This is a genomic window from Lactonifactor longoviformis DSM 17459, from assembly GCF_900129135.1.
Taxonomy (GTDB): Bacteria; Bacillota; Clostridia; order Lachnospirales; family Lachnospiraceae; genus Lactonifactor; species Lactonifactor longoviformis.
Genome location: NZ_FQVI01000025.1, coordinates 1 through 57,671 on the forward strand (window position 1 = coordinate 1; position 57,671 = coordinate 57,671).

Below are 57,671 nucleotides of genomic sequence, written 5' to 3' on the forward strand. Positions count from 1 at the left end.
TTTGCCATGCTCTCATTGATAAGTCCTGCAGAGGCCATCCTTCTCTCAAAGCTGTCACCGGTTCTTCTTGCTTCCTGTTTAGCTTCCTCTGCCTCCTGCACAGGCTGCACGTCTTCGCTCTGATCCTCCGCTTCCGATTCCTCTCCGGCAGGGTCCGCCTGCGGCTCCTGCGGGTCAGTCTCCTCAGGCACTTCCTCCGGCAGGGGAGTGTCCTCCAGCATCTGTGCACTGGCAGCATTCTCTCCCATTACCACAAAGGCGTCCAGGCTCACATAGCTTCCCGAAGAGGCAGGATTTTTATCTCCTGTGTGCTCAACCGTAATCGTGTGTTCACTTACATCCTCCCAGGTCTGCTCATAGAGCACCTCGTATACCTGAGTTCCTGTGGCTGCGTCTGCATCGTACAGATCGATTTCCTCAGGAGTGCCCTCATCTACAGTAATTCTTACAATTCCCTGGTTATTTTCCTTTGCACCAACCCAGCGCACTCCGCTGCCGGTAAAGGTGAATGCCACTTTCGCGTTATTTTTAGCCAGATAGGTTACGGATTTGCCATAGGCATTTGCCGTCCAGCTCTTGTCCTGATCGGTAAAATAATCGGTACCTTTTTCTCCCGTAAACTGGAAGTCCGGAGAGTCCGCTATAATGTCATAGAAGGTAAAGCTTCCCACTTCCAAAACATTACTCTTAACCGGATCTTTCGCCGTCTCCCCGCGCATGAGAGTTGCGGTGCAATATACTTTATTGCCGTCCAGTCCGGAGACATCAAGAGTCTCGCCTGTTTCCCCCTCGATGGCCTGGGCTTTTGAGTCCGGGTCTCCTGCTGCAATGCGGTACCACTGAAGCCCTACCGATGTACTTTCATCTGCATTGCGGACATCATAAGTAACTTTAAGCTGAGCATCTCCATCCTCAGAAATTGTTACGTTAGACAGGGATGAGACTGTCTCTGTGGAATAGTTAGCTCCATTCGTCAGGCGGACAGTTGCTGTTCCCTTCGTCCCCTTTGCCAGTTTGCCTGCTATCCCTGTATAATTGCCCCATCCAAGGTTCGGATAGTACCACTGATTATTGATAATCAGCTGCGCTTTCTCCGTTGCCTGCGTGTCATCGCCGCTGAGAATTTCAAAAGCATCTACTACAATACAGTTAGCATTTCCCCCTGAAGTTTCAAGCTTGATAGTATGCTCTCCATTCTCGAGTCCGTCAACGCTGTATATTACACTCTGTTTCAGTTCATTTCCAAGATCGCTGTAAGTATCAATCTCTTCCATAAACTCTCCGTCAATATAAACTTTTACCTTACCTACATTTTTCTGTTTTGATCCTATATAACGTATTCCTGTTCCCTCAAAGGTTAACTCGCAGGAATCCCCCAGCTTTGTACTGAAAGTTTCTGTTCCCGCATAGTCAGCACTGGAGTCATAGGTTCCCCATCCGCCTGTGTACTTAATCCTGGCATCTCGGTCATCAATATATCCCAAGTCATAATTAATGCCAACCCTGGCCGCTACCTTTGCGTCCTGCGACTCTACACTGACTCTTGGAGAATCCTCCTGTGTCCCGTAATTTACATTATAGTACCAAACATTTTCACGCATCGTTTTAAAATCATTGGTTACCAGCCCGTTATTGGGATCCTCTGTGGCATAGACAAAGTAATTCTTCATATCGTCTTTCCATGGCCACTGAGGCAGTACCCCGTACTGATCCGGTGTCTCGTCTGCACCTTCCCTGATTTTCAGTGCGGTTCCCTCATTACGCCCGATATGGTCCTCCGGATACGCACTGTAAAGGCCGTCGCGCAGCCAGCTTACGCTTTCCATATCCTTAGGAATATCAAAGCTGATTCCAACTTCTCTCAGGCCTGTCTTAGTCTTAGGCTCTGTGGTCAATGTATAGTCCGTTGTAATGATCCCATTTCCGGATATCTTCATATCAAAGCGGACACCCTGTCCATTCTGATACGTTCCGTTTAAGGTGACAACCGCAAAATTATCCTGCAAGTCCACGGTAATCCCATTGGCTGCATCAGGTGTCCATTCGCCCAGGCTCATGCCTGTTACATGGAGGTAAGGACCGCCGGTAATCAGCGCGCCGTCTTTAAAGCTGCCGCTGGTGATGAGACCCGTCACTGTGCTGAATGCCACAGAGAACCCGTCTCCGCTTACGATAATCTCATTGGTATCTTCGTTTGATGAAATCAGCGGCGCCGTATCACTTGGAGGTGTAAAGTTATGCTGCACCTCGGCCAGCTCCACATTATACTCGTCGGCCATAAGTCCGTCAGGTGTATAGAATTTCAGATTGACATTCCGGGCATCTTTCGATACGCCTGGTATTGCCAGCACACCCTCGCTGTGGGGCTCAATGCTTTCCTCTATTTCTATAGAACTGACGGCCCCGCCGTCTGCGGAATATTCCAGCTTCAGCTCATTGAAATTCGTATGATCAAACCAGTTCTTTACCGGGATATTCATAGTATCCCCGGATACATAGCAATTGTCCTCGTCCACGCGTACCGGAGAGTAAGCCTTTTTGGTCAGATAAGCCTCTGGTTTTTCTCTCAGATAGGCATCTAATACACTTCCCCATTCTCCGTATCCCGCAGTCTGTCCGTCTGAGTGGGACTGCCACCGTTCGTTTGTCCCTTCCGGGATGTAGAAGACATCGTCAATGCCTCCCCACAAAGCACCGCCTAACGCGCCGTCTGAAGTAAAGATATTTTCCCAGCCCTTTTTAACGCTTTCGCCCCAGAAGTTGCGGACATTTACATCTCTCTGGAGTTCATCCAGATTATAGCACGGGATATGGGCGTATTCATCATGAAGCACCGGTTTATCACTTCTGCCCATTCCCCCGGTTACACTCGCATAGTGCGCACTGTAAATATCCACGAATCCTGCAGGTTCCCCAGTATCCGGAAAGCTAAAAATGGTAGGACGGGTTGTATCCACATCTTTAAGGTAGTCCCGTTCGTCCTGGAATGCATTTCCGCCGGACTGAGAAGCCACTTTGCTGTAGTTGGATTCATTTCCCAGAGACCAGATAAGAATAGAGGGCCTGTTCCGATCCCGTTCTATCATCTCTGTAAACTGAGGAAGAAAATCCTCATATTTACTGCTTACATCCGCCCAGGGGCCCTGGAAACAAACAGCAGTCTCCTGCTCTACGTAGATTCCCAGCTCATCACAGGCATCCAGCAGATCTTCGGACGCCGGATAATGGGAGGTACGGATATGATTGATATTGGCTTTCTTATAAGCTTCAATCTCCGCATAGCTCTGTTCTCTGGTCATGGAACGTCCCAAATCATAGGACACATCATGACGGCAGGTACCACGAAGCTTCACCTCTTTGCCGTTTACATATACCTTGTTTTTATCTGTTCCGTCTTTTCCGCTGTACTGAATCTCACGGAATCCTACTTTTTCTTCATTTACCTGTACTGTCTTTCCGTCCACAGTCAGTGTACTTCTGAGTGTATAGAGATTGGGATGCTCTGCATCCCACTGCTTCGGGGATTGTACCGGAAGCGTCAGTTTTTTGGCGCCCGAAAGTTCCGCTGACTCTGCAATAAGCTGCACTGCCTCGTCTCTCTTTGCCCGCATTGCATCATATGCCTCTTGGGAATACTGCCCAGGCTGCCCGTCTTCACCCTCATACAGATTGTCTGCATTTTCGTCCAGTAAAACAGTGGCCTCCTCAATGAGCTCCGGAAGATTCTTAAGCTCTGCGGCGTCTCTTGTGAATTCCATCTCACCCGAAGTCACTACCTCTTCTCCGTCCAAAAGCTCCACCTGAAGCTCAGCTTCCCCTGTTACCATTCCCACTTGGGCGGTTACTTCCAGGCTGGCGTCCGTAAAGGTCTCATCAAAATCGGTATTCACATGTGTCCTGGCTATGTAATCAAAAGGCATAGCCACCAGGCTCACATCCCGGTTAATGCCGCCCATATTGTGGTGGGCGTACTCTGTGGCGTTTGCCGGATTATTCACAGACTTTCCCTCGGGATTCCAGATTCCCGGTGTTGTGGAGTACAGTTCTGCAACCCCCACAGTCATGGTAACGGTCTCCCCGGGCGCTGCATATTCCGTGATATCACAGTCCCAAGTGGTAAATCCTCCCACATGAGTCTGCAGATATTTCCCATTTATCCACACACGGGCATTGCTGTATACACCGTCAAACCTTACAAGGACTCTGGTACCAGCAAAATCCTCCGGAACTGTAATTTCTCTTTGATAATAATACTCGTTGTTAGCCTGAATATCAAACCCCTGCATCAGAGGTTCTCCGGGAACCTTTATGCTCTGCCAGTCCCGTTCTGCCCAGGCGCTGAAGTCAAAGTCCTGATTCTCCTCTGTGGGGGCAGGAACACCTCCGGGATCGGTATAATCAGGTATGTCATAGAGATACTCCCAGGTTCCGTCACCGGTCGTCTCGTTCAGAGTGATTTCACTGTTTTCCACCCCGGAAAGAGCTTTTGCTGCTTTCGGAATCACCGGTGTCTCCCACACATCACTGCCAATCTTGACATCCTCCACCTGTGCCTTCGGCGCCTCCTCCGAGGGGGGCGTATTGTCTGCCAGGGCAGGCACGCTGCCCAGCTGCAGGGATATCACACCCGTCATCATAAGGCTCAACGTTCTTTTCCATTTTCCCATTACTGAAATTCCTCCTTCTTCTGAAACCTGCCAAAGGGAAGGCCTGAGCTTTAGCCCTCCCTTTGGGCGCAGTTCAATTACTTAGTTACAAAGAAGACTTAAGCGAATCTTACTAAGTATTCTACCTGTCTTCTCACGGGAAAGCTTCCGGAATTAGGAACAGGAGGCACTATTTTGTACAATATTCGGAATTCATCTTATTACAATAAAAAATGGGAGCCTTATACGCTTAATCCTCAGAATTCCCGTATAAGACTCCGTTACTGTTATTGTACAAAAAAAATTTCTAGTTCCGAATACTTCACATCACATAATCCCGTGCCTGTCAAAGGATTCCCTGGCACCCATGCCGCCCCGGATGGCCTCTGCCACCATTTTTTCACCTGTGGCCTTCTCCCAGGCACGTGTAATTGCCTCCCTCTCGATCTCCTTTGGAATTACCAGAACTCCGTCTAAATCCCCAAAAATGATATCTCCGGGATAGATTCTTACTCCTTCGATTTCAATCGGCACTCTGTAATCAATCACCTTACCCCTCGGCCCCTGATCCTGTGCATACCGCCCATAGGAAAAACAGGGAAATCCCAATTCCAGGATCCCTTTAGTATCCCTGTGAAACCCATTAGCTACCGCTCCTGCCGCTCCCAGGATCTGCATCCTGGTACACATCAGTTCTCCTACCAGTGCATACGAAGGAGAGGAACCGGCACAGATATAGACTTCATCCTTTTTCAGATCATCCAAAGCTTCCAGCATCAGCCCAAAGGGTTTTTTCATAATCGGATTCTGCCCCTCAGACAGCTCTTCAAATGCATCTGCCTCCAGCACTGTCATGGCCCTTCCTGCCAGAACCATGTCCATATCCAGCGGCTGCAGGCGGGAGGGGAGAAACTGGTGGAAATAGTGCATCTTGTCCAAAATATCTCCCAGCACTGCAGAGTACAGCTCTTTTCTCATCAATTCAAATAACTCACTGTCATTGTTCCATGTAATCATTTGCCTCTCCTTTTCATTCAGCTACGGCCCCCTCGGCCGCAGATTTGCTTATCCTTCTGTATGTATTCAGATAACCGTCAGCCAGCTTCTTTTCTGCAGGCTTCCAGTTCTTTCTGCGCTTTTTTAGCTCCTCCTGCGAAACCTTCAGTTCAAGTCTGCGTCCCGGCACATCGATCCGGATCTCATCCCCGTCTTCCACTAACCCGATCGTCCCCCCCTCATATGCTTCCGGGGATATATGTCCTACAAAGCATCCTCTGTTAGAACCGGAAAACCTTCCGTCAGTTACTATGGCGCAGGAGGAAGCAAGTCCCATTCCCTCCAGACACTTCATGGGACGGTACATCTCAGGCATCCCGGGGCCCCCTTTAGGTCCCTCATATCTCAGAACAATAATTGTCCCGGGTGAAACTTCACCCTTTAGGATTGCCCTGCAGGCCTCCGGTTCACTTTGATAGACTTTTGCGGTACCTGCCATGCGCATCAATTCACAGGGAATTGCCGCCGGTTTTACCACTCCCCCCAGGGGGGCCAGATTTCCGGTCAGAACCGCAACACCGCCGTCCCGGTGAAACGGCTCTTCTCTGGTCTTTATCACTTCTCTTCGTCCGGTATAGGAAGCTCTCTCCAAATTGCTGCTCAAGGGTTCCCCGGTCACTGTCATGCATCTGCAGTGCAGCATAGGTTCCAGCTCCTTCATCACCGCCTGCACTCCCCCTGCCTCATAAAAATCAACCATATCATAGGGAGAAGCCGGATATACAGACGCTACCTGAGGCACCTTTCTGCTGAAAACGTCAAACCGTTCAAGGGAAAGAGCGCCCAGCCCAGCCTCCTTATGAATGGCCTGAAGGTGCATGATTGCATTTGTGGACCCCCCCATAGCCATCAAAAGAACAATAGCATTCTCTATAGACTCTCTGGTAATAATGGTGCGGGAAGTAATTCCCCTTTTTACCAGTCCCATAACCGCAGTTCCGGTCTCATAGGCAATCTGCAGGCGTTTTGCGTAGACGGCCGGTATCACAGCACTTCCGGGAAGACTCATCCCCATAGCCTCCGCCATACACCCCATTGTATTTGCAGTTCCCAGCATTGCGCAGGAACCTGCACAGGGTTCGGCCAGATTTTCGATGTCGGAGAACTCCTCTTCCGTTATTTCTCCCCGCTGCTTCCATCCCACAGCCTCCGTGACAATATTACCGTCATAATGTTTCCCTTTATAACAGGCCGGCATCATAGGGCCGCTGTTGCAGAATACCGCGGGCAGATCCAGTCTGGCTGCAGCCATCAAAAGCCCGGGCACAATTTTGTCGCAGGATCCGAGCAGTACCAGGCCGTCAAACCTGTGGGCTCTCACCATACATTCCACAGAGGCAGTGATTAAATCCCGCGAAGGAAGGATGTAGCGCATTCCCTCATGTCCTTCTGCAATGCCGTCGCAGGGTGCGATTGTCCCGAACGTCATGGCAGTCCCCCCTGCGGCTTCAATCCCTTTTTCCGCCTGCCGGCAGAGCTCATTGATATTGTAATGTCCCGGAGTCGCATTGGTGTACGTATTTACAATACCAATCAGAGGCTTTGAGAGGGCTTCATCCGTAAAACCCATGGACTTGTACAAAGCCCTTTTCAGAGCACCCGCGTCCCCCTGAAGCAAATGGTTATAATATGTTTTTTCCATATTTAGTCCTCCACAAAGTCATTGGCAGCCACCACCGGAAGAGTAGCTCCCCCGTCTATAACAAGAGTGGTGCCCGTAATGTACGCCGCATCCTCCGAAGCCAGATATACCACCCCTTTTGCTATTTCTGTTGTTGTGGCAAAACGGTGCAAAGGCAGTTTATCCGCCGCCTTTCTCCGCTTATCATCAGGCGCCCAGCCCACATCTGTATATCCGGGGGCCACCGCCGCCATGCGGATTCCATAGAAAGAAAGCTCCATCGCCGCATTTCTGGTGAATTTTGAGACCGCCGCCTTAGTGGACGCGTAGATCGTAGCATTGGGCCAGCATCCCTCTACCTGGTTAGAGGAGATATTAATAATAACCCCCTTTACCTTGTGGGCAATCATATTCCTGGCTGCAATCTGGCTGCTGAAAAACACTCCCTTCCAGTCAGTAGCTGTCATATGGTCAAACATTTCCTCTGTAGCGTCCAGAAAAGCAACCTCACTGCTGATCCCGGCATTATTGACCAAAACATCAATGACAGGAAATACAGAAAACACCTTTTCATACATAGACTTTATATCTTCCATTCTGGACAGATCTGCGTATACCGGAAAAGCTTCCACCCCCATAGCTTCCGCTTCCCGGCAGAGACGCATTGCTGCAGCCTCGTCACTTCTGTAGTTTACTGCAATGTTATATCCCGCTTCCGCCAGGCAGTATGCCGTCTGGCGTCCGATTCCCTTCGCTGCCCCTGTGATAAGGGCTGTTTTTCTTCTTTTACTTTCCATATCTTTCTGCTTTCTCTCCTCTTACCTGTAATTTACAACGGTACACCTCACCTCCGCTGCCGGTTTCATCCCTGGCAGTGGTAATATAAAGCATATCCATATTCTTCCCTCCAAACGTACAGCAGCTCACATTCCGGTCAGGAACTTCCAGTTCCCTGAGAATGCTGCCCGTCCCGGCATCGCAGCAGACTACCCGTCCGCCGCCCCACATAGCAATCCACAGTTTTCCCTCTGCATCCATACACATACCGTCCGGTACGCCCTGAACCCCTCCCAGATCCACTGCTGTGCCCGTCCTTTCCAGAACAAACTCTTCTTTTACCGCATAGGCATCCACCCTTCTGGTTGGGGTATCTATATGGTAGAATGTCTTATAATCTTTTTTCCAGCACAGGCCGTTGGGAATGGTATAGCCCGGATATCGGCTTCTTATAAAACCGTTCTCTATACAATAAAGGCTGCCCTTCCCCCGGGCGTGCTCTCCCTGGGAAATCTCCATACTGCCCACCCACAGCCTCCCCCTTGCGTCACATTTTCCGTCATTGTACCGGAGTCCCCATTCCAGACCGCTGTCAGCAATCTTCACCGCTGTTTTCTGTCTGAAGTTTACCCGGTACAATCCGTCAGGCAGCGCTGCCGCCAGAGTACCTGAAGGTTCCAAAACAACACATCCTATGTAATCATGCATTTCCATCATAAGAAGCGTCTCCGTGTCAGGAGCATATTGATACAGTTTTCGGAATTCAATATCTATAAAATATAAAACCTGTAATATTTCGTCCCAGACACAGCCTTCCAGCAGCATTCCCTGCAGATTCGTTATTTTTTCCATCTTTTGCACCATTTCTTTCTATACCTTCTTCCTCCATTATAGTGAGCCGCTGGCTTTATCTCTTCCAATATTCGGAATCAGAATTTATTTGTTTTGTCTGATTCGGAAATATCATAAGAAAGATTACGCGAAAGCGCAAACTGCCGCCCGCCGGATGTTTATCCCATCCGGCGGGCGGCAGCCCTATATTTTATGCAATTATTTAATTCGGTATCTTACGATCAGTGAATCCAGCATCTTCATAAACCGTTCATGGCCTTCCTCCGCCATCCCCGGCTGTCTGTAGACGTCTTTGTATTCCATCAATACCCCATGGAACAGGCAGCACTCCAAATCGCTCAGAAGCATGGCATCGTCAAAGGTAAAGTATCCGGTGGAAGCTGCTCTCCGAAGCATAATCCGGTTTCTGCCCTGCAGGTCATCATTAAAGAATACGCTTGCAGAAAGGCCGTCGGAATGAATCCATTCGTCCGGAAACAACTGGTAGTATTCGAATATAGTGTCTCCAAGGTTTTCTTTGTATTTGCCCCAGAAGAGGGTCTCAAAAACATGAATATTCTGAAATGCATATTTAGAAAAAGACTCCCACATCAGTACTCCCATGTCCAGGGCGTTCATATTGGAGTTAAATATCTTCTGCAGGTCTACCATATAGTCCTCCAGGAACTTTATGGAGGCAAACAGCAGCAGATGATCCAGGTCATTAAAGTGCCGGTAAATCACTGTACTGGTACAGTTAGCTTTAGAAGCAATGGTGCGTATCTTAGTATCCTCGGGCCCTACATCCTTCAGAATCTCGTATGTTTTTTGTATCAGTTCTTTCTTTTTGTTCTCTGCCATAGCGGCTCTCCCTAAACTTACTTAGAATATTATGACAACTGCGCCCCAGGCGGGCGCAGTCATCACCAAGCTATCTAATTTTATACCAAAAAATTAATAAAAGCAAGTTCTTTCAGGGAATGTTCCTACTCTCTATAAACTGCGTATATTTTAGAGTGCCTCGATATATTTTCTGAGATCTGCGTCAACATCAGCCGGTAACGTAGGCTCGCCGTAATCTGCAACAATCTGTTTCCACTTCGCATTGGCAACCTTTTCAATCGGCGTGCAGCCCTCTCTGTGCCACTGGTCATAAGTCTGGCGGTTGCTGAGTCTCGGTCTGTAGAACTCATCTCTGAAGTTATCCAGCGTATGATCGTGGGTGAGGAAGATGCCTCTTGGGCCTACCTCTTCAATAACGTCGTAAGCAAGAGTTTCTTCATTAACAGTAACACCCTGGTTAATTCTTCTGAGATAGCCAATGATCTCGTCATCAATGATGAGTTTTTCAAAGGAGGTGGTACTGTAGGTATCAATGATTCCGGCTGCATGGAGGATAAAGTTTCCGCCTGCCATCTGTGCCATCATTAAGGTTATGGCTGACTCGTAGGCCGCCTGAGAATCCATCATCTTAGAATCAGAAAGCGCACCGCTGATACGGCATGGAATCTGATAATATTTGCACAGCTGTCCGTTAACCAGAGATACGACTGCATCCTCCGGTGAACCGATAGCCAGAGAACCTGTGGACATATCTGCATTTGAACCTGATGCAGAATAAACAATCGGTGTTCCCGGATTTACGCACTGAGCCAAAACAATACCGGCCAGAACTTCTGCATTCTGCAGGGATACCAGGCCTGCCAGAGTAGCCGGTGTCGTCATTCCCGCCATAGACAGGGAGTTAACAAGCTGCGGCTGTCCTGCTTCCGCATAGGCAATGATAGCGCCTGCCATATTGTTGTCATAGCTCAGAGGTGTCAGCGTACAGGGGATGGACGCCATAACCGGTTTGTCCTTAATTGCATCCATGCCGCCGAACAGCATAGAGGCCATCTCAATACACTGTTTTGACTTCTCATATCCATATACACTGCCCATCAGCGGTTTATCGCTGTATTTTAAGGTATTGTACACCATCACCTGCGCACGGATCTTTACGTCAATATCATTGGGCTCACAGGAGATATGGCTCTGAATATCAATATTATCCAGTTTATCACAGATTTTTACTATGTTGATAAAATCATCCAGAGTACCGCTGCGGCGTCCCCTGTCCATATCCATAACAAACGGTGAGCCGTATGGTCCCACATACGCGGTCTTTTCACATGTGATTTCAACATTCTTTTTAGGGTTTCTTGCATACATTGTAAATGAAGAAGGTACGTTCTTCAGCTCTCTCTCCACCATCTCTCTGGGGAAACGAATCAGATCGCCGTCAACCTTCGCTCCTGCTTTTTTCAGAATCTCTTTTGCAGGTTCATAGGTGAAAATAATACCTACATTTTCCATTATTCTGAGAGAGTTCTCATGAATCTGTTCGATTTCATTCTGTGTTAATAATTGATATCTCTGCATTTACAAATACCTCCGTTTTCATTAAATAGGGGATTCCATTTGCTTGATTCCAAATCCTGCCATGATGCAATGCCGGCTCTTTTATCCGGTTTTCCTTAACCACCTCCACACACGATACAGGTCCTCGGTGTGCCCCCCTGCCGCATGCACCGGTACCCCCTATATCACTATGCGTAAAACAACATTTACATACCATTTGATAACAACATCATATCCCATTACGTTATCATTGTCAACATATTTTTACTGATATATTTGTTGTTTTTTATGAATTGTATGTTTAATTAAACCACTTCCATCTATTTATTGGGGATTTTATTTCATATGTTCATTGACACAGCACCCCATTTATGTTACCATTTTGTTATCATGATAACTATATAACCATGTTACACCACCCACAGCCTGAGTTCTGCTAACGCATTCTGCCTTTAACACAATCAGACTGCCGGGAGCAAAGCCGTTATCATTTGCGCATCGAACTATTAAGAAAGAATGGAGGGATACAAAGACAGCCAAAAACCTCGGAACCTATAGTGCAAGGTATGTTTGTACCGTCAACCTGGCGGTGGAATGGAGACAATTTTATGAAGAAAATGGGTTTTAAAAAATTAATGATTTTTATTATTTTAAGTGCCACTGTTGCCCTCGCCTACCAGATTCCATATCTCCGGTACACATTTTACGATCAGATGACTGCAGCGCTGCATCTGAACGATACACAGATGGGACTGATGGCAACGGCAGTATCCCTCACCAGTACCCTCTGTTATCCCATCGGGGGGATATTTGCAGAAAAGTTTTCCTGCCGGAACCTGATTATAATTTCATTGGCAGGGCTGGCTGCCTGTACCGTTGTATACTCTATGACAACGAACTTCGTACTTTTGATGATCGTTCATATTCTGTTCGGCTTCTTCGGGATTGCCACTTTGTGGTCTGCCTACCTGGCTGGTATCCGCTCTCTCGGGGATGAAGAAAACCAAAGTACTATCTTCGGCAGCAGCGAAGCAACCCGGGGTATTCTTCAGGCAATCTGCGGCTTTATCTTCCTGGGAATTATGGGAGCCGCCGCCTCTGTCGCCACTGGTTTCCGCTTTATCCTCTTAGCAGGAACTGTTATCTGTGTAATATTTCTGGTTCTGGCATTTGTCTTTCTGCCGAAAGGCAATCTGAACGGCGAGGAAGAAACCCAGGACAGCGGAAAATCTTATTCTATGCTGGACGCCCTCAAGTGTAAGGGTGTATGGATCACCATCGGCCTGGTTGCCTGCGCATATATTTCCTGGACACTGGGCAACGGCTATCTGACCACCTATACCGTGCGGGTACTCGGCGTTTCAGAGTCAACAGCCTCTACCCTCGGCATTGTCAGAAGTTATATTATTGTATTTCTGGCAGGATTTATCGGCGGCTGGCTGCTGGATAAATTTACTTACAAAGGAAAGGGATTCTTCGTCTTATTTACAGCAGTCATTGCGGCTACAGCGGCAATGATACTCACCAACAAGGTGGTGCCGGTGTGTATTGCCATTACGCTTATTCTTGCTTTTATCGCTAACATTATGAAGTCCACCTACTGGAGCACAATGGGGCAGGCAGGGATTCCCATTAAGATGACAGCAGTTGCCACAGGAGTTGTCTCCTTCATTGCCTTTATTCCCGATTTTGTTATTCCTCCCATCGCCGGAGCATGGCTGGACGAAGCAACCAAAGCAGGGAATGTGGAAGCAGGTTTTAATAAAATTTTTATTCTTCTCTTCGCTTTCTCAGCAGCCGGTCTGATCGTGTCAGTTATCTTAACCAGACAGACAAAATCACTGAAAAAGCAGGCATAAGATTCCGCCAAGTATACTGCTCTGTAAGCAGCAAAAGGTGCAGGACTGACCTACGGGTTATGTCTGCACCTTTTTTCATTGGATCTCTGCCAATCTGCCCTGCACTTTTGTTAATAACTTTATTGCATTTTTATTTCTTTTACCCGCAAAAAAGCGGGTTATTATGACAAAATATTTCTAATTTTTTATATGTTTTTGTTTTTCTGTTTCATTACTCTAACGTTTCTCGCAAGCATCTTGACAATCAAATCATTTCGTACGATTATAATGCCAACATATGGAAAAGCGCTTTTTTAAATATTACATTTACAAGTGAGGACACCATAATGAAGGAGAAAAAAGAACGGCTGCGGGAAAGGGAACAAGAGAAACGAAGGGCGGAACGGGAAGATCAGGTAAAACGCCAGAAGCTATATGTGCTGGCTGGCATATTGCTGATACTCAGTATATCTGCCGGGGCATTCCTGATAAAGGGCTGCGGGGACAGACAGACAAAAAGTCCCGGACAAGCCGCACAGCAGGTGTCATCCCAGAGCAATTCCCCTGATGAGACGCTGACGCTTCTGGCGGCAGGCGATAATTTATTCCACGGGCCCTTAATCGAAACAGGAAAACAGAAATCCGGCGCCTGGAATTATGACAGCATTTATGCCAACGTAAAAGACAAAATTCAGGCCGCAGATCTGGCCGTTGTCAACCAGGAAACTGTTTTTGTAAAAGACCGGTCGGAATTATCGGGGTATCCGCTTTTCGGAACCCCCACGGAGGTGGGCGACGCCCTGGTCAATGCGGGATTCGATGTCATCCAGCAGGCCAGCAACCATACCTATGACAAAAAAGAGCAGGGCGTTTTGGATACGCTGGATTTCTGGAGGGATGAGCACCCTGATATTACTGTTCTGGGAATCCACGGCAGCAAAAAGGAACAGGAAGCGATTGCTGTGGTAGAGAAAAAAGGAATTAAAATAGCCATGCTCAACTATACATACGGAGTAAACGATAATAACCTCCCCCATTCCAAATCTTATCTTATTGATATCTGGGATGAATCGAGAGTAGAGAAGGATATTAAGCAGGCAGAGAAGGCCGCCGATATTACGATCTGCTTTCTCCATGCAGGGGAAGAATACTCGAAAAAGCCCACAAAGGATATGGAGAAAAAAGTAGATTTTCTTCTGCGGCACGGGGTTGACATCACCATCGGCGCCCATCCCCATGTACTGCAGGGGTATGAAATGAAAAAGGACAGGGAGGGCCATCAGATGCTTGTCTATTACTCCCTGGGAAACTTTGTATCCACCCAGCAGCGGCCGGAGGCACTCCTTGGGGGACTTGCCGAAATCACCCTGGTAAAATCCGCTGAAGACGGGAGTGTCAGCATCCGGGATGATTACGGACTCACCCCTATCGTTATGCAGTATGATGACGATCCCAGCGCACGGGCTGTCTATCTGCTGGAGGACTATACCGAGGAAATGGCACAAAAGCATCGGATACACGTCTATTCCAATGAGGAATTCACTTTGAAGCGGCTGCAGGAAATGGCCGGGGCGATTACCGGTGATGTTTATTCCTGAGCACACAAAAATGCACAGGCCGCCGGCCTTAGGCCGGTCTCCTGTGCACCCTACATCATTCCCGCCAGTACAACACTGGCAATAATCCCTGCCACAGTAGCCATCAATGCTCCTGTGAGCGTGTATCTCGTTTTCTTTACCTTTGCAGTCATAAAGTAAACGGACATGGTATAGAAAATCGTCTCTGTACAGCTCATCATAATTGATGCAATCAAACCTATCTTTGAGTCGGTTCCAAATTCCTTAAACACATCAAGCACCAACCCCGTTGCCGCGCTGGAAGAGAACATACGCACAATCGCAAGAGGCACAAGCTGAGACGGGAAACCTATATATCTGGTCCACTGCCCTATGAGATCTCCCAGGAGATCCAGGAAGCCTGACGCCCTGAGGATCCCCACACCTACCATAAGGCCCACCAATGTAGGCAGAATCTGAACCACTGTCTTAAGACCGTCCTTTGCCCCTGTGACAAAATCCTCGTAGACATTCTTTTTCATGAGAATGCCGTAGCCCACAATATAAAAGATTACCAGCGGAATAATCAGGTCTGAGATATAGAGTAAAATCTTCAATATAAACCCTCTGTACTGTCTTGTCTATTTATTTTACTCCGCCGCTCTCAAAAAAAGAACACCTTTTACGCTGCACTCCCATTCCCGTTGTTCCGCTTAGGGCTGCCTGCCTTGCATGCATGCTCAAATTCTTTTAGTTTCTGCCTGGCTTCCGGGCTCAGATTTCTGGGCACCTGAATCTGTATTGTCACATACTGATCCCCGCGCACATGTGGATTTTTCACAGAGACAACCCCCTTTCCCCGGAGACGGATCTTCGTCCCGGACTGCACGCCCTCGCGAATTTTGCACACCACATTTCCGTCAATGGTAGGAACAGTAGCCTCCCCGCCGAACACTGCGGTGGTAAAAGGAATCTCTGCAGTGGTATAGATATCCATGCCTTCCCGCCGGAATCCCGGCTTTTCACCCACATGCACCTTTAAAAGCAGATCCCCCGGTTCCCCGCCCCCAAGCCCGGAAAGTCCCTTGCCCCGGAGCCGGATGCTTTTGCCATCCTCTATCCCTGCAGGAATATGAACCTGGAGCGACTGCGCTTTGCCCCCTGGTGTCTCCGGATTCTGAAGAGTGATGATCTTATCGCACCCAAAGGCCCCTTCCTCAAATGAGACCGATAGCTCCGCGTGAAGATCCGCTCCCTTTGACTGAAAGCCCTCCCGGGAAAATCCGCTGTATCTTTTTCCATCTCTTCCGCCGAACACATCTCCAAAAATGTCCCCGAAAATATCACCCATATCGCCGCCCTCAAAGTGAAATTCCCGGTAGGTGCCGTCAGGGCTGCTGTATGCATTCCCATATCCGCCGGTATCTCCCGGTGTTCCCTCCAGACCGGCATGGCCGAACTTATCATAGAGCTTCTTTTTTTCCGGATCGCTCAAAACCGTGTAGGCCTCAGTGGCTTCCTTAAACCGTTCTTCTGCCGCTTTATTTCCCGTGTTTGTATCCGGATGATACGTTTTTGCAAGTTTGCGGTATGCTTTTTTAATCGCCTGTTCATCGGCATCTCTGCCAATTCCTAAAACTTCGTAATAATCCCGTTTTCTTTCCATTACTGCCACCTCCCTGCTGTGCAGTCAAAAATATTCCCCGGGAAGATTCCCGGGGAAACACAATATATTCTTATATGAAATACCCGGTATCCTCATAAGCTGCTGTTCTTATTCAATACCTGATCGCCGAATATAACACTATATTACAGTGATCATCTGCGACATTTGGCTTTTGTTATATCTGTAATATAACAGCTATATTTCCTTTTGTCAAGGGAATAGGCGAAAAATAATTAATCTTATTCTATCTTCCCCATCCCCTCCACAATCTCACGTGTTTTCCAGGTTTTCAGAATTCCCAGGGAAAGCAGCATGCTTATCAGAAGGGCAATCAGAGATACCAGGAAAAATGCCGGGTAGTTATACCGAAAGGGATGACCGAAGGCACGCATATCGGAAATTTTGTAGAGGTACCTCAATGCCGGATGTGAGATAAGAAAAGCCGCAGCTATGGACACCGCGCACAGCATCGTATTTTCAAACACCATCATCCGCTTTGTCATGGCCACGCTCATTCCAATTGCCCGGAGCATACATACTTCTCTGGTCCTTGTCTGCATACGGTACCTCAGGTTGTTTATCATATTGATCATCACTAAAATAAAAGCAATGACGGATATGCCATAGACATAAACCATCTGTTTCTGATAGAAGGCTTCATTCTGGCGGATTTCCGACAGTAAGCTTCGGGCAGACACATTATCATTTTGACTGCTTATCTTTATCAGCCGCCTCTCCAGCTCCATCTGCCTGGACAGGGACATTTGGTTCCCGCTGTCCGCATACATGCACTGAATTTTGCTGTCAGGGGCAATCTTTTGGATCTGCTCGCCGCTGGTGATCAGCAGGGGGTAGACAGTCCGGTTACAGTCATACATATACGCAAAGGATACTATGGCTGCAACCTTATATGTTTTATAAACATATTCCGCACGGGTATCTGTCAGATCGTCATACTCCAGAGTGCCCGTATCCAGATCCTTCCGGTATTTAATCTGTATCTCATCCCCCACACGGTATTCCATCAGGGGCGTGCCTTCTTTGTAGAAGCCAGGATTTTTATTCTCCTTCGTGTCATCCGTCCGGAGCACAGAGAGAATCACCTCATCCTCCCCTATTTTCTCCGGGTCAAAATCCCCGGAAATCACATGGCTTTTCAATGCCGTCAGTGCCTCTTTGTTATATCCGTACAGGATAGATTTGTACACCTGATTTCTCCCGTCATATCCCGCGTCCCCGTATCCGTAGGTGTCCCTCAGCCTCTTGTTGTGTTCCTCATAATAGCTGTCATTTCTTTTTCTGCCATCCTCATCCACAACACGCACCGGGATGCCGGATGCTGTCTTCACTGCTGTAATCTCCGGGATCTGTTCTATCTCCTTGGCACTTTCTCTGGATATCCCCTCCCGGTGGCTGCCGAAGGCCTGCATGGTCACGGCATACTGTCCGTTTAAATACCACATTTCCTCTGTATCTCTGCGGTATGTCTCCAGCGTCTGTGCCCGGTACGCAAGGCCTGCAAACAAGGTCACACCCAGGCAGACCGTCAGAACTACAAAGGCGCTGGTCTTCCTGTCCCTGAAAATATACTTGCATGCCATCTGAAAAAGGGTGCCTGTCTTACTGCCGGACTTCCCTAAGGCAAAAACACTTCCGCTTTTCTTTTCCTCCCTGCAGGAACGCCCCCCGGATATGGTTTCTGTCACAGACGCCAGCGCAATCTTTCTCCCAGTCATCCATCCCACCGTTCCGATTAAAAGGGCAGTTACGGCCACACAGATGAGGATCAGCCACACAGGTATCACCGGAGCAAAACCTACCTTTTCATTAAATAAATAGATTTCCATATCCCGATCCCCGGAGATTGCACTGATAAAGATCGACACCAGCAGTCCCGCTCCGATGCCTGCCGGTGCCCCTGCACAGTAGATCAGAAGGAGTTCGGATAAAATCATTCTCTGGAGCTGTCTTCGTTTCATGCCCACAGCTCTTAAAATGCCGTACTGTTTTTCCCTTGTGATAGATGCAATCCGGTAAACCCCATAGAATACCACCATACAGATCACCAGAATTACACTGATCACCTTTACATCTGTCCGGTATAACTCCCGGAAATCCTCTCTTGCAGGACAGGTACGGATCTGCCCGCTTTGTATGCCCAGCTCCTTGCACAGCTCCTTGGTTCTGGAGTTATAATTTACCCCCTCCCGAAACTGCAGATACACAAGATAAGGGTCTTCCGTATGCTTATCCAGAGGCGTATACAGCTGGAGCACTCCATATTTTTTATTTGCCGGCATATCGGACAAGATGCCAACCAGCGTAACTTTCCTCTCCTCCCCCGTTTCCGGGTCTGTGATGGCAAAGCTCTGGTTGACCGATGGTTCTATGCCCAGATTCAAAAGGGCCCATTTCTCTGCGGCTACTTCTCCTTCCTGTGCGGGCAGTCTGCCCTCTATGGTCTTTGCCATCATGGTAATCAGCGCGTCATCCCCTTTGACGAGAAACATAGTCTGATGGTTGCGCTGAAATGTATAGCGGCCGCCTTGCTCCACTGCCAGCCTCTGAATACTCCTGTCCTCCTTCAGCTGCTTCACTTGCTGTTCTGACAGATCTTCTATATAACAGTCTGAGGGGGTAAACTGCGCCTTTGCCTGTATGTTAGCAATTCTGTGATTGGTATGGAGCAAAACCAGCATGGCAGTCAGGAGTGTAAAGGTCAGGGCAAAACTTAGAAAGATAGCAAGGGTGTTCTTCTTATAGCTTTTAATAAATTGCAGGTGCAGTCTGCTGTCTGTTTCTCTGTCTTTCATTCTTCCACCTGCCTTTTTACAAGCCTTCCGTCCTCTATCCGGAGAATCCGATCCGCAAGCTGTGCAATTTCCTCGTTGTGGGTAATCATCAGGATCGTCTGCCGGTACCTGGCACTTGAAATTTTAAGCAGTCCCAGCACATCCTGACTGGTTTTTGAATCCAGGTTTCCTGTAGGCTCGTCAGCCAGAACAATGGCCGGTTTGGCCGCCAGAGCCCTGGCAATGGCAACTCTCTGCTGCTGGCCCCCGGACAGCTGGCCGGGAATGCTCTTTTGCTTTTCCCGAAGCCCCAGAATCCCCGTGATCTCCAGGATATACTCCTCGTCCACCCTTTTTCCGTCCAGCTTCAGGGGTAATATAATATTTTCCCATACATTTAACATAGGGATCAGATTGTACTGCTGAAAAATAAAACCAATCTTCCTGCGCCGAAAGACGGTAAGCTCATCATCCGACAGTTCCTGAAGCTTTCTGCCGTCAACCGTTACTTCTCCCCCGGTAGGTATGTCCAGGCCTCCGACCATATTTAAAAAGGTAGATTTTCCGCTCCCTGAGGATCCTACGATTGCGGCAAATTCTCCTTTTTCTATGGTGAGATCAATGCCGTCCAGGGCGCGAACCTGAGTCTCCCCTTTTCCATATACTTTTGTCAGTCCTTTTACTTCCAATATGTTCATGTTTTGGTACACCTCCGCAAAAGAAAATAGTCTGTATCTTATATACAGACTATACCATGTCAATATCTCAAACCTGTTTCCGGAATGTCTCACTTCTGAGATATTTCTTCTGTCAGCAGGAAAAGAGAGAATACACTTCCCCTGCCCTCCCTGGAGGCAAGTTTTATATATCCATTTTGAGCTTTCATCACTTCTCTGGCAAGGTACAGCCCAATCCCCAGTCCGGGTTCTCCGCTCACTCCGGGGGATCGGTAAAATCTGGAGAAAACGCTGGCCTGTTCCTCCTCCGGGATCCCAATCCCCTGATCTGCCACACGGATACATACAAAAAAGGAATAAGCCTCTGCAGAGACAACAATCTCACCTCCGCAGGGCGTGTACTTAATGGCATTGTCAACCACATTTGCCGCCGCCTCTATGGTCCACTTTAAGTCGAACACAGCGGTTTCCTCTGTGGGTTCCACGGTCAGCCGGACCCCCTTCTGCTCCGCCTTCGGCATAAACTGCTGCTGTAAGGCCCTTAATACAGGCTGAAGCTTTTGTTTTTCCATATTTACTTTTATAATCCCCGTCTCCAGGCGGGACAGCTTTACCAGGGATCCCACCAGGAATTCCAGTGTTTTGGCCTGCTCCCGGATCGCCGCTGTCCAGCCCGCCGCCTCCGGGCTTCCGTCTGATTCCTGCAGCACCAGCCATTCTTCCAGCAATTGTGAATACAGCACTATATTTGAGATGGGAGTTACCGATTGATGGGAGATATCGGATATCTGCAGCTGTATCTGCTCTTTCTCCCTGGAAAGCTTCTGGTATGCCATCTCATTGTCACAGAGGTACCGCCACATGGTGTTTTCTATAGCCGATACACCGGTCTCATCCAAATGCTCATCCTGGAATCTGCCGTCTATGGCGTCATCCAGCATCTGCTGTATCCGGCGGATGATTCTTTTCTCCCGTGCCCGAAAGAATATCACAACCCCAATACAGGCGCCAAGCAGAACGACTGCCACACTTGCAGATACAAGTATCAGTACCTCTGACTTCATCTATGCTCCCCCTGCTTTCTGTACTTATTGTTTCGCCCAGATATACCCTATGCCGTATACCGTTTTGATGCATTCCGGGGCGCTGGGGGAATCCCCCAGCTTATTCCGCAGGCGGTTGACCGCAACCGTAAGGGCATGTTCATCCACAAACTCGGTATCCCCCTGCCAGACAGTATCGATCAGCCGGCTTCGGCTCACACTTTTCCCTTTATGCTCCACCAGGCACCGGAGCAGACGCTGTTCTGTTTTGCTCAGGTCGATCCCGCGGCTTCCCTTCATAAATTCCATCTTCTCAAAGTCAAAGCAGTACTCCCCGCATTTGAATACAGCTCCCGTGCTTTTTCCCTCCCGCAGCTGTACTCCCACCCGGGCACGAAGGACCATGAGGCTGAAGGGTTTTGTGATGTAATCGTTTGCCCCGGATTCCAGCCCCGTCACAATATCCATTTCCATATTATTTGCAGTTAGCAATATAATAGGCGTCCTGTCAGAACGGCGGATCTCCTCCATAAAATCAATCCCGCTGCCGTCCGGCAGATTCACATCCAGGAGGATCAAGTCGGGGCGCTGTTCTCTCCATCTCTCTCTTGCCTGCTGCAGGGTAAACGCCTGCACGCAGCAATATTCACTCCGCAGGGCAATACTTATCCCGTTATTAAGATTTTTATCATCTTCCACAATCAGAACCTGCTTCATATACTGTCCTTCACTCCTGTCACATGGCAATTGCTTTTTTGCCGCCCATGACTCTCATCATATACGTACCTAAGACTAACCATATCATAAAAAGGACCATTCTGCAAAACCATCCTTTTCCATTTATTCATCCTCTGCTGTTTTTTCATGAGCTATTCTGACTCTAATCAGCAGCAAGATGTAAAGGATACCTCTCTTCTGCCTCCAGGCAGTATACAGGATATGGAAGCTCCCCGCCCATCTTCCGGCAGCTCTCCACAGTACTTTTTATCCAGCCCTCCTCGTCTTCACCCGGAGAAGGAAAATGCACCAGAAATATATGCTCCGGCCGGTAATACTCCAGCAGGCACTTTCTCGCGCCGGGCAGCCCAAGGGCGGGAAATGGGGCAATCAGAACCCTCAGTTTCCCGCAGTACTCCCGCAAATGGCCGTACAGTCTGCGGTCGGGCTTCGCATCCCCCGAAACAAACAGCGCCTGCCCCTGATACTGAAGCAGTACGCTGTAATGGCGTACGTCCCGGTAGACGTTGCCCATATGTTCTGTGGACAGCAGATATAGAGTCAGTACACCGTATCTGCCCACAAAATCCCGGTCAGACAGTCTCTCCTTTTTCAGAAAGCGGGAGGCACTGACGCCGGCTTCTGCCAATATGGAAAGGATATCATCCCCCGCCAAAACCAGGGCAGAACTGTGGGTTTTCAGATAAGCAGAGACCTTTTGGGGATGGAAATGGTCTCTGTGGTTATGGGTGATGACAAGCAGTCCTATCTCAGGGCAGCCGGCATCGCAGAGAAGCTTTTGTTCCAGCGTCTCCGGCATAGGCTGATAGGGCTTAATCTCCCGTCCGGTAAATACATCAATTCCAACCCACTGTCCTTCAAGTTTTAATATGACTCCTGCATTTCCTACGTGAAAAAAATAATCCATGTTCGACCTCTCTTTTGCCTTCCCCATTCCCAGATTCCTGTTTACAGATCTGCAGATGAAAGCCATGACACTGCTTCCCTGACCCGTTCCCTCTGCTGCTCTGAACCGCCTGCGCGGAGGATATCTTCCTCCGTCACGTCACCCATATCAAGCCTTTTCCCTGTCACCAGACGCTCAAATGCCTGCGGGAGGCTTGCATCCAGGCAGTCTGAATACATTTTAATCTCCAGGATGCGCAGACCTGACCCCTTTATCCAAAGATCCGCCTCCCCCCACGAAAAACGTCTGGTGCATCTTATCTCACACTCCGGCGACTTTCCGTATCTCCATTCCCAGGAGGCATGCCATTCCTTTGTGCGATTGATTTCAGATAACGGAAATTCCTGATCCTTTAATTTTTGAACGCTCCCATATTCTTTACCGAAGCTTTCTATTAATGCGCCTTTCAGTCCCTCAACGGTAAGTTCCGGCAGGATATCCCTCAGGCTGCACACCCGGGAGCGCACAGACGAAACACCTTTTGCCCTGAGCTTATGAGAGGAAGGGGTCAGATAACGCTCCATGTTTTGCAAGTCCACATCCACCATTAAAGTACCGTGATGTACTCTGCAGCTTCCGGTATTGGAAAAAGCATTGCCAGAGAATTTGCATCCATTTTCCGCCAGCAAATCATTTCTCCCCGAAAATTCAGCGCGCAGGCCGTAGGTTTTTAGGGCGTCTGTCACTACTCTCATCTGCCGTTCCAAATCATAGACCCTTGGATCTGCCAAAAATGTAAAACACAGATTCCCAAGATCCTGGTATACGGCGCCCCCTCCTGTTGTTCTTCTGGCCAGGAACCCGCCTTCTTCCTCCAGCAGTTTTGCCCTGCACTCCAAAAGCGCATTCTGATTCCTGCCGATTACTACTGTTTTGTCATTCTGCCAAAGGTATAGGATCACATCATTTTTCTCTATTCTGGAACCCAGATACGTTTCTACTGCCAGATTGTGCCACGGATTACAAGATTCTGTCTGATAATAGTAATGCCCCACACGCTCACTCCCTTCTGCAGCCGGACGGTCTTTGAGAGCCGGATACCTTTAATAAACGGCATCCTGGAGTTGTCTCAGCTCATAGATGTAGGAGCTCTCATCCATAGCAAGCATGTCATAGGTGATCACCTCACCCTTCTTAATGTCTTTTTTTACCACTGTATTCTTGTTGATCAGTCCGATGGGTACTGCATTCATCTTTTTGGCTGTATCGTATGCTTCAATCATCCCATACACGGTGTATCCCCCGATGTAGTCCAGGGGCTCTCCGGCCCTGAGATCCCGTTTTGCCAGGGTGATGACCTCACATACCGGCTTTCCCAGGGGCGCAATGGTAGCCATCTTGTCGATAGACGCCATAGCCACAGAGAGCGGCGTCTCAAGACTGCATAGATGGAAGGGGCGGAACAATGTGTAATTGGGGCCGTCTCCCATTCTTAAATACCGCATTTCCCCATTTACCTCGCCGTTCTCGTGAGCTATAATGGCAAACACCCCGGGGGCAACTCCATTGACATATTCAACCACCCCGTAGCGGTCCAGGATCCCGCCCTCTTCCTTGGACAGAAAGGTACCGGCAAGGCCGTCTACATCTGTGGATGGACCATGGGCACCCCGGATATCGCAGGTCATGCCTGTCGAGTTCGCCATAGCAGTCATCTCCACCATTGTCTTTGTTCCGTCTTTAAAAGAGCAGAGCATCTTAGGCGCAAGCCCCAGGCTTTTTGCCTCCTCCGCGACGGTATCCGGAGTGGACTCCCTGTTTATCTTATGATTCTGTCCCTTTCCGATTACCCGCACCTGGAATCCCATTGCCTTTGCAAAATCATAATACTCTTTGACGGCACCAGGCTCGTCTCCCGCGGATCCAGTATACACGACACCCTTTTTGTCCGCAAGAGTTTTCAGGTAGGATCCAATAGTAACATCTGTCTCCACATTCAGCATTACGATATTTTTTCCGTTCTCGATAGCCTCCACGGCCAGACGCGCTCCCACCTCAGGGACGCCGGTGGCGTCTACTACCGTTGAAATCCCTTCCGCCTGTGCAACCAGTTTAAAGTCCTCCGTCACAACAAACTTACCGTTTTTTAATGCCTCGTTTGCTTCCTTCAGATCATTGGTGACAATAAACTGTTCTCTGGTTAATCCTGCATTTTCATAGGCTGATACGGCATTCTCTAACCGGATATCCGAAATAATCGCAGGCCTCATGCCAGGCATACCGGCCATCTGATTGATCATGCCCTTACCCTGGTTTCCGGCTCCTACCACGCCCGCATATACGGGTTCCCCCTCTTCCTCCAGCTTCAATAACTTGTAATTCAGTCCAAACATATTGCTTTTTCTCCTCTCTTTATCTGATTACCACCATTTAATCTGATCCGTTATGTGGGTACGCAGCTGAATAAATGCAGGATCCGTAAAATCCCGGGGTCTCGGAAGTTCCACTTCTATCTCCTCCTTAATCGTTGCCGGTTTATTAGTCAGGATCAGCACCTTTTCTGCCAGATACACAGCCTCTTCTATGTTGTGGGTAATAAATACAACTGTGCTTCCCGTTTCTTTCCAGAGACGTATCACCTCGTCTTCCAGATAATACCGAAGTTTTATATCCATCTGCCCGTAGGGCTCGTCCATAAGCAGCAAGTCGGGATTCATGACAAATGCCCGTCCTATGATAATGCGCTGCTCCGAACTCACCGACAGCTGGGAGGGGTATGCATTTCTGAATTTGGTCAGCCCAAGCAGCTCCAGCATATTGTCTACCCTCCGCTTGATTTCATCCGGAGGGAGCTTTTTTATTTTCAGGCCAAAGGCCAGATTCTCTTCCACTGTCAGCCACTGAAATGCCGACGGCTCCTGAAATACAAAGGCCAGATTATGTTTTTTCGGATCCGCCGGTTCCCCGTCTATCAGGAGTTCCCCTGAGGTGGGCTCTATCAGCTTTGTCAGCAGATTCAGAAATGTTGTTTTGCCGCACCCGGTCGGCCCTACGACACAGACAAATTCCCCTTTTCTAATGTTAAAAGAAATATCATTGAGCACCAGGAGATCATCAAATTTTTTCGTCAGGTTTTTTACTTCCACCTTAACTTCACGGTTATTGCCCATCATTAACACCTCTCGTCCTTCCATAATTAAAGAGCCAAATCCGTATTCGCCGCAATCACCTGCCTGATATGCAGAAAATTGGGGTCTACATTATTTCTGGGCCGGGGTAAGTCTATCTCATATATTTCTTTTACGCGGGCAGGACACTCGCTGAATAAGACGATGCGGTCTCCCAGATACGCTGCTTCCTCAATATTGTTTGTCACAAAGATAATGGTACGCTTTTCCTGTTCCCAGATTCTTATGAGTTCGTCCTCCATGGCATACCTGGTCTGGGCGTCCAAAGCCCCGAAAGGTTCGTCCATCAGCAAGATCTCCGGGTTATTGGTGTAGGCGCGGGCGATTCCCACCCGCTGCTTCATACCTCCGGAGAGCTGGCTGGGGTAAGAATTCTCGAATCCCGACAGGCCTACCAGATCAATATATTTCTTCGCCCGCTCCCGCCTGGTCTTTTTGTCCTCCCCGGCCATCTTAGGGCCCAGCTCCACATTCTGCATCACCGTCTTCCAGGGCATGAGTCCTGTTTTCTGAAATACCATCCCCACGGCGCCGTGGGAACCCCGAACTTCTTTTTCATCCAGATAAAAACTGCCCGACGAAGGAGCCTCCAGCCCCGCTATCATATTCAGCAGTACCGTTTTGCCGCAGTGGCCGGGCCCCAAAAGAACAAGGAATTCCCTATCCTGAACCTCCAGAGACACCTCATGTACCGCCTCGAATTCACCCTCCGGCGTATGGTATATCTTTGTCAGTTTGTCTAACCTTAACCTTATTTTTTTCTCAGCCATGGGCAAATCATCCTTTCCACAAATGATATAAATACTGCAAGCAGGGCGCCTACAATGCCGATGGCAATCATCGCCACAAGAACCAGCGCAGTATCACCGCTGTCCATCCCTCTGGTAATCAGAAAACCTACACCTGATTTTGCCCCCAGCATCTCCGCCGCCAGCACAACCATCCAACCGGTGCTGATAGAAGTCTTAATTCCCGCGAGAATGGTAGGCAGCGCTGAAGGTACAGCAATCTCAAACAAAAGCTGCCTGGAATTGGCATGGAATACCGTTCCCACATCCAGGTAAAGCTGTTCCACGCGCTCCATTCCTGACTGTGTGTTTACGATCACCGGAACTATGGAACCGATTACTACAATTAATATTTTTGGGGTCTCGCCAATCCCAAACCATATGGTAATAAGAGGGATCCACGCCAAAGGGGGAATGGGACGCAGCATATTAAATATGGATCCAAAAACTGACTTGCCGGTCCTGCTCCAACCGATTAGAATCCCGAATAAGATACCCGCAGACCAGGAAATTAATAAGGCTGTCATAACTCTGCGCAGGCTGGCCAGGATGTGTCCGAAAAAGCTGAGTCTCATAATAGGCTTGTCAAATGTATCCGCAAACCTGGACCAGGTCTCTGCCGGTGTGGGGATCAGATCCGGCCGATTCCCGGAAACTCCCATCCACAGGACCAGGAGGCATGCAATAGAGACAGCCGGCAGAACAGCATACAGAATTTCTAAAAACAGATTTCTTTGCTTCATCGTGTTCTACCTCCCCATTTCACAATTTTCTTCTCCGCGAATTCCAGCAGCGCTGTCATAATAGCCCCGATAACGCCGATCACCAGCATGCCCAGAACGATAATATCCGGTCTGGCAAAGGCGCGCCCCATAAGGATCATGTAGCCCAGTCCCGCACTGGAGGCAAGCATTTCGGCCGCCACCAGTGTAGACCATGAATTCCCCAGGGCTACCCGGATTCCGGCAAAGGTAATGGGAAGGGAGGAAGGAATTCCTACTTTTATAAAAATCGTAAAGTTGGTGGCGCCAAATGTTTTCGCCACATTGATGAGTACAGGGCTGGTCTGCTTGATTCCCGTATAAGAATTAATCACACAGGGAATAAACGCTGAGAAAAATATAATAAATGCCTGTGCCTTCAGTCCAATCCCCAGCCACAGGATCGTTAAGGGGATCCAGGAAATAGGGGGAATGGGGCGTATGATTTCAAACAGGGGGGTGACAAAGCGATCCACCCACCGGTACCACCCCATAAGCCAGCCCAGTGGAATTCCCAGAATTAATGCAGTGAAAAGCCCCAGCAGAGACACCCGTAAACTGGAAAACACATTGACCTGCAGCGTATTGCCGTCCGGCGCTGTCTCAGCAATTTTTACAAAAAACAGCTTTATAATGTCTGTAGGCGCCGCCAGATACTTGGAATTAATAATACCGCTTACTACCAGCAGCTGCCAGATGACAAAAAAACCGGCAATTCCCAACACTGACAGCAAAGCGTACTTTGTACTGCCGTCCGCGAATTTATTTTTCTTTGTTTTTTTATCCATTGTCATTTCCTCTATGATTATGAGTTAATAATTCCATCTTCCGGCCTCTGTCATTTCCTTGTGAACCTCTTGGGCAATGCTTGGATCAAACATGTTGTTGTCCAGCACGAATTCCCGATCTTTGTCTGTATACTTTCCGGTGTTAATAAAAAAGTCCAGGGTGACCAGCAGATCAGATTCGGCCTTGGTAACCGCCCGCTTTGTGTAAGGCTCATACTCTACGGTAGTATCCAGCTGTTCCATGACATCATCCAGCGTCGGGCTGTTTCTCCTTTCGCAGATATATTTTGCAGTTTCCTCGTCACAGGCAATCCCCTCAATCTCACAAGTTTCCAGATAGTATCCTTCTGCCTCTTCCATATTGTCCGCAATCCACTCGCTGGCTCTGTAATATACTTCATAAAACTTTTTAACAGCATCCCTTTTATTTTCCAGGGCGTCTGCCGTTGCGCAGATACCGCATTCAATTAAGTCACCTGTAATATCCAGACCGCTGACCTTTTTGTATCCTGCCTTCTCAGCTTCCAGAGCTACGGAAAGGGACAGACACACACCATCTCCCTCACCGGCTTTGAAGGCGGTGAATCCTGTGCTGTTATCCATATTGACCATTGTAATATCCTTATCTTCCAGTCCAAGGAGAGACAGGGTGGAATTCAGCACTATATTTGTGGTGGTGCCCACAGGGAGCAGCCATTCCGTTCCGGCCCATTCTTCTGCTGTACCATATAATTCCTCTGCTCCCTCTACCTTTCCTTTTCCGGCTTTATAGATGGGAGAGTCCTCACGGGTGTACAGATTCAAAACCGCATCATATTCGCAGTTGCCGATGCAGTACACATCATATCCCAGCATACCCACGAGAACTCCGGGGCTGCCTGTGGTAGCAATATCCCAGCTCTCATTGGCCTCCATCATGGCGGGACCGCTGGTAAAGGAAGAATACTCCAGATCAATATTCAGTTCATCAAACCAGCCCTTTTCGTCCGCAATATAAATGGGGAGGGAATGCATAACTCCGGAGAAATATGCAATATCCAGAGTCTGTCTCTCGTCCAGGGGCTCTATATCCCAGGTTGTTTTAGAGTCTTTTGGGGCCGTTGCTTTAGTTTCCTTTTTGGAGGAAGATCCCTCACCGCATCCTGCAATACCTCCCATCGCCAATGACATTGCCAATGTAAACGCCAGCACCTTTTTCATAGTTTTTTCTCCTTTCTATGTTTGCTTTTTCTTAGTGGTTTACATATATTGCACAAAATTATAGACACAAATTAGTATAATAATCAGCATGACCGCAATAAAAAGCTTATTCACTGTATGTGAATCAATTTTACTGTTCACTCTTCTCCCCGCTGCTCCCCCTAATATTCCAAATATCACCATTCCCAGCAGAAGCGCCGGACGGACAGCCGGCAAATTCCCTTTCACCGCTGTGAAAATCAAACTGCTGACCTGGGATATGAGTATAATATATAAGGAATTCTGAACAGCCACTTTTGTCTCCATGGAGAAGCAAAAGTAAAGAAGAACCAGATTGATCGGTCCCCCTCCAATTCCTAAAAAAGAGGACATAATCCCTAGTATAATTCCTATGCATGCACAGATACTTTTGCCGGTAATGTGCCTTGTGTGAATTCTATGTTTTTGCAGTGTATAGCACAGTGTCCCTATGGTAAGGACAAACAGGGCCGCGGACTGAACCGCGCCGATCCGCCCCGCATCAGAAAACCAGCGGTTCAGTGCTTCGAAGAGGCATTTTCCCAGGCAGCCGCCTGCGGCTGCCCCTATCCCCAGATACGTACTGACTTTATAGTCAATACGGGAGTCCCCCTTAACATGAACGCTTACTACGGAATAGCATGTCATGGACAGTACCGTACACCCTGATAAGAAGCTGACAGTGCCCGCATCCATGAGCTGAAAAGAATCCAGTACGGGTTTTATAATTACTCCGCCTCCGATTCCGCAGACAGCGCCAAGAACAGAAGCCAGAAAACTGATCAGATAAATTATGAGCAGCGAGGAGTCATACATTTTGCAGATCATCATCCTTCATACACAGATGAACAGCCCCCAGCTTAAATGTCTTGGGAAGTGCCAGTATCTTCGGATCTCCGCCCACATATTTCTTTTTCGCGTCTGCCAGTGCCTCCTCAAAGGTTGCTCTCGTCTTAAGTCCCATTCCCCGGGCAATTCCCGGCTCCTGGGCTCCCACAATATAGATCGCCGATGTATTTTCCTCTGCGATATGCCCGCAGCTCATCATGCTGAATCCATGGAAGGGGTGGAACGCGTTGGCAAAACGGTATTTCCGGATATATTCTTCCTTTGTGGCAAAGTACTCTCCGTAGCGGTTCATGTCCGGCAGAATATTCATATAGTCATGCTGAAACAACTCATACAATTCCCTCAGATACGGCCACCTTTCATCGTGGAAGTAGCCGTTGCAGACCGAGGAACAGATAATCACGCACCGGTCGCTCATAATACGTTTATGCCGGATCACCTGGGCAGACAGTGCCTGCATCATCTGAATGGGATTGGTTCCCATGCCGTTTCCGTAGTGGAAGTCCTGAGGCATACCGAACACCAGAACATTATATTTCTGCTCGGCAAAGGGTACATAGGTTCTGATATTTGCTGTCTTCCAGCTTCGCCTCTGCATCTCGGCAGCATAGCCGGAATTAATCTCTATCTGTCTGGAATACGTATCCAGCACTGCGTCACAGCAGAAAAATGGATGTCCCATCTTTTCTTCCATGTGCCTGCCAATCTCGTCAAACTTCGTCCGCATCAGGGAATGCCCGGAGACCGGCGTAAAGTCCGGACGGTGCATCACCTGGGGGACATGGTGGGACGCAATGCTTCTCCAGTGGGTAATGCCTGTGGAGCAATGTTTGTATCCCCCTGAATATCCCCCGTAGGGATTTCCCTGGGTATGGCCTATGAGTATAGGGATATCACACTCGTATACATACCGGTTCATGATAACCGGATCCCCCCGTCCGGTAGTTCCCAGGTCCACCAGGTGATCATAGTCCTCCGAATCGTGACTGGTAATCTGATTCGTATAGTAGAATTCATCAAACAGTTCCTTCCCAAGGATCTGTTTCATCTCAGGCACCGTCGTTCTGGGGTGCAGTCCGTTGGAAAACAGAAGCAGAATGTCATTTTTTTCAACGCCTGCGGCATATAGCTCTTCCAGCATTACCTTAATTGCAACTTTTCTGTGGGAAGTGGCCTGGCAGCCGCCTTTCACAATATCCGGGATTACAAAAACCACCTTGCTTCCCTTATGGGCCAGCTTCCCAAGAGGCTCCATTCCAATAGGGCTGCGCACAGACTCCCTTGTGCGTTCAATAATCTCAGCTTCCGGAATATGGGGGGGATCGGGAACGGTTTCCCCGGGGATAAATACATCTGCTGTATCCGGCAGTTCGGCTGTCATTGTGCCATGCCCATACTCAAACTCAACGTTCATGCGTCCTCTCCTTTCTGTTCTCCTAAGTATAAGTGTACAATTTCCAGGTATTCCTCCGGGTAGAATCCAATGTTATCCGAAAAGTGTGTCAGTGCAATCAATCCGCCGTCAATTTCCTCAATGGATGCCAGCATCTTTGCATTATCCGCCTTTAGGCCTCCGCCGTATACCACGTCCATGCCGTCCGTTTTTTCTTTAATAAATCTCGCAACCTTCGTTATGTACTCTTTACCGGCCGGCGTCTTCCCGGGGCCTATGGACCATATGGGCTCATATCCGATGACAACACCCTCTTTGTCCACACCTTTCAGCCCTGTCTCCAGCTGTTCCCCCAGAACCTCTTCCCACCGGTACTGCTCCGCAGCTGATTCACCAATACAGTACAGAACCTTTAGGCCTGCCGCCTGGGCACATAAGATTTCTTCGTTCAGCAGGCCATTTACCGCTATGGGATCCGATATCCCGGCTTTTTTCAGCACTCCCTTTTTGTCATTTCGCTCCTCGCAGTGGCCGATTAAAGTGGCCCCGCATCCCATGGCCTTCACAACAGACGCAGTACGGTTTGTAGTAAATGCGCCGAAGTTCCCTCCTACGGCAGCATCCTCTCTGTAGACACCCTGGCTTCCTATGATTACCGGACTGTCCTTTTCCAGAGCCTCCACCGCATTCATGAGATGTGCCTCCGGAAAAAAATGGATAAACTCGGCCTCCTCCTTTCTGTATTTTTTTAGTCCTTCCTGGGTGTTTTTTATTATATAAGAAGCCCATTCCGGCAGCTCTGCAAGACTGTTTACACCCCCGTATTCCTTGGTAATATCGAATCTTTTCAGGTTCAAAAAAATATGCTTCATGCTTTACCCCCTTGTCTTTCTATTGCCCGTATGTATGGCACGGTTCTGCGCCGCCAAAGCTGCCTCCCGGACACATTCACTCAGCGTAGGATGCGCATGAATAGTATCAATGAGCTCATCTGCAGTAGCCTCCAGTTTTATAGCCAGGGCAGCTTCGGCGATCAGCTCCGTAGCCTGCGGCCCGTATACATGTACCCCCAGCAGCTCACCGTATGGTTCCCCCGTCAGTACTTTGACCATCCCGGTGTCCTGCCGGTAAATTAAAGCCCTGCCGTTGGCTGCCATAGGAAATACTCCGGCCCGATATGATATATTTTTTTCCCGCAGCTCTTCCTCCGTGAAGCCCACACCTGCCAGCTCAGGAAAGGAATATACTCCGCCCGGACATATACTTCCGTCAAAGCTGCGGGACCCTCCCATGCAATTTTCAGCTGCAATTATCCCCTGCTCTGACGCCGCGTGGGCAAGCATCAACTGTCCGTTGCAGTCTCCCACCGCATAGATATTCTCAGCGCTGGTTCTCATAAAAGCATCTGTCAGAATTGCTCTTTCCGCCCTGACGCCTGCTTTCTCCAGATTCAGCCCTTTCAGGCTCGCCTTTCTTCCTATACATAAGAGTATTGTTTCCGCTTCCAGGGTTATCTGTGTATGTTCCTGCTCCACACAGCAGGCGCACATATCACCTTTTTTCTCAAAACTGCAGACTTTCGCTCCAGTCATAATGCGAATGCCTCTGTGTTCCATGTCTGCCTTCAGCTTTTCCGACAATGTCCTGTCCATGTTAGGCAATATATTTCCTGCCATTTCCACTACTGTGATTTTGGTGCCGAACTCGTGGTACGCGGTCGCCAGTTCTACGCCGATCACCCCTCCCCCTACGATCACCATACTGTCAGGTACCTTTTCCAGAGAGAGGGCTGCCGTACTGTCAATGCAGATGTCTCCCCCGGCTCCCGGGATAGGCGGCACCAGAGGCTCAGCACCCGTTGCAAGAATAAAGAAATCACTGGAAACCCTTTGTTTTTGGCCATCCGCCATGTTGACACAGACCGTATGGGGATCCAGAAAGCCCGCCAAACCGTACAATACTCTTATTTTGTTGGTTCGCATTAACCCCTCAACCCCCAAGACCAGTCTGTCAATTACACTCCTTCTCCGTTCCTGAACCATACTCCAGTCCAGATGCGGTGAGGCCACAACGCCGATTCCGGCGGACGCTCCTGCCTCGTGATATACATGGGCACTGTCCAGCAGTGCTTTGGTGGGAATACAGCCGATATTCAGGCAGGTACCCCCCATCCGTTTCTTTTCAATCAGGGTTACTTCCGCCCCCAGCTGCGCTGCCCGTATGGCAGCCACATAACCTCCCGGGCCTCCCCCTATCACTGTAACGCTTTTCTTATCCATCTGTTCTCCCTCCGCTAGGCCAGCATCATCACCGGATCGTCCAGCAAATCCTTGATTGCCTTCAGCAATTTTGCTGCTGCCGCGCCGTCAAATACTGTGTGATCAAATGACAGAGAAATCTGCATACAGGTTCTGACACATATTTCATGTTCCACCACTGCCGCTGTCTCTTTCATACAGCCCACCCCGAGAATCAGGCATTCCGGGGAATTAATTATGGGGTCAAAGGACTCAATTCCAAACATCCCCACGTTGGAAACGGAAAAGGTTCCCCCGCTCATATCCTCCGCGGATAACTGTCCGTTTCTGGCCTTCTCTGTCAGGGATCCGAATTCACCAGCCAGTTCAAAGATTCCCTTTTGATCCGCCTTCTTAAGCACCGGAACAAGGAGTCCGTCAGGGGTATCCACAGCCACACCGATATTGATATCCTCCTTTATACAGAATCCTCCCTCCTGTGTAATACAATTCATGTGGGGATATACCCTCAGCGCAGCGGCGCAGGCTTTGACAATAATTTCGTTGTACGACACTCTGGTCTGTTTTTTTAACTTTTCGCGGAAGGCAATTAAGTTCTCACAGTCAACGGTGGTTACCAGAGTCACCCGCGGCTTATGATTCACGCTATCCAGCATATGTCTCGCAATTGCTTTTCTCCTTGGAGTAAAAGGTACGAAGACAGATGATTCCCGTGGAACAGGCGGCTCATACCTGAGAACATCCGCTTTCACAATTCTTTTTCCTTCCTCTTCCGGAGAAAGCTCCTCAATGGGAATTCCTAAGTCTTCCGCCATCTTCTTCGCCAGTGGTGAGATACGCACCTTCCCTTTTTTTCTCTCCTGTCCGGCAGCCTTTCCTCCCGGCTTCCTCTCAGGGACGTCCGCCGTACCAGGTCCCGGCTTAGGTTCTGCACTTGCTTTGTTCTGATCTGCCGTCTCCTCTGTATACTCTTCCCCCTCCTCCAGCAGGATCGCAATCTTCTCCTGACAGGGCACGGTATCCCCGGGATGTACCAGGAGCTTGTACACGATACCGCCATCTGTCGCAAAGATATCCTGAACAGCTTTGTCTGTCTCTGCCCGCAGCACAATCTGTTCCTTTTCCACCTTATCCCCGGGTTTTATGAGCCATTCGTCTATCACTCCCTCTTCCATATTCATTCCGATTTTAGGCAAAACTAAGTATTTCGGCATAGAATCCCCCCTCCTCAATCATTGGATAAGCTTTTATGAACCGCGTTTATCACATCTGAAACATCCGGCAGTACAGCGGATTCCAGAACCGCATTATATGGAATCGGAATATTCAGGGCACCCACCCGAAGGGGAGGGGCATCCAGAAGATCGAAGGCTCTCTCATTGATCTCCGCCACAATATCACTTCCCATACCCCCACGTTTGCAGGCTTCATGGACTACAATGACCCTGCCTGTTTTTTCAATGGAAGCAACTACCGTATCATAATCCAGGGGCAGAAGTGTCCGCAGATCGATTACCTCGCAGGATATTCCTTCCTTTTCCAGTTTTTCTGCTGCCTGGAGACAGGTTTTCACCATACTGGAATAAGTCACCAGGGTAACATCCTGTCCCTCCCGGGAAACAGCAGCCTTCCCTATCTCCACCAGGTAATCCTCTCCGTCCGGGACCTCCCCCTTGACCGCATAGGTTCGTTTGTTCTCAAAAAACATAACAGGATTATTGTCTCTTATCGCTGCTTTCAGCAGCCCCTTGCAGTCGGCAGGTGTATAGGGTGCTACAATTTTCAGGCCCGGCACATGGTTGAACCAGGCTTCCAGGGACTGGCTGTGCTGCGCGGCCTGCCCTCCGCCGGCACCTATCGGAACCCGTATGACCAGAGGCATTTCTACATTTCCTCCAAACATATACCGCATCTTTGCCGCCATATTGACGATCTGATCCATGGCAAGGGTAACCCAGTCGCAAAACATAATTTCCACTACAGGGCGCATGCCGGTAGCTGCTGCTCCTACTCCCATCCCGGTAAATCCCGGCTCAGATATGGGAGTGTCAATTACCCGTTCCAGCCCAAACCTGTCCGCCAGACCCATGGTTACGCCGAAGGGATTTCCTTTCACGCCGTCATCGCACCCCATAATGAATACGCCGGCGTCCCGCTCCATCTCCTCAGCAAAGGCCTCGTTTAAAGCTTCTCTCACTGTTTTTATGCTCATAACACTTCTCCCTCTTTTCAGATAATGATCTCACCGTCTGCATAGATATCCTCGTAGAGTGTCTCCAGAGACGGCTCATGGCATTGGGTATCCGCATATGCAATGGCTTCCTGGATTTCAGCTGCCGCCCGTTTTTGAATATCCTCCAGTTCCTCCTTCGGCACTCCTGCGCTCTCCAGGAATTCCCTGGTCCTCGTCACCGGTTCTATATCGTACAGTACCGATATCCTCTCAAGGTCCTTTTCGTCTCTGTAGTTCTGGTCGTCTCCCACATGATGGCCCAGCATCCTCATATAGCGTGCCTCGATCAGGGTGGGTCCTTCCCCTGCCCTTGCTCTGGCTGCTGCGTCCCTGACGGCTTTGTACACTTCAAATACATTAAATCCGTCAATCTGTATGCCGGGCATCCCAAAGCCCTCCGCCCGCTTATAGGCGTCGTGCTCCTTTGTCACCCTCCAGTAGTCCGTCCCTATGGCCCACTGGTTATACTCGCACAGAAATATTACCGGCAGGTTCCAGGCTGCCGCCATATTCAGAGTCTCCGAAAAGGGACCCTGGTTGCAGGCTCCGTCCCCGAAAAAGCTGAGTGAAACTTTTCCGTTTTTCTGAAGCTTTGCCGAGAGAGCAGCTCCGGCGGCAGGGGCAATGCCGCTGCCCACAATCCCTGTTGCTCCCAGGATTCCGCTTTTCACATCTGCGATGTGCATGGAACCTCCTTTCCCTTTGTTGTAGCCTTCCGCCTTTCCGAACAGTTCCGCAAACATCCTTCCCGGAGAAGCGCCTCTGGCAAGTGCATGCCCGTGTCCCCTGTGGGTACTGGTGATGTAATCCCCCTTTTCCAGGGCATGACAGGCTCCCACAGCAATTGCCTCCCCGTAATAATACGCATGGCACATACCCCTGATCTTATTCGCCCTCCAGAGATCCCGCACCTTTAACTCAAATTCCCGGATTTGGCAGATACTGTAGAACATTTCTTTTGCCTCAGCCAGAGACAAGTCCTCCGGCAGCTCCCTCATAGGTGTGTAACTGGGGATAATTGATTTGATTTGTTCCGCTTTTTCATTCTCCATTTCTGATCCCTCCATAACTCCTTGGCAGACTATATAACAAAAGCTTTAACTTATCTGTATCATACCACAAATTATTTGCCTACTTCTACGCAATATTTTTGGATTTTATTCATATTTATAACAAATATGCGGCATCTTTTTTGTTTAATTTGTTATATCTGTCTTTTTGACTAGCAATCCGGCAATGTCTCTCAATATTATTAGAATATTTTTCCATTGCTTGTCTTGCGTATTCCAATTTTTTTGTGTATACTTTGGATTAATAGAATAGATTAGGAGGTTGAATTATGCGAGTTACGCTTTACGAGATTGCCCAGGCCACTGGGGTATCTGTCTCTACTGTCTCCCGGGTGCTTAACAATGACAAAAGCAAACCGGCCAGCAAAGCAACCACAGAGCGCATCATAAAGGCAGCCTACGATCTGGGATACTATACACGCACCCCGGAGATTGAGACATACATTCCAGAACCGGCGCACAGGAATCTGACCTGCTTCCTGGCGTCTGCCAGTGATACCTACAATGACTACTTTTTCTCCCAGCTTCTGCTGGGCATTCAGGAGGAGTCCGGACGGATGGGGTATTCCATTACACATACATTTTCCACTTCCACAGAAAGTGCGGAATCCATCTGCAAAAGAATCTCCGACACCTCACCGGATGGTGTCATTTTGATGGGACGAGTCAGCAAAAAGATTATGAATTTTCTTAATAACCTCACTTTGAATATGGTGTATACCGGACTGAATAAGCTGGATGTCAGCATTGACCAGGTAATCTGCGACGGCTACGGGGCCATTGTTGATTCCGTTAATTATCTGGCAAAATGCGGATTTACAAAGATTGGGTTTATTGGGACGATTCCCTCAGAGAAATCGGATATTCTAAATGAGCATCGTTTCCGCGCTTTCTCAGACGCAGTAAAGCTCAATGATTTGAAGTTAGATATGAATCTGTGCAAGAATATTCAGCTTGGCACAGAACAGGCCTATAATGCGGTTATAGAATTGCTGAGAAGCGGAGAGATCCCAGAGGCTTTTTGCTGTGCCAATGATATGGTGGCCATTGGGGTAATCAGCGCGCTGACGGATTATCAGTACCGTGTGCCGGAGGATGTATCTGTCATCGGTCTGGATGATATTGAGATGGCTAAATTTATGAAGCCCAGGCTCACCACGTTTAATATGCAGAACCGGGAGCTGGGCAAATTCGCTGTGAAGATTCTCGATGACAGAATCAACGGCCTTCACTCCGTACCCGTGGTCATACAGCTTCCAAGCACCTTGATGGTGCGCGACAGCTGTACTCCCAATCCCAGAAACCACACCGCTTCTGTAGATCTCCCAAAAGCGGAACACAAAGGCTGACGCATCAAAGCTCTGCGTCAGCCTTTGTATTAAACTGCGGTTTTCATATCAGCAAAATTCATACGGTATCTCACCCGTGGTCACTTTGGAATAGTAATCAATCCGCTCAATAATATGAGCAAACTCTTTCATCCTTGTCACCCTGGGGTAATTGCAGTCAGGATTTTTTGTCTTATCCTTATTGTTAAAGATGGGATGCCGGAGCATCTTCTCCAATACCTCTTCCCCGCTGTATCCCCACGCCTCAAAGCTTTTATCCGAAGCCAGGTGGAGATCGCGGTTCAGCTGTATCACCCAGTCAATGAGCATTTTCACCTGGAAATCACCCTCTGACACATTTTGTTTTGCCAGAGCGTTATATGCCTTCCGGTACTTTTCCTTACACCCCAGGCCGTTCCATTCAATCACAGCCGGAAGCGCCATGGCGCAGGCATCTCCGTGGGGCATGTGGAAGGGTTCCTCCCCCATGGGATGGGTAATCACGTGATCCTGGCCGATGCTGGCAATGCCCAGCGAAAATCCCGCGTACATGCAGGCCAGACTCATTTTATCCGCATATTCATCCACAGCCGGGTTTGCCGCAAAGGGACGGATGCAGTCGCCGATGAGTTCCAGGGAGTGGAGGGAAAAGAGCTCTGTAAAATCGTTGGCACTCATACTCGTGTAGGATTCCAGCGCATGTGTCAGGGCATCCACTGCTGTGGCAGCCGCAATGTGGAAGGGAAGTCCCGCCAGCAGATCCGGATCCAGAACCGCGTAGGAAGGCAGTATGGAGTCATGGGAGGGCACCAGTTTGAAGCCATTCTCATCACAGATTACTGCGTTGCGGCACACGTCGCTTCCGGTACCTGCAGTGGAAGGAACTGCAATCATTGGATAGGTCTTGTGTTTCAGCGGTACCTGGGGCGGGATTCCGATAAAATCCATCACTTTTTTGCCGGAATCCCCAACAATGGCTACGCCTTTGGCGGTATCCATGGTGCTGCCTCCCCCTACTGCGATCATTACCTGGGCCCTGAACTCCCGGAATGCCGGAACAGCCTCCCCGTCAATGGTTGCCGCTTCCGGGTTAGGGCGCACATTATCAAAGATAAAGTAGGAAACCCCTGCTTCTTTTAACATTTTTTCAAAGGGATCTATCACACCTGCCTTATAAAGCCCCGGATCTGCGATGAGCATCACACGGTCCCATCCCTCTGTTTCCAAAATATTTGGAATCATCTGTATGCACCCTGATCCCTGATAGATCCGCTGCATAATTCCGAACTGTAAGTATTTCTTTGTTCTTGCCATATGAAACCTCCCTGTTTAGTGTGTACCGTCCAATATTGCACCCTGTTCCTTTAAAATTTTCTGGAGTTCGCTTACATCACCCTCAAGCTCTCTGGGTGAAACACCTTTTTTGCTGCAAAGAGCCCCTGCCACGCCTGCCGCCTGGCCTGTGATCATGGTCTGATGCAGATACCTGAGATATGCATCCCGGTCTGTAGATACATGTTTCCCCGCCACCAGAAGGTTCTCTGCCTTTTGGGGCACCAGACATCTGTAAGGAATATCATAGGATCCCCCGTCCTTCGGGCAGACCTTTTCTACCTGGGCAATGGTATTCTTGTCAACTGTGTGGTGGGCCCCGGCCTTAAAGTGGCTCTTGCCGATAACATCCCCAAACTCCTTACCCTCTGCAACATCGTCCCTTGTCAGTCTGTAGTCCCCCATAATCCTTCTGCCTTCCCGCAGCCGCATCTCCGGACACATCCTGGTAAGGTATGCATTCTTAAACCCGGGAATATATTTGCGGAAGAATTTGATGGCTATTGCATTCTGCCTTCTGCACTCAATCTCACCCTTCGTCAGATCCCAGGCATCGTCTGTGAGGACAAAGGGAACCTGAGAGGAATGCTGCATATGGGCCTGCAGGTGTCCTCCCTCTCTGGGCGTGATAAAAAATCCCACGCCGCTGAATTCGTGCCATTCGCCGGTCTCCAGTCCCATCTTGTGAAAGTCAATAAATCCCATCATCTCCCCGAACATTGCGGGATCTTTGCAGGTTTTATAGAACTCCAGGGCTTTCTGATGCGCCTCCTCTTTTCTCTCGTCAGACCAGTGGGGAAGCGTATGCTCAAACCATACCAGCTGATCCGGATTCTGGTGTATCCAGTCCATCAGCTCTTCCCAGTCCACACCATCCATTGTAAAGGAAATGGTATGGGGCTGTACAGTATTTCTGTCCACATATTCGTAGGGGGCGCCGGCTCTCACTGCAATATCTCCCTCACCTGTGCAGTCAATGACAATCTTTCCTTCAATCACAACCGTTCCGTTGGTATTCTCCACAACGATTCCCGTTACTTTTTCTTCTTCCTTTGTCACGTCAACCACAAGGCTGTGCAGCAGAAGCTCCACACCGGCCTCCTCCATCATCTGGAAAATGGTGATCGAGAACCAGTCCGGATCCACATAAGAGAAGGTATACCCCGCCTCCAGGCGGTGTTCCGGCTTCAGATGGGGAAGGGCATGCCCCTCCTTCAGCATACGGCTGTGAATCTCCTCGATGATTCCCCCCGCATCCTGCTCACCCAGAGGATTGAACAGATGGGCAAAGGCAAATCCCGGAGGGCCCGAAAAGCAGAGCTGTCCTCCCAGGGATCCTACCCGCTCTACCAGGAGAGTGGATGCCCCTGCTCTGGCCGCGGCAATGGCTGCAGCCACCCCTGAGGTTCCTCCCCCGCATACAATTACATCATACTTTTTGTCATAAACGATTTGATCCCGTGCCATAAAAATTCCCCCTGTCTATTTTTTAAATTCTTCAATTGATTTTGCTATCGTTCCGTCCGGAAGTGCTACCGGTTCCACAATCCCCTCACTGTGCAGCGCCCAGGGAAGAATAACTCCGGAATGGCCCCCTCTTCCCCCGATTACTACGACTTCCACGTCTTTTGGAGTCCTGGTAACCGGCATGGGATGGCGGTTGGCAAAGCTGGCCGGCCGCACCGGAACCAGTCCCCGGTTTCTAACCATTGGAACCTCATGGTATACATAGGTGTGAATATGTTCCTGAATCATTTCCTTTGTGTATCCGCTCTTTTTCAGCATCATCCCGTGGTCAGGCGTAAGGCAAACTACCAGCGGGCCCGGCATATAGGCATTGTTGGACCCCAGAGTGGTACAGCAGTGGGTTATGGTATCCAAAAGATCGTGGCCGTCCAGGCTGAGGAAATCTATAATATCGTGTATAGGCTCCGCCTTCAGAACATATACGGTTGTAGTCTCACTGTCAAAGTGATCCTCGTTAATCATATTCCACTGTGCCAAATCCGGCTCCTCTGCGAAGCAGTAGGTAAACTCAGCCTGGGAAGCGATACAGTCAAGATCGCAGATACCCGGAACAGATCGGAAAATATTCATAATCACCAGATTCACCGCCCGGCCGATGGTGGCATTGGCCGGATACCCCGGTCCCTGGCAGCCCTGCCTGCCGGAAATCCCCAGTTCCCGGGCAATAGGTCCTGACACAATGACCATGTTTCCGCCGGGATGGGAGGTTGTTACAGACTGGTTCAGGTTATACAGAGGACTGTTTAATGCTTTGAATACAGCAATCAGCACCGGCATGGCATTGGGCTTGCATCCCGCCATTACAGCAGCTATGGCTGCATCCTTTACGGTCACCTCCTTGCCGCTGGGTCCGCTGGCGCTGCACAGCACCATATCTTCGGGGAAGGGGCAGTATTCCATCATCCTCTCATATCTGGCTCTGGTGGGGGGGATGATGGGGAGACCGTCGCTGATATGTTCCTGGTTAAAGAAGTCATTGATTTCTTCCAGATAAGCCCCTGGTTCCAGCAGCATTTCTTCTTCTACCGAAAGGTTCTCTGTCAGGGGAAGCAGTCCGTCCGCTCTCGGAGGGATTTTATCCATCTTGAAATCGATGCGTGCCAGTTCCTCCAGCTCTTTTCCGTTTGTGGTAAGGGAACGGATAATATAATCCCATTTTTTATCTACCTCAGCCTCAATCTCTTCTACGGTGCTGGCCTGATAGATATCTACCGAACACAGGCAGAGATGACCGGCCCTGTAGACACCCACGCCTTCTGTGATCCCGGTTCCTGGAGGTGCTGTCATATATACCGTGGGAATTCCCAGTTCCTCCAGTGCAATGGACAGCACAGTTGTAGATGAGGAGGTTCCCATATCTCCGAATGCCACGATTGCTGCAGAAGGTTTTTCTTTCGCCAGCATTTGGGCGTACTCCTTAAGTTTTCCCGCATCCTTTCCCCTCACGGTCTCTGTGTACTCCACAAAGTTTTCAATGCCCAGTTCTCTCAGATGTTCCTTAATGCGGTCAAATACGGTGTAGTAATTGCAGAATCCCAATTTTGTATTATTATAAAACAGGATCTTTCCTGTCTTTAATTCTTCCAGGGATACTCTTGGTGCAAGTGTAATCTTTCTCCTCTCCTGATACCCCCTGGGATCGAGAATCGAATTGAACTGTAGTGCCATAAATACCTCTCCTTTCCTGAAGCTTGATTTGTTATTGTCTTTCCGTTGCTAACATTGTTGCAGTTTTTTCAGATATTTTCAACAGTTCCAGACTATGTGTCAATTAATTCATTTTGCCAAAAACTTGACACCTTTTTTTGCCTGTCATTTTTTTGTCATACACGGAAAATGCCAATGCTCCTGTTTCTATTCTCCCGGCAGAGAAGATCCGTTAAGATATAACAAAAAGAAGGGAGGATACACGTTATGCCGACTGGTGTATTAGTTAATGGAATCTGCGTTGTGATAGGAGGGATCTTTGGGGGGCTGTTTGGCAAGAAGCTGCCGAAGTATATTGTTGATACGCTGCCTAATATTTTTGGTATCTCTGCAATGAGCATGGGGATCAGCCTGATTGTGCACGTTTCATCTCTGTCTGCCGTGATACTGGCACTCATCGTTGGCACCCTGATCGGGGAGACGCTTCATCTGGAGACCAGAATCAGCAGCGGGCTCCACCGCATTCTGTGCAGGAATCAGCAAAGCGACCGGCAGGCGGAGTTCATGTCTGTTATGATTAGCATGATAGTTTTATTCGGCTTCAGCGGCACCGGGGTATTCGGCGCTCTCAATTCAGGCTTCTCCGGGGACCATACCATATTATTTGCCAAGTCGATCCTTGACTTTTTTACGGCTATTATCTTCGGTGCCACACTGGGATATGCCATCTGTATTACGGCAGTTCCCCAGACCACGCTGGGGCTTATCCTGTTTTTCTGCTCATCCTCGCTGCTCCCCCTGCTGACGGACCCCATGATCGCTGATTTTAAGGCCTGCGGGGGAATGATCACCTTTGCAGTGGGACTGAAGATGAGCAAAATCAAACACTATAATGTGCTGAATCTGGTACCCGCCCTGGTTCTGGTTATGCCGTTCTCTTACTTGTGGGGGCTTCTGCCCTTTTGAGCGGGAGCCCTGGGTGCAAAAAGGAGAAAAGCCAGGAAACGTCTCTCCTGCCTTTTCTCCTTTTTTGCCCTCCGCGTACACGGTATTATGCTATATGGACCTGCTCTTTTCAATCATCTCCAGGATAAAGTCCCTGCTCTCCTGCTTACTCATGTTCCGGTGGGGATGAGATTTTACAAAATTCGTACAGCTGTAGAACAGAGAGGCCACCACCGACGGCTCTTCCGTAATCAGAGCGCAGGCCCCCTTTTCTGTCTCATAATGCGTCCCCACGAATCCCGCCACCTCCCGCTCTTTGACAAACAGGGCAATATCCTCATAGGGATACAGCATAGAGTAATCTGTCAGGAGGATATTGAAATTGTCATATGCACACATGGTCTCCAGTCCCTGTACGAGCAATTTGCGGAATACGGCCTGAGATACATAAAAAGGCCTGCCCAGACAATGGGAGAGAAAACGCATCATCACCCGGTTCATCTTAAGCAGGCGCCTGAGCTGCTTTTCATGTATAATATACGTGATGGGCATACTGGATACATTTCTCATATATTCAAAGGAGCATTGATAGAGTGTAAATTCATACTCCCTTTTTTCTTTCTCCGTGTAATCATTTTCCATGAGGGCTTCCCTCAGATGCTTCTCTGACACCATATAAAGGATGGGAGCGCCGGAAAAATAGTAAACCGGATTGGGATCCTGTACAATCTTTTTAAATACTGAGAAAAACTCTCCGTTGCTCTCAAACCCATATCTGTGAAACATACGCAGTGACTGGTGAAAGAGTTCCATCAGCACTTCCCTGGCATTCTGAAGAACCTCGGGGTCCGTAAAGAGATAGGTCTGTATCTTTTTGGTAAACTTCTCTGAGGTGACACCTATAAGCACAGCCATATTCTCAGCCAGAAAAATCGTGATCTTTATCTCCGGATCCCAATACTTGGGAATATAGTAGGCCAGGGCATTCCCCACCAGATGGATGGGGAGCCACCGAAACATAGACTGGGCCACCTGCCGGTACCTCCGGTCCACGGGATGTATCACATGGATGGTATTATTGTTGCTCAGAACATCAAAGTTCTTGTCCTGCCAGCGGAGCTGATATTCCTCACTCTCAGAAAACCACCGGTTATCCTCCTGAGAGAACAGCCACAGATTGTTGCCGCTGCTTCCGGCCACATAATCCAGAAAGGCATCTACCGCATCTCTTCTTCCGTCTTCCCCGGAAAATATGTAGTATTCACTTTTTACTGCTCTCCTGGACATAAAATTCTCTATGGAATTCCTCTCAGACTCAGGATTCTTAGAAGCCAGCCAGAATTCCAGCAAGGTCACCAGAGCGTCTTCCTTCTGTTTTTCTTTCTCTGTAAATTTTCTGTTCAGCAGGTTTTCTATCCTCTTATACTCATACTTAGCGTCCAGGGCCACAAAAAGCTTGGCAATTTTATGAGTATATTCCGGATTGAGACGCCGCTTCTCGCTCCTCCATTTGCTTACCAGGGAGTAATCCACATTCAGATATTCTGCAAGCTGCTTTCCCGCTAAGTGAAATTCCTTTAATAACTGGTTTAAATGTGATAACGCTGTATTCGGCATAGGCTTGTCATCCTTCCTTACTTGGTTTGTACTATACTATTTTATGCTTGGGAGATACGTATATCATAAGGGATTTTATGAAAAAAGGGAATGGGTCGCCACAGACTTTGGGGAAATTCCATGACATGCGGATGAGTGCGGTTCGGCGTACGAACCGCACTCATTCTGGCTGCAGGATTCCTCAGGTTTCAGGCTGCATCAGGCATTGGATGCTCGGAGGGGATCAGCCCCAGATTCCGTAGCCTCCCACGAGAGCATATATTACGCTGATAGCCAGAAGTACTACGGACCATACAATCATCCGGTACATCAGGCCCTGTCTGGTCTCAGCGTCTGCCGAAGAGAGCATAAGAGCGCCGTTTTGAGAGAAGGGGCACATGCCGGTGTAGCATGCTGTTATAATGAGGGCGGTAATCATAGCCAGTGTGCTGGCGCTGGTTCCGCTTTGGGTTAACCCATAGATCATAGGCAGCATCAGAGGATATACCACAGAAAGTGCGCTGCAGAAGAAGCTTAAGATTCCGCCGAACAGTGCGAACGCCGCCGGAAGTGCCCATGCAGGGAAATTCGAATTCAGCCAGGTACCGATGACATCCGCGATTCCGGCCTTTACAGCTACGGTCATGAGCATAGACACGCCGCAGATCAGCACCATGGCATACCACGGCACATTCTTAGCCAATATCTCTTTTTCATCCCCCAGCTTCAGCATCATACAGGCAATTGCTCCGAATACTGAGCAGACTTGAATATTAATGTGGGATGCCAAAAATGCGGTAACAGAATTTGCAAATATAAGATTCAGAATCAGCGGCAGCATATTAGCCACTAATACAATGAGCAGAATCGCCAGTGTCTGTTTCTGCTTTTTGTTAAACGGCGCCGGCTTATCCATAGTAACCGGCTGTGCTTTAAAGCCCCGGCACAGAAAATAGCAGATGATAAATGCCACAATACAGCAGGGAATGGATGCGAATCCAAACCGGTAGGCAAGGCTTGTGGCTTCCTCGGGATTTGCCCAGCCCGCATTCTGTATAAGACCTATGTTCGTAGGTCCGCCTGCCGCCCAGGGCAGCCCGCCCGTGGCCAGGGCGCCTACATTTGTAGCAATAACAACAAGTATCGGATCAAATTTTGCCTTCTTTGCAATGGCGAATCCTATGGGGGCTACAAAGACAATGCCCCAGACGCCCACACCGATTCCGGATATAATAAAGGCCGTGAGAAATACGGAGATGGGGGTAAACCAGGGAATTCCCTTTGTGACATAGACAATTCTGTCCGCCAGCGCCGACAGCGTTCCGTTGTTGGACGCATACCCGAAGAATACACTGGTTACTAAAAGGATAAACATAATATTTACAGGCCAGTAGGCGATCACTTCATAGATGGTAGCCGGTCCCAGCCAGGATCCGATTAAAAAAGCAAATGCAATACCGATCAGTCCTATGTTGTTGTCAAACTTAACACCGATCAGAACCGTAATTACAATTGCCACCATAACTAAAATCATAATTGCAGAATTACTCAGCATATAATACCCTCCCATTTTTTGTATTATTCCTTCTCATACCCCTTGCTGTACACGTTTTTCACGGGAATCTCCGGCTTCGGCAAAGGCAGGTACCCCACCTTTTTCATCAGGGGCTCATTGTATTCATAGAGTACATCCACCAGAGCCTTTCCAATCATTGGATCTACCATAGTGGGGTGGGCAACCCAGCTCCCGCCGGGAGCCATCAGTTCAACCCGGAAGCGTATCTCCTTTACCCTCTCCTCGTAGGTAGCCCCGGGGCGGTCCAGGATCCCCTGGTTATCGAATCCTCCTACAAAGCACAGTTCTTTTCTGTATTTTTTTTTGAGTGCAAAGGGATCATTCTGAATCTGAAGAGGGTTCAGCGCATCTGCTCCCAAGTCAATAAACTCTTCTATCAGGGGTGCCACATATCCGCAGGAGTGGTGTTCATACAGCATTCCCTCTCCATGTACCGCCTCCACAATCCTTTTCAGCCTGGGTTTAAAGATCCGCCTCCAGGTTTCAACCGACATGAAGGTATTTCTGGCCTCCCCGTAGTCATCGTGAAACTGAATCTTATCCGGCCTGTAGTACTTTGCAATGAGCTGGATCTGACGGATTCTGAAATCTGCCAGGGCATCCAGGAAGTCACAGACCGCATCCTCTGCAGTGAGCAGAAAGCAGAGGGCATCCTCAAATCCGGTAAGGGAATGAAGCTGTTCAAACAATCCGTTGATCATAATTACGCTGCTTATTTTGTTTTTTCTGTCCCATCCTGCAGTATCCTTTGCCGCACTCTCCTCCCAGGGCCAGGATTCACAATCCGGCATGGGAAGTGTCTCCCTCCAGTCTTCGATATCTTCCAGGCGTCTGGTGCCTTTTGTCACCATAGGACCTTCGTCCCCGGGACGGTAATCCCAGGAAATGCCGAAACAGTCTACAAACCTTCCGAATCCCTTCACCCCTTCCTGCGTGGCAGTATACAGGCATGTATTCTGATCCAGGTACTGGGAGGGGACCCAATAGGGTTCCTCGTGATGATAGGCCATCAGAATGTTTTCCCTAGCTGTCATCATTTACTTTCCTCCTTCATCGTTTTCTTACAATAGATAGAATTCCCTTATTGTTATCAACAATCTTATATTCTAAACCCATTATTTTCAATATAATGAGAGGATGTGTCCATATTACCCGTGGACATTTTCTTGACATAAGCACCTGAAGGCAGGGGTCCCGGAGAGGACAGCAAACCAGCGGCCTGCCCTGCGAAAGTACAACGCCGGACAGGCCGCTGGCTGCGGATTATAAAAATCCCTTCATTACAATTACCTTTTTCTGGGTCAGTTCTTCAAGAGTATAGAACCCCTCTCTTCCAACTCCGCTCATCTTATATCCTCCAAAGGGCTGCATCATATTTCTGTATACTCCTACCCCGTTGACCACTACCCCGCCGGATGCAATCTGTCTTGCCATCTGCATTCCCAGCTTCCAGTCTCTGGTGTACACGCACCCAGACAGGCCGTATCTGCTGGAATTGGCGATCTCCACTGCTTCCTCAGGCGTTTCAAAGCCAATGATGGGAACCACAGGTCCAAAAATTTCGAGATCCTTTGCAATATCCATATCTTTAGTCACATCTCCCAGAACCGTAGGCTCATAAAAAGCCCCCTGCCGGCGGCCGCCCCACAGCAGCTTCGCCCCCTGTGCCAGGGTATGGTTTACCTTATCCTCCACCCCCTTCGCCGCCCGTTCGGATATCAGACAGTTCATTTTCATCGTCCCGGGCTTAAGTTCATTGAAATCCCGGTTCAGATATGCTTCTATCTCAGCTCTTCGGTCTGCTCCGTATCCCATCTCAATGGATTTTGCCTTTGCAACGGCTGCCTCAGTGAATTTCTGAAGAAGGGAATTATGTACGATAAAACGTTTTGGAGCAATACACACCTGTCCTGCTGCGTTAAACCTCCAGTTAATTCCCTCCCGGGAAGCAGTCTCAAAGTCAGCATCCTCACAGACAATATAGGGATCATTTCCCCCCAGCTCCAGGGCACAGGGAGCCAGCCGTTTGGCCACTGTCTCTGCAATCTCAACCCCCACCTCTGTACTTCCCGTCAGCGTCACCGCGTGGATCCGGGGATCGGCAGACAGATAAGGGCCTACGGTTTCCCCCCTGCCTGTAATCAGCTGCAGGGTGTCACCCGGAACTCCTGCCTCCCATAAAAGTTCTGTGATACGGATCAGTGCCAGGGGATTGGTTGTAGGCGGTTTCACAATTACCGCGTTGCCGGCGCACAGAGCAGAGGCAACTTTATAGGCAAACAGCATCAGCGGCGCATTAAAGGGAATAATTGTCAGCACAGTGCCCAGGGGTTCATGGACGACCATCTGGAGATCCTTTTCCGTCTTCCCATCGTGGCCCGCCTCGGTTCCCGGCACCAGAATGCTTCCGTTCAGACGTTTGGCGCTTTCCAGATAGCCTTTAAAGAGATCCGGCACTCCCTGGTACTGAAACAGGCAGGTGCGTACGCTAAAACCGCTTTCCAGGACATGAATACTCACAATTTCTTTTTTATTCTCCTCCAGCAGTTCATAGAATCTGTTAAATATTTTTTCTTTCTGCATGAGGGAAATTGCATTCCATTTCTTAAAACCGCTTTTTGAACATTCCAGGGCCTCATCCATATCTTCTCTGCCGGCCGCCGGGACAGTATCCAGAATCTCCCCGTCTGCAGGATTGGTTACCGCAATTGTCTCCTTGTCCCGGGCATCTACTTTTTTACCATTAATCAGCATCTTCATAGTACAACTTCCTCCCTTTCGGTTACATGGTATCCTTTCACTGTATATGTACAATGTATTTTTTTCAAACTCTTTTGTCAATCATTATAATATTACTGTCCCTTATTGCGGATGACAATAAATTGACAGGCAAGTTTTTTACCATCAGAACCACCATTGCAAAATTTAGCAACAGAAAAAAGAGAGACCATTTACATAAATGGTTCCCTCTTCTTAATTAGCAACATTAATATTTTCCTCTTCATCCTTCATTAATCAAATCCTGGTTCACATACGCCACCAGCTGATCTGCCATTCGCTCGGATAGCCCCAGATCCCAGAGCAGCTGAAGTATAGTATACCGGCTGCGGGTTTCCTTCGCATACACCACCCCATTCCAGAGCATCTCATCGGTAATTCCCTTCTGTGCAGGATAATAAGGTGCATCCAGCTGCACCAGCAGGGATTTCATGCTCTCAGCCTTGGGGAGCTCGCCCAGAAGACCTCTGATTTCCTCCCAATGCTCCTGGATGACGTCAATCCGCTTTAATACCCCTTCTGTCCTGTTCTTCCCGCTGTCTTGTTCCAATTGGATAATCCCGTCTGCCGCAGCCCCGTACACACGGCGTATGTCTCCCTCCCACTGCTCCGGACAGTAGGATCTGGCATGATTTCTGGCGGCTTCAAAGTCCACAGGTATGGTCTGCAGAAGCTCAGCTGCCCGCAGAATTATGACTGTACCGATTCCCACTTTAGCGCCGTGCAAAACCGGAGGGAGATCCTTCTGGAGAAACAGCATCTCCCAATAGTGGGAAAGATGATGCTCACACCCGGCGGCCGGCCTGGAATTCCCTGCAAAACTCATGGCCACGCCTGTTTGTACCAGAGCCTCCATAATTTTCCCCACTGTTTCCTGATCCCTCTCTTTTACCCGGGCAGCATTTTGGTACACATCCTGAATACAGCTGTTTACCATATCAACCATGGCCTGGCAGTAATACTCTCCATTGATAATCCGGGACAGCTTCCAGTCGCAGAGACAGGTAAATTTCCCCAGTATATCTCCCAGTCCGGCAGCGATCATGGGAAACGGCGCATTCTTTAAGACTGCCGTGTCCCCGATGATAAGCACGGGGGAGTGTGTCTCGTAGGTTGTCTTGCAGTGTCCTGTAATGAGGGCCGCCACAGTAGATGCAAATCCATCCATAGGAGGAGCGGTTGCTACTGTTATAAAGGGTCTTTTTGTCCGATAGCTGAAGAAACGGACCAGATCATTGATGGAACCGGTGCCCACAGCTACCATAACCTCAAAGTCCGGGTTCAGGGCAAGAAGCATCTCGCCCAGGGCTTCCTCATCCGGGACCAGCGGCTTAGCATGGAATACATGGTTTTGAACCGAAAATCCTTCTTTTGCCAGCATCTCACGGATGCGTCTTCCCGCAATTTCATAGGTAATATCATCACTGACCAGATAGATGTGACGGAAGCCGAACTTCCGGAGATAATCCGGAAGCATCGCCACGGCATTTTCTTTGATTTCTGCCGCCTCCAGCCTGGTATAGTGGGTCCGTCCGCAGCTGCACTCAAATACCTTCCCCAGATAGTCTGTCAGCTTCATTGTCTTTCCGTCTATTCTCATTTCCTGCATCTCCTTTGATTCTGTATAGATGATTTAAAACCTGGGTGCCTCCCCTTCCGAAATAGTCGTGCAGGCTCCTGAATTCTTCAAATAAGACCTCATACTGCCTGACTCTTTGGGGATCCGGATGGTAGACAGCGCCTTCCCGGCAGTGCATGGAGGCAATGGCCTCATCTAAAGTATCATATCCACCTCTGCTTTTCCCTGCAGCCGCGGCCGCAAATATGGCAGAGCCCAGAGCACATGCCTGACTGCAGTCTGCCACCCGGATGTCCCGGTTCAGGACATCCGCATAGATCTGCATGAGCAGACTGTTTTTCTGGGCTATCCCTCCCACTGCATAAATCTCACTTACTTTCAGTCCATGTTCGTCAAAATTGTCTACAACCATCCGGGCGCTGAATCCTGTGGCTTCCAGAACCGCCCGAAAGATATCCTCCGGTTTCGTCTGGAGTGTAAGCCCCAAAAGTACGCCGCTGAGTTTTGTATCCGCAAGCACACTTCTGTTCCCATTCCACCAGTCCAGAGCCAGAAGCCCGTTTTCTCCCACACAAAGGCCGGATGCCTTTTGTGTCAGCAGTTCTAAGACAGAGAGCTGTTTTTCCTCTGCCTCTTTCTCAATCCTCTCATTTGCACAATTCTGTGCACACCACTGAAAGATGTCTCCGCAGCCGGACAGTCCTGCCTCATACCCATAAAGTCCCGGGATTACAGCCCCGTAGGAAACCCCGCACAGTCCTTTGAAGCATGCCTCCTGATCGGACAGCAGTGTCATCCCCATACCGGTTCCTATAATCATTACAAGCTTTCCGGGGGTGTTTACCCCCACTGCAGCTGAGGCTGAATGTCCGTCAATCCTGGCCGGGGCCACAGCCGTCCCCGGGGCCAGAGACGTCAGCTCTGCGCCCTCCTGTGTCAGTTTGCCCATACATACATCCAGAGGGTAAATCTCCGATTCCGGACAAAGCTTTTCCCGAACTAGATCCTTTACCGCCGGATCCAGAGCCTGGAAAAATGCATCCGAGGGATAGCCCCGGTTGGGATCCCACAGGAATTTCAGGCCTGCCATGCAATAATTCATCGTCCGCTTTCCTGTAAGCTTACGATTGATCCAGTCTCCTGCCTCCATGAAGCAATGCGCTGCCTGATAGACCTCCGGGGCTTTCTGAGCCGTCTCCAAAATCTTAGGTATAGCCCATTCCGACAGAATCCGGCTGCCATACCGTCTCAAAAAAGGCTCTCCCCGCTGTTTTGCTATGCGTGTGATCTCATCTGCCTCTACAGATGCCGTATGCTGCTTCCACATCTTAACGTAAGCGTGGGGATTATTCCGGAACCTTTCCTGATTGCAGAGTGGCTCCCCCGCTTCATCCACAGCCAGAAGGGAACAGGAAGTAAAATCTACCCCCAGACCAATGATATCCTCTTGGGGAATACCCGAATTTGTCACAAGGCCTCTCACAGCCTCGGCCATGGAAGTAATATAATCATTGGGATCCTGAAGTGCGGACAGGGGAGGCAGCGGCGTCCCGTCCGGCAGTTCTGTTTCCATAACTCCCCGGGCGTAGCTGCTGACCTCTTCTCCCGCCTGCCTTCCGTCCTCTGCAGAAAATAAAACTGCCCGCACTGACAGACTTCCAAAATCAACGCCGATAGTGTATTTGCCTCCCATAACGGTCACACGTCCTCTCTTCTGCCGTACCGGATTGCCTCATCATACATAGCAATGACATTTTCCGGCCTGACACCGTACTGAATGTTATGTACCGGATTAAACACAAACCCTCCGCCCTTGCGGAAGATATCGATCCGCTCCCTTACCTGGGCTCTGACTTCCTCCGGAGTTCCGAACTGCAGGGTTGTCTGGGTATCCGCCCCGCCGCCCCAGAAGACAAGATCTTTGCCGAATTCCTCCTTCAGGGCGGCAGGATCCATGCCTGCGGCAGTTGTCTGCACGGGATTAATAATATCTACCCCTGCCTCAATCATATAGCCCAGAATATTCCGAATCGAACCGCAGCTGTGGTACATGGTTTTTGCATGGCTGTGACTGTGTACATAGTCGTTCACTTTCTTCAGGTTCGGGAGATAGAGATCTCTAAAGATATCCGGGTGAAACAGTTCTCTGTCCTGGGTCCCGTAATCTGTGGTTGACATAAATATAGTATCGATATAGGGCTCTACTGCTTCCAGATACAGCTTCAGGTTCTCTATGGCCCGGTCTGCTGTGGCCTCCAGAATCTCATACACATATTCCGGGTCTGTGCAGAGGCGGCAAAGCCAGTCTGTAAATTCGTGGCCCGCAAATATACTCGTGGAAGTCATACGGAGCTTTCCAAATCCTCCGCTCACAGAATATTCCGTGTGATTGTGAAGATCCTTTGCCCTCTGCCCCAAAAGTTTCAGCTCTTCGTCCCGGTAGAGGGGGATAGACTTTCTCCACTCCTCCGGATCCATAAGGTGATCATCATCTGCGGAGACAGCCAGTGCAGGATCGTTGTACCTCTCAAAATACAGCCCATCCTTTTTGGGCATGAACGCCACCTTCCGTCCCTTTTTATTGCGCAGAATCAGGTATCCCTCATCGTCATATTCCGGGGCAAAGCCTCCGGGCACCTGCACGGTATGTCCCTTTCCTGTGGTCCAGCGTTTCCAGTCTTTATTGTCCAGCTCCCAGGTCTCACAGACATTCTCCAGCTGAATTACATCGCACTTAAAGCGGGAGAGCATGGGCTCCTCTACTCTGGCCAGCATCTGAAACTGATCGTAAACCTTAGGTATCCCTACCTCAAGTCCCAGCATCTGTGCCACCTCCAGATACTCATCCACATGAATTCCGGAAGCCTTTGTGCCCCCGAGATCTATGGGAAGTTCCTCTGTTTCCTCGTGATTTATTGCCTTTCTGATCCGTTCTCTGGATGTCATCCGCGTATCTCCTCTCTGTTTCGGCCCGTTGTCTGTTTACAGGATAAATTCATTATTTTTACCTGGGATGCCTCCTCTTTTTCCAGCTCTCCGCTGACTCTTCCGTTAGACAGAACCACAAAGCGATCGCACAGGGCATACAATTCAGGAAGCTCCGATGATACGATAACGATGGACATCCCGCCGGCCGCCAAGTCTGCTATTACCCGGTAAATCTCACTTTTAGCGCCCACATCTACCCCTCTGGTCGGCTCGTCCAGCAGCAGCACTCTGGGATTGGTGATTATGCACTTTCCCAGCAAAACCTTCTGCTGATTCCCGCCGCTGAGGGACAGGATGCCTGCATCCAGAGAGGGTGCCTTGATGTGAAGCATCTTAAAATACTTTTCTGCCAATTCCTTCTCTTTCTTCTTGTCTATAAACGGCCCCTTTTTCAGCTTGTCCAGATAGCTTAACGTAAGATTCTGCCGGACATTCATGGACTTCACGTAACCGTCCCTCTTTCTGTCTTCATTCAGCAAAGAGATCCCGTAGCCGGATGCGGTCTTCCCCCGGGGCATTGCCAGCTCCTTTCCGTCCAGGAAGATACACCCTGCTTTTTTCTTCATGATGCCGTAGACCGCACGGAGGGTTTCGCTTCTGCCCGCGCCCACCAGACCGGCCAGTCCCAGAACCTCGCCGGCGCGCACGGAAAAACTCACATGATCTACAATATTTACCTTTTTATTATATGGGTGGGGAACCGTGAAGTCCTCCACCCTAAGCACCTCTTCCCCGATTGTCTTGGGAACCGAGGGATACATCTTTTCCATCTTCCGGCCGATGATATCCTCCACAATCTGTTCCGAGTCATACTCCGGCCCGGAATATTCGGAAATACATGTGCCGTCCCGCAGAACCACCACCCGGTCAGAGATGTGGAATACCTCTTCCAGCTTATGAGAGATATAAATGCAGGAGATCCCTTCCCCCTGGAGCTTTCGCAGGATATCCACAAGAAATTTTGTCTCCGACTCCGTCAGGGCGGCCGTGGGCTCATCCAGAATTAAGACATGAGGATTCAGGATAAGGGATCGGGCAATGCAGATCAGCTGCTGGATGCTGGCGCTTAAATTGCGCACCAGCATAGTTACATCCAGTTCTATCCCCAGGGTTTTAAGTACCGCCTCCGCCTCCTTTTTCATCCGTTTCCAGTCAACCATTCCCCGGGGTGTCTTTGGAATGTGACCCACAAAAATATTTTCTGCCACCGTCAAATCCAATTCCAGATTGATTTCCTGATAAATCATGGCAATCCCGGCATTCTGTGCATCCCTTGGATTACGAAATGTTTTTTCTTTCCCCTGTACTTCTATAGTCCCAGTATAGCTGCCCGCGGGATAGATCCCGCTTACGATTTTCATGAGAGTAGATTTTCCTGCCCCGTTTTCCCCTAAAATTGCCAGGATTTCCCCCTTTTTCAGGGCAATGCTTACATTTTCCAGTACCTGATTATCATAAAAGCTCTTGCAGATATGATTCACAGACAGAACGATTTCCTTTTCCTGCATGATATTTCCCCCTTTGTCCCTGAATCCTAATCCTCTGCGGTTTTAGAGCGTTTGATCTGATCAATGATAACAGCAACCACCAATGCGGCCCCGATTACAAAGTTCTGCCAGTATGCGGATATCTTCATAATGGTCATGCTGCTGGAAAGAATGTTCATAAATATAACACCGATCACCGTGCCGGCCAGGGTTCCCTTTCCTCCGTATGTACTGGTTCCCCCAATAACAACTGCGGCAATCACCTGCAGCTCATATCCGGTACCTGCAGAGGGCTGTCCGGAACCCAGGCGGGAGGACATCAGGACACCGTCGAGAGCAGACAATGTTCCGATGATTGCATACAGGCTGATCATAATAGCATCAATATTAATTCCTGCTACCCGGGCCGTCTCAATATTCCCCCCTATGGCATAGATCTTCCGCCCATACACGGTATATCTCATGATGATAAAAAAGACGGCGGCCAGGATCATTGCACACACCACTGCAGTGGGTATGCCAAGGATCATATTCTGCTGCTCAATAGCCTTAAATGCCTCCGGAAGCGGAAAGATGGGGGTTCCCTGGGTGATAACATAGACTAGTCCCCGGGCCATATAGTACATCCCCAGCGTCATCATAATCGGCGGAATCTTTAGCTTTACGATAACTACTCCGTTTAATATCCCGCAGGCCATGCCGGACAGCAGTCCCAGAAGAACACTTGGGAAGATCGGCACCCCGTTTGTGAGAAAATAGGCGGTGACTACACCTCCCAGGCCATAGACGGATCCCACAGAAAGATCCAGTCCCCCGGAAATTAAAATCAGTGTCATTCCCAGGGCCGGTATGAGCATATAGCCGCTGGAGCGCAAAATACTTAATACATTTAGCTTTGTAAGAAATAAAGGATTCACCATCTGCACGATAATGATTAACAGGATGGTGGGAATCATAATCCCAATCTCCTTTACCCGAAAGATATTTTTAATGATCAATTCCTTTTTTATGCCTGTCTGTTCTCTACTCATATCCACGACCTGCTTTCCTGTCTGTACGTAATCTGGTCCATCCTTACTTAGCGCCGGTTGCTGCCGACCAGTCCTGATCCGGGAAGTCTGCGTCAAACCATTGCTTTCCTTCCTTGAAATGATCTGCAAAGCTGTCTACGTTCTCCCCATTGATAGGGGTAACGCCGGCGTCCACAAATGTCTCTGCCGGCTGAGCGCCGAACATTTTTTTCATATACGTCCACATGGCAGGCCGGTACCCATACTGAAAATAATTTTGTGCAAGGGATCCCAGCACATAGCCGCTGTTAATCTCTTCCAGACAGTCTTCCTGCATTCCGTCCCCAAATATAATAACGCTTCCCGGTTCTTTCCCCATTTCTTTCATCGCCTGGGCGATGGCAGCCGCACATTCTCCGCCGCAGCAGACAACTGCATTTACCTCAGGGTATGCAGTAAATAAATCCTTGGCATGCTGGAGCGCTACCGTGGCATCGCTGTCTGAACTCAGCTGCTGCACTACTTCAAATCCGGCCTCATGCTCTGCAAATGCCTTTTCATATCCCTCCATTACGCCGATGGCAAGCTCAGAGTCCAGCTGATAAAGCATTTCTGCTGCAACTATTTTCTTTCCCTCCAGCGCCTTACCCACTTCTTTGCCTCCCAGATACCCCCAGTTTACAGCATCCGGGTTACAGCCGCCTGCCAGATATTGATGCAGATTCGGCGTGTCTCCCCCCGCGGTGTAGAGATCAATGCCAGCCTCATAGCAGTCTTTGAAACAGGATTCCATTGCGGATTCGCT

Annotated in this window: 45 protein-coding genes (1 of these 45 running past the window's edge); 4 read left to right on the forward strand and 41 right to left on the reverse strand. The window is 49.1% G+C overall.

What is annotated here, in order from left to right; all coding sequences use genetic code 11:
- The 7 genes from BUA56_RS17670 to BUA56_RS17700 form a co-directional block, all read right to left on the reverse strand.
- On the reverse strand, positions 1–4,667 hold a 4,667-nt coding region (locus BUA56_RS17670; RefSeq protein WP_072854103.1), incomplete at its 3' end, for a glycoside hydrolase family 2.
- Positions 4,668–4,973: 306 nt separating this feature from the next.
- Positions 4,974–5,663, reverse strand: a complete 690-nt coding sequence (locus BUA56_RS17675; protein ID WP_072854104.1) for an RraA family protein — start codon at positions 5,661–5,663, stop codon at positions 4,974–4,976.
- 13 nt (positions 5,664–5,676) lie between these two features.
- The gene (ilvD, locus tag BUA56_RS17680; protein ID WP_072854105.1) at positions 5,677–7,344 is read right to left on the reverse strand and encodes a dihydroxy-acid dehydratase; all 1,668 of its coding nucleotides are present in this window, start codon (positions 7,342–7,344) and stop codon (positions 5,677–5,679) included.
- 2 nt (positions 7,345–7,346) lie between these two features.
- A complete protein-coding gene (locus tag BUA56_RS17685; protein ID WP_072854106.1) occupies positions 7,347–8,120 on the reverse strand; it encodes an SDR family NAD(P)-dependent oxidoreductase in 774 nt (257 codons plus the stop codon).
- Positions 8,110–8,952: an SMP-30/gluconolactonase/LRE family protein gene (locus tag BUA56_RS17690; RefSeq protein ID WP_207650951.1), complete on the reverse strand. Its 843-nt coding sequence runs from the start codon at positions 8,950–8,952 to the stop codon at positions 8,110–8,112. The genes BUA56_RS17685 and BUA56_RS17690 overlap by 11 nt, the downstream gene beginning before the upstream one ends.
- Positions 8,953–9,150: 198 nt before the next feature.
- A complete protein-coding gene (locus BUA56_RS17695) occupies positions 9,151–9,792 on the reverse strand; it encodes a TetR/AcrR family transcriptional regulator (protein WP_072854108.1) in 642 nt (213 codons plus the stop codon).
- 150 nt (positions 9,793–9,942) lie between these two features.
- A complete protein-coding gene (locus BUA56_RS17700; RefSeq protein ID WP_072854109.1) occupies positions 9,943–11,352 on the reverse strand; it encodes a trimethylamine methyltransferase family protein in 1,410 nt (469 codons plus the stop codon).
- 587 nt (positions 11,353–11,939) lie between these two features.
- Here BUA56_RS17700 and BUA56_RS17705 point away from each other — a divergent pair.
- A complete protein-coding gene (locus tag BUA56_RS17705) occupies positions 11,940–13,190 on the forward strand; it encodes an MFS transporter (RefSeq protein ID WP_072854110.1) in 1,251 nt (416 codons plus the stop codon).
- Positions 13,191–13,516: 326 nt separating this feature from the next.
- Positions 13,517–14,767: a CapA family protein gene (locus BUA56_RS17710; protein ID WP_072854111.1), complete on the forward strand. Its 1,251-nt coding sequence runs from the start codon at positions 13,517–13,519 to the stop codon at positions 14,765–14,767.
- 50 nt (positions 14,768–14,817) lie between these two features.
- Here BUA56_RS17710 and BUA56_RS17715 read toward each other — a convergent pair whose 3' ends face one another.
- The 21 genes from BUA56_RS17715 to BUA56_RS23225 form a co-directional block, all read right to left on the reverse strand.
- Complete coding sequence (locus tag BUA56_RS17715; protein ID WP_072854112.1) at positions 14,818–15,342, reverse strand: spore maturation protein; 525 nt, start codon at positions 15,340–15,342, stop codon at positions 14,818–14,820.
- A gap of 65 nt (positions 15,343–15,407) precedes the next feature.
- Positions 15,408–16,391, reverse strand: a complete 984-nt coding sequence (locus BUA56_RS17720) for a DnaJ C-terminal domain-containing protein (RefSeq protein WP_072854113.1) — start codon at positions 16,389–16,391, stop codon at positions 15,408–15,410.
- A 239-nt stretch (positions 16,392–16,630) separates the two neighbouring features.
- Entirely contained in the window at positions 16,631–19,204 is a 2,574-nt protein-coding gene (locus BUA56_RS17725) for an FtsX-like permease family protein (RefSeq protein ID WP_072854114.1), read from the reverse strand.
- Entirely contained in the window at positions 19,201–19,881 is a 681-nt protein-coding gene (locus BUA56_RS17730) for an ABC transporter ATP-binding protein (protein WP_072854115.1), read from the reverse strand. The genes BUA56_RS17725 and BUA56_RS17730 overlap by 4 nt, the downstream gene beginning before the upstream one ends.
- Positions 19,882–19,970: 89 nt before the next feature.
- Positions 19,971–20,924, reverse strand: a complete 954-nt coding sequence (locus tag BUA56_RS17735) for a sensor histidine kinase (protein WP_072854116.1) — start codon at positions 20,922–20,924, stop codon at positions 19,971–19,973.
- Between the two features lie 24 nt (positions 20,925–20,948).
- Entirely contained in the window at positions 20,949–21,620 is a 672-nt protein-coding gene (locus BUA56_RS17740; protein ID WP_072854117.1) for a response regulator transcription factor, read from the reverse strand.
- A gap of 163 nt (positions 21,621–21,783) precedes the next feature.
- Positions 21,784–22,548: an MBL fold metallo-hydrolase gene (locus tag BUA56_RS17745; protein WP_139249506.1), complete on the reverse strand. Its 765-nt coding sequence runs from the start codon at positions 22,546–22,548 to the stop codon at positions 21,784–21,786.
- Between the two features lie 41 nt (positions 22,549–22,589).
- Positions 22,590–23,582, reverse strand: a complete 993-nt coding sequence (gene lplA / locus BUA56_RS17750) for a lipoate--protein ligase (RefSeq protein ID WP_072854119.1) — start codon at positions 23,580–23,582, stop codon at positions 22,590–22,592.
- 48 nt (positions 23,583–23,630) lie between these two features.
- The gene (locus tag BUA56_RS17755) at positions 23,631–24,920 is read right to left on the reverse strand and encodes an NAD(P)H-dependent oxidoreductase (RefSeq protein ID WP_072854120.1); all 1,290 of its coding nucleotides are present in this window, start codon (positions 24,918–24,920) and stop codon (positions 23,631–23,633) included.
- 27 nt (positions 24,921–24,947) lie between these two features.
- Positions 24,948–25,721 carry an ABC transporter ATP-binding protein gene (locus tag BUA56_RS17760; RefSeq protein ID WP_072854121.1) on the reverse strand — a complete coding sequence of 258 codons (774 nt, stop codon included), beginning with the start codon at positions 25,719–25,721 and terminating at the stop codon, positions 24,948–24,950.
- Positions 25,722–25,723: 2 nt separating this feature from the next.
- On the reverse strand, positions 25,724–26,485 hold the full coding sequence (locus tag BUA56_RS17765; protein WP_072854122.1) for an ABC transporter ATP-binding protein: 762 nt from the start codon (positions 26,483–26,485) through the stop codon (positions 25,724–25,726).
- Positions 26,467–27,246, reverse strand: a complete 780-nt coding sequence (locus BUA56_RS17770) for an ABC transporter permease (protein ID WP_072854123.1) — start codon at positions 27,244–27,246, stop codon at positions 26,467–26,469. The genes BUA56_RS17765 and BUA56_RS17770 overlap by 19 nt, the downstream gene beginning before the upstream one ends.
- Positions 27,243–28,052, reverse strand: coding sequence for an ABC transporter permease (locus tag BUA56_RS17775; RefSeq protein ID WP_423241205.1), 810 nt, complete (start codon positions 28,050–28,052; stop codon positions 27,243–27,245). The genes BUA56_RS17770 and BUA56_RS17775 overlap by 4 nt, the downstream gene beginning before the upstream one ends.
- 24 nt (positions 28,053–28,076) lie before the next feature.
- Positions 28,077–29,252 (reverse strand): ABC transporter substrate-binding protein, encoded by a 1,176-nt coding sequence (locus BUA56_RS17780; RefSeq protein ID WP_072854125.1) that lies wholly within the window; start codon positions 29,250–29,252, stop codon positions 28,077–28,079.
- A 39-nt stretch (positions 29,253–29,291) separates the two neighbouring features.
- The gene (locus tag BUA56_RS17785) at positions 29,292–30,101 is read right to left on the reverse strand and encodes a sulfite exporter TauE/SafE family protein (RefSeq protein WP_242946793.1); all 810 of its coding nucleotides are present in this window, start codon (positions 30,099–30,101) and stop codon (positions 29,292–29,294) included.
- Positions 30,079–31,533, reverse strand: coding sequence for a lactate racemase domain-containing protein (locus BUA56_RS17790; protein WP_072854127.1), 1,455 nt, complete (start codon positions 31,531–31,533; stop codon positions 30,079–30,081). Before BUA56_RS17790 ends, BUA56_RS17785 begins: the two co-directional genes overlap by 23 nt.
- Entirely contained in the window at positions 31,530–32,384 is an 855-nt protein-coding gene (locus tag BUA56_RS17795) for a triose-phosphate isomerase (RefSeq protein WP_072854128.1), read from the reverse strand. Before BUA56_RS17795 ends, BUA56_RS17790 begins: the two co-directional genes overlap by 4 nt.
- Before the next feature lie 3 nt (positions 32,385–32,387).
- The gene (lpdA, locus tag BUA56_RS17800) at positions 32,388–33,791 is read right to left on the reverse strand and encodes a dihydrolipoyl dehydrogenase (RefSeq protein ID WP_072854129.1); all 1,404 of its coding nucleotides are present in this window, start codon (positions 33,789–33,791) and stop codon (positions 32,388–32,390) included.
- A gap of 14 nt (positions 33,792–33,805) precedes the next feature.
- Complete coding sequence (locus BUA56_RS17805) at positions 33,806–34,984, reverse strand: dihydrolipoamide acetyltransferase family protein (protein WP_072854130.1); 1,179 nt, start codon at positions 34,982–34,984, stop codon at positions 33,806–33,808.
- A 14-nt stretch (positions 34,985–34,998) separates the two neighbouring features.
- Positions 34,999–35,982, reverse strand: a complete 984-nt coding sequence (locus BUA56_RS23220) for an alpha-ketoacid dehydrogenase subunit beta (RefSeq protein WP_072854131.1) — start codon at positions 35,980–35,982, stop codon at positions 34,999–35,001.
- 17 nt (positions 35,983–35,999) lie between these two features.
- Positions 36,000–37,055, reverse strand: a complete 1,056-nt coding sequence (locus tag BUA56_RS23225) for a thiamine pyrophosphate-dependent dehydrogenase E1 component subunit alpha (protein WP_084068072.1) — start codon at positions 37,053–37,055, stop codon at positions 36,000–36,002.
- 287 nt (positions 37,056–37,342) lie between these two features.
- Here BUA56_RS23225 and BUA56_RS17820 point away from each other — a divergent pair, with 287 nt between their 5' ends.
- Positions 37,343–38,422: a LacI family DNA-binding transcriptional regulator gene (locus BUA56_RS17820; protein WP_072854132.1), complete on the forward strand. Its 1,080-nt coding sequence runs from the start codon at positions 37,343–37,345 to the stop codon at positions 38,420–38,422.
- Positions 38,423–38,470: 48 nt separating this feature from the next.
- Here BUA56_RS17820 and BUA56_RS17825 read toward each other — a convergent pair whose 3' ends face one another.
- Genes BUA56_RS17825 through BUA56_RS17835 form a run of 3 tightly spaced genes read right to left on the reverse strand, consistent with a single transcriptional unit; the run spans position 38,471 to position 42,928 of the window.
- Positions 38,471–39,715, reverse strand: a complete 1,245-nt coding sequence (locus BUA56_RS17825) for an iron-containing alcohol dehydrogenase (RefSeq protein WP_072854133.1) — start codon at positions 39,713–39,715, stop codon at positions 38,471–38,473.
- A gap of 15 nt (positions 39,716–39,730) precedes the next feature.
- Positions 39,731–41,200 carry an FAD-dependent oxidoreductase gene (locus BUA56_RS17830; protein WP_072854134.1) on the reverse strand — a complete coding sequence of 490 codons (1,470 nt, stop codon included), beginning with the start codon at positions 41,198–41,200 and terminating at the stop codon, positions 39,731–39,733.
- Positions 41,201–41,215: 15 nt separating this feature from the next.
- A complete protein-coding gene (locus tag BUA56_RS17835) occupies positions 41,216–42,928 on the reverse strand; it encodes a UGSC family (seleno)protein (RefSeq protein WP_072854135.1) in 1,713 nt (570 codons plus the stop codon).
- Positions 42,929–43,174: 246 nt separating this feature from the next.
- Here BUA56_RS17835 and BUA56_RS17840 point away from each other — a divergent pair, with 246 nt between their 5' ends.
- On the forward strand, positions 43,175–43,873 hold the full coding sequence (locus tag BUA56_RS17840) for a DUF554 domain-containing protein (RefSeq protein WP_072854136.1): 699 nt from the start codon (positions 43,175–43,177) through the stop codon (positions 43,871–43,873).
- Between the two features lie 90 nt (positions 43,874–43,963).
- Here BUA56_RS17840 and BUA56_RS17845 read toward each other — a convergent pair whose 3' ends face one another.
- The 10 genes from BUA56_RS17845 to BUA56_RS17890 all read right to left on the reverse strand — a co-directional run.
- A complete protein-coding gene (locus tag BUA56_RS17845) occupies positions 43,964–45,469 on the reverse strand; it encodes a helix-turn-helix domain-containing protein (RefSeq protein WP_072854137.1) in 1,506 nt (501 codons plus the stop codon).
- Between the two features lie 223 nt (positions 45,470–45,692).
- Positions 45,693–47,003 carry an SLC13 family permease gene (locus BUA56_RS17850; protein ID WP_072854138.1) on the reverse strand — a complete coding sequence of 437 codons (1,311 nt, stop codon included), beginning with the start codon at positions 47,001–47,003 and terminating at the stop codon, positions 45,693–45,695.
- Between the two features lie 23 nt (positions 47,004–47,026).
- Entirely contained in the window at positions 47,027–48,061 is a 1,035-nt protein-coding gene (locus BUA56_RS17855) for a uroporphyrinogen decarboxylase family protein (protein WP_072854139.1), read from the reverse strand.
- A gap of 226 nt (positions 48,062–48,287) precedes the next feature.
- Positions 48,288–49,784, reverse strand: coding sequence for an aldehyde dehydrogenase family protein (locus tag BUA56_RS17860; RefSeq protein ID WP_072854140.1), 1,497 nt, complete (start codon positions 49,782–49,784; stop codon positions 48,288–48,290).
- A gap of 241 nt (positions 49,785–50,025) precedes the next feature.
- A complete protein-coding gene (locus BUA56_RS17865) occupies positions 50,026–51,402 on the reverse strand; it encodes a sn-glycerol-1-phosphate dehydrogenase (RefSeq protein ID WP_072854141.1) in 1,377 nt (458 codons plus the stop codon).
- Positions 51,347–53,074, reverse strand: coding sequence for a ribulokinase (locus tag BUA56_RS17870; protein WP_084068089.1), 1,728 nt, complete (start codon positions 53,072–53,074; stop codon positions 51,347–51,349). The genes BUA56_RS17865 and BUA56_RS17870 overlap by 56 nt, the downstream gene beginning before the upstream one ends.
- A gap of 5 nt (positions 53,075–53,079) precedes the next feature.
- Entirely contained in the window at positions 53,080–54,327 is a 1,248-nt protein-coding gene (locus BUA56_RS17875; protein WP_072854143.1) for a uroporphyrinogen decarboxylase family protein, read from the reverse strand.
- On the reverse strand, positions 54,324–55,877 hold the full coding sequence (locus tag BUA56_RS17880) for a sugar ABC transporter ATP-binding protein (protein ID WP_072854144.1): 1,554 nt from the start codon (positions 55,875–55,877) through the stop codon (positions 54,324–54,326). The genes BUA56_RS17875 and BUA56_RS17880 overlap by 4 nt, the downstream gene beginning before the upstream one ends.
- Positions 55,878–55,903: 26 nt before the next feature.
- Complete coding sequence (locus BUA56_RS17885) at positions 55,904–56,887, reverse strand: ABC transporter permease (RefSeq protein WP_072854145.1); 984 nt, start codon at positions 56,885–56,887, stop codon at positions 55,904–55,906.
- A 43-nt stretch (positions 56,888–56,930) separates the two neighbouring features.
- Positions 56,931–57,671 carry the 3' portion of a sugar ABC transporter substrate-binding protein gene (locus tag BUA56_RS17890; RefSeq protein WP_072854146.1) on the reverse strand. It continues 366 nt past the right edge of the window, so the window shows 741 of its 1,107 coding nt (coding positions 367–1,107); its start codon lies off the right edge, out of view; it ends in the stop codon at positions 56,931–56,933.

Bases quoted from the DNA above. Each gene is read 5' to 3' on its own strand.
- BUA56_RS17845 (WP_072854137.1), bottom strand. From the start codon at position 45,469: ATGCCGAATACAGCGTTATCACATTTAAACCAGTTATTAAAGGAATTT.
- BUA56_RS17855 (WP_072854139.1), bottom strand. From the start codon at position 48,061: ATGATGACAGCTAGGGAAAACATTCTGATGGCCTATCATCACGAGGAA.
- BUA56_RS17745 (WP_139249506.1), bottom strand. From the start codon at position 22,548: ATGGATTATTTTTTTCACGTAGGAAATGCAGGAGTCATATTAAAACTT.
- BUA56_RS17870 (WP_084068089.1), bottom strand. From the start codon at position 53,074: ATGGGAGGCAAATACACTATCGGCGTTGATTTTGGAAGTCTGTCAGTG.
- lpdA (WP_072854129.1), bottom strand. From the start codon at position 33,791: ATGGATAAGAAAAGCGTTACAGTGATAGGGGGAGGCCCGGGAGGTTAT.
- BUA56_RS17820 (WP_072854132.1), top strand. From the start codon at position 37,343: ATGCGAGTTACGCTTTACGAGATTGCCCAGGCCACTGGGGTATCTGTC.
- BUA56_RS23225 (WP_084068072.1), bottom strand. From the start codon at position 37,055: ATGGAGAATGAAAAAGCGGAACAAATCAAATCAATTATCCCCAGTTAC.
- BUA56_RS17840 (WP_072854136.1), top strand. From the start codon at position 43,175: ATGCCGACTGGTGTATTAGTTAATGGAATCTGCGTTGTGATAGGAGGG.
- BUA56_RS17835 (WP_072854135.1), bottom strand. From the start codon at position 42,928: ATGGCACTACAGTTCAATTCGATTCTCGATCCCAGGGGGTATCAGGAG.
- BUA56_RS17785 (WP_242946793.1), bottom strand. From the start codon at position 30,101: ATGATGATCTGCAAAATGTATGACTCCTCGCTGCTCATAATTTATCTG.
- BUA56_RS17695 (WP_072854108.1), bottom strand. From the start codon at position 9,792: ATGGCAGAGAACAAAAAGAAAGAACTGATACAAAAAACATACGAGATT.
- BUA56_RS17755 (WP_072854120.1), bottom strand. From the start codon at position 24,920: ATGTTTGGACTGAATTACAAGTTATTGAAGCTGGAGGAAGAGGGGGAA.
- BUA56_RS17720 (WP_072854113.1), bottom strand. From the start codon at position 16,391: ATGGAAAGAAAACGGGATTATTACGAAGTTTTAGGAATTGGCAGAGAT.
- BUA56_RS17830 (WP_072854134.1), bottom strand. From the start codon at position 41,200: ATGGCACGGGATCAAATCGTTTATGACAAAAAGTATGATGTAATTGTA.
- BUA56_RS17775 (WP_423241205.1), bottom strand. From the start codon at position 28,052: ATGGATAAAAAAACAAAGAAAAATAAATTCGCGGACGGCAGTACAAAG.
- BUA56_RS17700 (WP_072854109.1), bottom strand. From the start codon at position 11,352: ATGCAGAGATATCAATTATTAACACAGAATGAAATCGAACAGATTCAT.
- BUA56_RS17690 (WP_207650951.1), bottom strand. From the start codon at position 8,952: ATGGAAAAAATAACGAATCTGCAGGGAATGCTGCTGGAAGGCTGTGTC.
- BUA56_RS17760 (WP_072854121.1), bottom strand. From the start codon at position 25,721: ATGGAAGGACGAGAGGTGTTAATGATGGGCAATAACCGTGAAGTTAAG.
- BUA56_RS17705 (WP_072854110.1), top strand. From the start codon at position 11,940: ATGAAGAAAATGGGTTTTAAAAAATTAATGATTTTTATTATTTTAAGT.
- BUA56_RS17675 (WP_072854104.1), bottom strand. From the start codon at position 5,663: ATGATTACATGGAACAATGACAGTGAGTTATTTGAATTGATGAGAAAA.
- BUA56_RS17735 (WP_072854116.1), bottom strand. From the start codon at position 20,924: ATGAAGTCAGAGGTACTGATACTTGTATCTGCAAGTGTGGCAGTCGTT.
- BUA56_RS17880 (WP_072854144.1), bottom strand. From the start codon at position 55,877: ATGCAGGAAAAGGAAATCGTTCTGTCTGTGAATCATATCTGCAAGAGC.
- BUA56_RS23220 (WP_072854131.1), bottom strand. From the start codon at position 35,982: ATGAGCATAAAAACAGTGAGAGAAGCTTTAAACGAGGCCTTTGCTGAG.
- BUA56_RS17860 (WP_072854140.1), bottom strand. From the start codon at position 49,784: ATGAAGATGCTGATTAATGGTAAAAAAGTAGATGCCCGGGACAAGGAG.
- BUA56_RS17765 (WP_072854122.1), bottom strand. From the start codon at position 26,485: ATGGCTGAGAAAAAAATAAGGTTAAGGTTAGACAAACTGACAAAGATA.
- BUA56_RS17790 (WP_072854127.1), bottom strand. From the start codon at position 31,533: ATGAACGTTGAGTTTGAGTATGGGCATGGCACAATGACAGCCGAACTG.
- BUA56_RS17865 (WP_072854141.1), bottom strand. From the start codon at position 51,402: ATGAGAATAGACGGAAAGACAATGAAGCTGACAGACTATCTGGGGAAG.
- BUA56_RS17805 (WP_072854130.1), bottom strand. From the start codon at position 34,984: ATGCCGAAATACTTAGTTTTGCCTAAAATCGGAATGAATATGGAAGAG.
- BUA56_RS17770 (WP_072854123.1), bottom strand. From the start codon at position 27,246: ATGAAGCAAAGAAATCTGTTTTTAGAAATTCTGTATGCTGTTCTGCCG.
- BUA56_RS17730 (WP_072854115.1), bottom strand. From the start codon at position 19,881: ATGAACATATTGGAAGTAAAAGGACTGACAAAAGTATATGGAAAAGGG.
- BUA56_RS17685 (WP_072854106.1), bottom strand. From the start codon at position 8,120: ATGGAAAGTAAAAGAAGAAAAACAGCCCTTATCACAGGGGCAGCGAAG.
- BUA56_RS17710 (WP_072854111.1), top strand. From the start codon at position 13,517: ATGAAGGAGAAAAAAGAACGGCTGCGGGAAAGGGAACAAGAGAAACGA.
- BUA56_RS17725 (WP_072854114.1), bottom strand. From the start codon at position 19,204: ATGAAAGACAGAGAAACAGACAGCAGACTGCACCTGCAATTTATTAAA.
- BUA56_RS17825 (WP_072854133.1), bottom strand. From the start codon at position 39,715: ATGGCAAGAACAAAGAAATACTTACAGTTCGGAATTATGCAGCGGATC.
- BUA56_RS17875 (WP_072854143.1), bottom strand. From the start codon at position 54,327: ATGACATCCAGAGAACGGATCAGAAAGGCAATAAATCACGAGGAAACA.
- ilvD (WP_072854105.1), bottom strand. From the start codon at position 7,344: ATGGAAAAAACATATTATAACCATTTGCTTCAGGGGGACGCGGGTGCT.
- BUA56_RS17885 (WP_072854145.1), bottom strand. From the start codon at position 56,887: ATGAGTAGAGAACAGACAGGCATAAAAAAGGAATTGATCATTAAAAAT.
- BUA56_RS17850 (WP_072854138.1), bottom strand. From the start codon at position 47,003: ATGCTGAGTAATTCTGCAATTATGATTTTAGTTATGGTGGCAATTGTA.
- BUA56_RS17740 (WP_072854117.1), bottom strand. From the start codon at position 21,620: ATGAAGCAGGTTCTGATTGTGGAAGATGATAAAAATCTTAATAACGGG.
- BUA56_RS17795 (WP_072854128.1), bottom strand. From the start codon at position 32,384: ATGAAGCATATTTTTTTGAACCTGAAAAGATTCGATATTACCAAGGAA.
- BUA56_RS17780 (WP_072854125.1), bottom strand. From the start codon at position 29,252: ATGAAAAAGGTGCTGGCGTTTACATTGGCAATGTCATTGGCGATGGGA.